The organism is Rubellimicrobium aerolatum (assembly GCF_017872975.1).
GTDB lineage: Bacteria > Pseudomonadota > Alphaproteobacteria > Rhodobacterales > Rhodobacteraceae > Rubellimicrobium > Rubellimicrobium aerolatum.
Genome location: NZ_JAGGJP010000009.1, coordinates 53,620 through 106,707 on the forward strand (window position 1 = coordinate 53,620; position 53,088 = coordinate 106,707).

56 protein-coding genes and 1 tRNA gene are annotated in these 53,088 nt (G+C 71.6%); 9 read left to right on the top strand and 48 right to left on the bottom strand.

Annotated elements, in window-relative coordinates; all coding sequences use genetic code 11:
• The first annotated feature begins 77 nt into the window (after nt 1-77).
• Nucleotides 78-872 (top strand): response regulator, encoded by a 795-nt coding sequence (locus tag J2Z33_RS11280; protein WP_209840908.1) that lies wholly within the window; start codon nt 78-80, stop codon nt 870-872.
• Nucleotides 873-882: 10 nt separating this feature from the next.
• Here the strand turns inward: J2Z33_RS11280 and J2Z33_RS11285 are convergent, their stop codons facing one another.
• Complete coding sequence (locus J2Z33_RS11285) at nt 883-1,233, bottom strand: response regulator (RefSeq protein WP_209840911.1); 351 nt, start codon at nt 1,231-1,233, stop codon at nt 883-885.
• Between the two features lie 112 nt (nt 1,234-1,345).
• Between J2Z33_RS11285 and J2Z33_RS11290 the strand changes: the two genes are divergently transcribed.
• Nucleotides 1,346-2,077, top strand: coding sequence for a Crp/Fnr family transcriptional regulator (locus tag J2Z33_RS11290; protein WP_209840914.1), 732 nt, complete (start codon nt 1,346-1,348; stop codon nt 2,075-2,077).
• Here J2Z33_RS11290 and J2Z33_RS11295 read toward each other — a convergent pair.
• From J2Z33_RS11295 to J2Z33_RS11355, 13 genes are all read right to left on the bottom strand, one after another.
• Nucleotides 2,070-3,017: a DNA topoisomerase IB gene (locus J2Z33_RS11295; protein ID WP_209841185.1), complete on the bottom strand. Its 948-nt coding sequence runs from the start codon at nt 3,015-3,017 to the stop codon at nt 2,070-2,072. The genes J2Z33_RS11290 and J2Z33_RS11295 overlap by 8 nt on opposite strands.
• 104 nt (nt 3,018-3,121) lie before the next feature.
• The gene (locus tag J2Z33_RS11300) at nt 3,122-3,331 is read right to left on the bottom strand and encodes a hypervirulence associated TUDOR domain-containing protein (RefSeq protein ID WP_209840916.1); all 210 of its coding nucleotides are present in this window, start codon (nt 3,329-3,331) and stop codon (nt 3,122-3,124) included.
• A gap of 57 nt (nt 3,332-3,388) precedes the next feature.
• Nucleotides 3,389-4,555, bottom strand: coding sequence for a PQQ-dependent sugar dehydrogenase (locus J2Z33_RS11305; protein WP_209840920.1), 1,167 nt, complete (start codon nt 4,553-4,555; stop codon nt 3,389-3,391).
• A 60-nt stretch (nt 4,556-4,615) separates the two neighbouring features.
• Nucleotides 4,616-5,665: a tRNA epoxyqueuosine(34) reductase QueG gene (gene queG / locus J2Z33_RS11310; protein WP_280922905.1), complete on the bottom strand. Its 1,050-nt coding sequence runs from the start codon at nt 5,663-5,665 to the stop codon at nt 4,616-4,618.
• Nucleotides 5,666-5,711: 46 nt separating this feature from the next.
• Nucleotides 5,712-6,377 (bottom strand): FtsZ-binding protein FzlA, encoded by a 666-nt coding sequence (gene fzlA / locus J2Z33_RS11315; RefSeq protein WP_209840926.1) that lies wholly within the window; start codon nt 6,375-6,377, stop codon nt 5,712-5,714.
• Between the two features lie 69 nt (nt 6,378-6,446).
• A complete protein-coding gene (mtgA, locus tag J2Z33_RS11320; RefSeq protein ID WP_209841187.1) occupies nt 6,447-7,100 on the bottom strand; it encodes a monofunctional biosynthetic peptidoglycan transglycosylase in 654 nt (217 codons plus the stop codon).
• 219 nt (nt 7,101-7,319) lie between these two features.
• Complete coding sequence (locus tag J2Z33_RS11325) at nt 7,320-7,949, bottom strand: DUF1269 domain-containing protein (protein ID WP_209840929.1); 630 nt, start codon at nt 7,947-7,949, stop codon at nt 7,320-7,322.
• An 891-nt stretch (nt 7,950-8,840) separates the two neighbouring features.
• Complete coding sequence (gltB, locus tag J2Z33_RS11330) at nt 8,841-13,385, bottom strand: glutamate synthase large subunit (RefSeq protein ID WP_209840931.1); 4,545 nt, start codon at nt 13,383-13,385, stop codon at nt 8,841-8,843.
• Entirely contained in the window at nt 13,382-13,810 is a 429-nt protein-coding gene (locus J2Z33_RS11335) for a GFA family protein (RefSeq protein WP_209840934.1), read from the bottom strand. Before J2Z33_RS11335 ends, gltB begins: the two co-directional genes overlap by 4 nt.
• Nucleotides 13,807-14,523 (bottom strand): hypothetical protein, encoded by a 717-nt coding sequence (locus tag J2Z33_RS11340; RefSeq protein ID WP_209840937.1) that lies wholly within the window; start codon nt 14,521-14,523, stop codon nt 13,807-13,809. The genes J2Z33_RS11335 and J2Z33_RS11340 overlap by 4 nt, the downstream gene beginning before the upstream one ends.
• Nucleotides 14,524-14,600: 77 nt before the next feature.
• Nucleotides 14,601-16,037, bottom strand: coding sequence for an NAD(P)-dependent oxidoreductase (locus tag J2Z33_RS11345; RefSeq protein WP_209840939.1), 1,437 nt, complete (start codon nt 16,035-16,037; stop codon nt 14,601-14,603).
• 156 nt (nt 16,038-16,193) lie between these two features.
• Complete coding sequence (locus J2Z33_RS11350) at nt 16,194-17,000, bottom strand: undecaprenyl-diphosphate phosphatase (RefSeq protein WP_209840943.1); 807 nt, start codon at nt 16,998-17,000, stop codon at nt 16,194-16,196.
• A 27-nt stretch (nt 17,001-17,027) separates the two neighbouring features.
• On the bottom strand, nt 17,028-18,002 hold the full coding sequence (locus J2Z33_RS11355) for a complex I NDUFA9 subunit family protein (RefSeq protein ID WP_209840946.1): 975 nt from the start codon (nt 18,000-18,002) through the stop codon (nt 17,028-17,030).
• 121 nt (nt 18,003-18,123) lie between these two features.
• Between J2Z33_RS11355 and J2Z33_RS11360 the strand changes: the two genes are divergently transcribed.
• Nucleotides 18,124-18,210, top strand: a tRNA-Leu gene (locus J2Z33_RS11360).
• A 165-nt stretch (nt 18,211-18,375) separates the two neighbouring features.
• Here J2Z33_RS11360 and J2Z33_RS11365 read toward each other — a convergent pair.
• Complete coding sequence (locus J2Z33_RS11365) at nt 18,376-18,600, bottom strand: hypothetical protein (protein ID WP_209840949.1); 225 nt, start codon at nt 18,598-18,600, stop codon at nt 18,376-18,378.
• A gap of 303 nt (nt 18,601-18,903) precedes the next feature.
• Here J2Z33_RS11365 and gpJ point away from each other — a divergent pair, with 303 nt between their 5' ends.
• The 4 genes from gpJ to J2Z33_RS11385 all read left to right on the top strand — a co-directional run bounded on the left by gpJ (nt 18,904) and on the right by J2Z33_RS11385 (nt 20,698).
• The gene (gene gpJ / locus J2Z33_RS11370) at nt 18,904-19,578 is read left to right on the top strand and encodes a TipJ family phage tail tip protein (RefSeq protein ID WP_209840952.1); all 675 of its coding nucleotides are present in this window, start codon (nt 18,904-18,906) and stop codon (nt 19,576-19,578) included.
• A 333-nt stretch (nt 19,579-19,911) separates the two neighbouring features.
• A complete protein-coding gene (locus J2Z33_RS11375; protein ID WP_209840955.1) occupies nt 19,912-20,100 on the top strand; it encodes a type II toxin-antitoxin system HicA family toxin in 189 nt (62 codons plus the stop codon).
• Between the two features lie 32 nt (nt 20,101-20,132).
• Nucleotides 20,133-20,540, top strand: coding sequence for a type II toxin-antitoxin system HicB family antitoxin (locus tag J2Z33_RS11380; protein WP_209840957.1), 408 nt, complete (start codon nt 20,133-20,135; stop codon nt 20,538-20,540).
• The gene (locus J2Z33_RS11385) at nt 20,537-20,698 is read left to right on the top strand and encodes a hypothetical protein (protein WP_209840959.1); all 162 of its coding nucleotides are present in this window, start codon (nt 20,537-20,539) and stop codon (nt 20,696-20,698) included. The genes J2Z33_RS11380 and J2Z33_RS11385 overlap by 4 nt, the downstream gene beginning before the upstream one ends.
• A gap of 238 nt (nt 20,699-20,936) precedes the next feature.
• Here the strand turns inward: J2Z33_RS11385 and J2Z33_RS11390 are convergent, their stop codons facing one another.
• From J2Z33_RS11390 to J2Z33_RS11525, 28 genes are all read right to left on the bottom strand, one after another.
• Nucleotides 20,937-21,554: a DUF3800 domain-containing protein gene (locus J2Z33_RS11390; RefSeq protein ID WP_209840962.1), complete on the bottom strand. Its 618-nt coding sequence runs from the start codon at nt 21,552-21,554 to the stop codon at nt 20,937-20,939.
• Between the two features lie 523 nt (nt 21,555-22,077).
• On the bottom strand, nt 22,078-23,913 hold the full coding sequence (locus tag J2Z33_RS11395) for an SGNH/GDSL hydrolase family protein (protein ID WP_209840965.1): 1,836 nt from the start codon (nt 23,911-23,913) through the stop codon (nt 22,078-22,080).
• A gap of 165 nt (nt 23,914-24,078) precedes the next feature.
• On the bottom strand, nt 24,079-24,336 hold the full coding sequence (locus J2Z33_RS11400; protein ID WP_209840967.1) for a spike base protein, RCAP_Rcc01079 family: 258 nt from the start codon (nt 24,334-24,336) through the stop codon (nt 24,079-24,081).
• Nucleotides 24,337-24,497: 161 nt separating this feature from the next.
• Nucleotides 24,498-24,719 (bottom strand): hypothetical protein, encoded by a 222-nt coding sequence (locus J2Z33_RS11405; protein WP_209840970.1) that lies wholly within the window; start codon nt 24,717-24,719, stop codon nt 24,498-24,500.
• A 107-nt stretch (nt 24,720-24,826) separates the two neighbouring features.
• Entirely contained in the window at nt 24,827-25,558 is a 732-nt protein-coding gene (locus J2Z33_RS11410) for an N-acetylmuramidase family protein (RefSeq protein ID WP_209840972.1), read from the bottom strand.
• Nucleotides 25,559-25,586: 28 nt separating this feature from the next.
• The gene (locus J2Z33_RS11415) at nt 25,587-25,856 is read right to left on the bottom strand and encodes a hypothetical protein (protein WP_209840974.1); all 270 of its coding nucleotides are present in this window, start codon (nt 25,854-25,856) and stop codon (nt 25,587-25,589) included.
• Between the two features lie 148 nt (nt 25,857-26,004).
• Entirely contained in the window at nt 26,005-26,655 is a 651-nt protein-coding gene (locus tag J2Z33_RS11420) for a hypothetical protein (protein WP_209840976.1), read from the bottom strand.
• The gene (locus J2Z33_RS11425) at nt 26,652-29,900 is read right to left on the bottom strand and encodes a phage tail protein (RefSeq protein ID WP_209840978.1); all 3,249 of its coding nucleotides are present in this window, start codon (nt 29,898-29,900) and stop codon (nt 26,652-26,654) included. Before J2Z33_RS11425 ends, J2Z33_RS11420 begins: the two co-directional genes overlap by 4 nt.
• The gene (locus J2Z33_RS11430; protein WP_245218791.1) at nt 29,900-30,355 is read right to left on the bottom strand and encodes a DUF6950 family protein; all 456 of its coding nucleotides are present in this window, start codon (nt 30,353-30,355) and stop codon (nt 29,900-29,902) included. The genes J2Z33_RS11425 and J2Z33_RS11430 overlap by 1 nt, the downstream gene beginning before the upstream one ends.
• Nucleotides 30,355-30,945 (bottom strand): hypothetical protein, encoded by a 591-nt coding sequence (locus tag J2Z33_RS11435; RefSeq protein ID WP_209840980.1) that lies wholly within the window; start codon nt 30,943-30,945, stop codon nt 30,355-30,357. Before J2Z33_RS11435 ends, J2Z33_RS11430 begins: the two co-directional genes overlap by 1 nt.
• Nucleotides 30,942-31,508 carry a hypothetical protein gene (locus J2Z33_RS11440; RefSeq protein WP_209840983.1) on the bottom strand — a complete coding sequence of 189 codons (567 nt, stop codon included), beginning with the start codon at nt 31,506-31,508 and terminating at the stop codon, nt 30,942-30,944. The genes J2Z33_RS11435 and J2Z33_RS11440 overlap by 4 nt, the downstream gene beginning before the upstream one ends.
• 59 nt (nt 31,509-31,567) lie before the next feature.
• The gene (locus J2Z33_RS11445) at nt 31,568-34,282 is read right to left on the bottom strand and encodes a hypothetical protein (RefSeq protein ID WP_209840986.1); all 2,715 of its coding nucleotides are present in this window, start codon (nt 34,280-34,282) and stop codon (nt 31,568-31,570) included.
• Nucleotides 34,275-34,502 carry a DUF7697 family protein gene (locus J2Z33_RS11450; protein WP_209841210.1) on the bottom strand — a complete coding sequence of 76 codons (228 nt, stop codon included), beginning with the start codon at nt 34,500-34,502 and terminating at the stop codon, nt 34,275-34,277. The genes J2Z33_RS11445 and J2Z33_RS11450 overlap by 8 nt, the downstream gene beginning before the upstream one ends.
• On the bottom strand, nt 34,499-34,945 hold the full coding sequence (locus J2Z33_RS11455) for a hypothetical protein (protein WP_209840989.1): 447 nt from the start codon (nt 34,943-34,945) through the stop codon (nt 34,499-34,501). Before J2Z33_RS11455 ends, J2Z33_RS11450 begins: the two co-directional genes overlap by 4 nt.
• Nucleotides 34,945-35,883 (bottom strand): phage tail tube protein, encoded by a 939-nt coding sequence (locus J2Z33_RS11460; protein ID WP_209840992.1) that lies wholly within the window; start codon nt 35,881-35,883, stop codon nt 34,945-34,947. Before J2Z33_RS11460 ends, J2Z33_RS11455 begins: the two co-directional genes overlap by 1 nt.
• Nucleotides 35,884-35,908: 25 nt before the next feature.
• Nucleotides 35,909-36,337, bottom strand: a complete 429-nt coding sequence (locus J2Z33_RS11465; RefSeq protein WP_209840993.1) for an acyl-CoA transferase — start codon at nt 36,335-36,337, stop codon at nt 35,909-35,911.
• The gene (locus J2Z33_RS11470) at nt 36,337-36,975 is read right to left on the bottom strand and encodes a DUF6441 family protein (protein ID WP_209840996.1); all 639 of its coding nucleotides are present in this window, start codon (nt 36,973-36,975) and stop codon (nt 36,337-36,339) included. The genes J2Z33_RS11465 and J2Z33_RS11470 overlap by 1 nt, the downstream gene beginning before the upstream one ends.
• Nucleotides 36,972-37,286: a head-tail joining protein gene (locus J2Z33_RS11475; protein ID WP_209841000.1), complete on the bottom strand. Its 315-nt coding sequence runs from the start codon at nt 37,284-37,286 to the stop codon at nt 36,972-36,974. The genes J2Z33_RS11470 and J2Z33_RS11475 overlap by 4 nt, the downstream gene beginning before the upstream one ends.
• Nucleotides 37,287-37,288: 2 nt before the next feature.
• Entirely contained in the window at nt 37,289-37,618 is a 330-nt protein-coding gene (locus J2Z33_RS11480; RefSeq protein WP_209841003.1) for a DUF2190 family protein, read from the bottom strand.
• Nucleotides 37,619-37,689: 71 nt separating this feature from the next.
• Nucleotides 37,690-39,693 (bottom strand): prohead protease/major capsid protein fusion protein, encoded by a 2,004-nt coding sequence (locus J2Z33_RS11485; RefSeq protein ID WP_209841006.1) that lies wholly within the window; start codon nt 39,691-39,693, stop codon nt 37,690-37,692.
• 15 nt (nt 39,694-39,708) lie between these two features.
• Nucleotides 39,709-41,262 (bottom strand): phage portal protein, encoded by a 1,554-nt coding sequence (locus J2Z33_RS11490; protein WP_209841009.1) that lies wholly within the window; start codon nt 41,260-41,262, stop codon nt 39,709-39,711.
• On the bottom strand, nt 41,262-41,465 hold the full coding sequence (locus tag J2Z33_RS11495; protein ID WP_209841012.1) for a phage head-tail joining protein: 204 nt from the start codon (nt 41,463-41,465) through the stop codon (nt 41,262-41,264). The genes J2Z33_RS11490 and J2Z33_RS11495 overlap by 1 nt, the downstream gene beginning before the upstream one ends.
• Complete coding sequence (locus tag J2Z33_RS11500; RefSeq protein ID WP_209841015.1) at nt 41,465-43,498, bottom strand: phage terminase large subunit family protein; 2,034 nt, start codon at nt 43,496-43,498, stop codon at nt 41,465-41,467. The genes J2Z33_RS11495 and J2Z33_RS11500 overlap by 1 nt, the downstream gene beginning before the upstream one ends.
• Entirely contained in the window at nt 43,498-44,139 is a 642-nt protein-coding gene (locus tag J2Z33_RS11505; protein ID WP_209841019.1) for a hypothetical protein, read from the bottom strand. Before J2Z33_RS11505 ends, J2Z33_RS11500 begins: the two co-directional genes overlap by 1 nt.
• A 341-nt stretch (nt 44,140-44,480) precedes the next feature.
• Complete coding sequence (locus J2Z33_RS11510; protein WP_209841021.1) at nt 44,481-45,368, bottom strand: hypothetical protein; 888 nt, start codon at nt 45,366-45,368, stop codon at nt 44,481-44,483.
• Nucleotides 45,369-45,641: 273 nt separating this feature from the next.
• Nucleotides 45,642-47,555, bottom strand: coding sequence for a DNA primase family protein (locus J2Z33_RS11515; protein WP_209841023.1), 1,914 nt, complete (start codon nt 47,553-47,555; stop codon nt 45,642-45,644).
• The gene (locus tag J2Z33_RS11520; RefSeq protein ID WP_342454172.1) at nt 47,552-48,385 is read right to left on the bottom strand and encodes a BRO family protein; all 834 of its coding nucleotides are present in this window, start codon (nt 48,383-48,385) and stop codon (nt 47,552-47,554) included. The genes J2Z33_RS11515 and J2Z33_RS11520 overlap by 4 nt, the downstream gene beginning before the upstream one ends.
• Nucleotides 48,378-48,716: a hypothetical protein gene (locus J2Z33_RS11525; protein ID WP_209841026.1), complete on the bottom strand. Its 339-nt coding sequence runs from the start codon at nt 48,714-48,716 to the stop codon at nt 48,378-48,380. The genes J2Z33_RS11520 and J2Z33_RS11525 overlap by 8 nt, the downstream gene beginning before the upstream one ends.
• A 313-nt stretch (nt 48,717-49,029) precedes the next feature.
• Here J2Z33_RS11525 and J2Z33_RS11530 point away from each other — a divergent pair, with 313 nt between their 5' ends.
• Nucleotides 49,030-49,275 carry a BrnT family toxin gene (locus J2Z33_RS11530; RefSeq protein WP_209841029.1) on the top strand — a complete coding sequence of 82 codons (246 nt, stop codon included), beginning with the start codon at nt 49,030-49,032 and terminating at the stop codon, nt 49,273-49,275.
• Nucleotides 49,272-49,589 carry a BrnA antitoxin family protein gene (locus tag J2Z33_RS11535; protein ID WP_245218792.1) on the top strand — a complete coding sequence of 106 codons (318 nt, stop codon included), beginning with the start codon at nt 49,272-49,274 and terminating at the stop codon, nt 49,587-49,589. The genes J2Z33_RS11530 and J2Z33_RS11535 overlap by 4 nt, the downstream gene beginning before the upstream one ends.
• Nucleotides 49,590-49,606: 17 nt before the next feature.
• Here the strand turns inward: J2Z33_RS11535 and J2Z33_RS11540 are convergent, their stop codons facing one another.
• The 5 genes from J2Z33_RS11540 to J2Z33_RS11560 are packed head-to-tail and all read right to left on the bottom strand — an operon-like array spanning nt 49,607 to nt 52,718.
• The gene (locus J2Z33_RS11540; protein ID WP_209841032.1) at nt 49,607-50,062 is read right to left on the bottom strand and encodes a DUF3310 domain-containing protein; all 456 of its coding nucleotides are present in this window, start codon (nt 50,060-50,062) and stop codon (nt 49,607-49,609) included.
• Nucleotides 50,059-51,213 carry a DUF7146 domain-containing protein gene (locus J2Z33_RS11545; protein WP_209841035.1) on the bottom strand — a complete coding sequence of 385 codons (1,155 nt, stop codon included), beginning with the start codon at nt 51,211-51,213 and terminating at the stop codon, nt 50,059-50,061. The genes J2Z33_RS11540 and J2Z33_RS11545 overlap by 4 nt, the downstream gene beginning before the upstream one ends.
• On the bottom strand, nt 51,213-51,533 hold the full coding sequence (locus tag J2Z33_RS11550) for a hypothetical protein (protein ID WP_209841038.1): 321 nt from the start codon (nt 51,531-51,533) through the stop codon (nt 51,213-51,215). The genes J2Z33_RS11545 and J2Z33_RS11550 overlap by 1 nt, the downstream gene beginning before the upstream one ends.
• On the bottom strand, nt 51,526-51,798 hold the full coding sequence (locus J2Z33_RS11555; protein ID WP_209841041.1) for a hypothetical protein: 273 nt from the start codon (nt 51,796-51,798) through the stop codon (nt 51,526-51,528). The genes J2Z33_RS11550 and J2Z33_RS11555 overlap by 8 nt, the downstream gene beginning before the upstream one ends.
• Nucleotides 51,798-52,718, bottom strand: coding sequence for a hypothetical protein (locus J2Z33_RS11560; protein WP_209841044.1), 921 nt, complete (start codon nt 52,716-52,718; stop codon nt 51,798-51,800). The genes J2Z33_RS11555 and J2Z33_RS11560 overlap by 1 nt, the downstream gene beginning before the upstream one ends.
• Nucleotides 52,719-53,088: the final 370 nt, after the last annotated feature.

Below are 53,088 nucleotides of genomic sequence, written 5' to 3' on the forward strand. Positions count from 1 at the left end.
CCCTGCCCTATATCCGTTCGGAACCGAACGCGCGAGGGCGGCGTTCGGTTCCAGGGAGATGGCCAGAGGGATCTTGGATGACATCGCACTTCGCTTCCGCCGTGGGAGCCAGCCTTCCGCATCTCCGTCGCTACGCCCGTGCGCTGACTGGCAGCCAGGGTGCCGGCGACGCCCTGGCCGCGCAGACGCTGGAGGCGTTGATCTCCGATCCGTCGGAGGCCATGCATGGCAGCCCGAAGATCGCGCTGTTCCGGGCCTTCCATCAGGTCTGGACCGGAGCGGGCACCCCGCTCGATGCGGCGCAGACCCGGCTGGAGGCCCGCGCCCAAGGCCATATGGCCCGCCTGACCCCCCTGACGCGGGAGGCGCTGCTCCTTCATGCCATCGAGGGGTTCCGGCCGCAGGAGATCGCGGCGGTCATGGCCGTCACCCCGGAGACGGCGGCGGACCTGGTGGAGACCGCCATTCGCGAGATGGAGGAATCGGTCGCCGGCCGGGTGATGATCATCGAGGACGAGGCGATCATCGCCATGGACATCTCGGCCATCGTCCGGGAGATGGGCCACCGCGTCACCGGCGTCGCCCGCACCCGGAACGAGGCCGTGCGGCTGGCGCGGGACACTCGGCCCGACCTCGTGCTCGCCGACATCCAGCTTGCCGACAACTCCTCGGGCATCGACGCGGTGAACGATATTCTGGCCGAGTTCCAGGATCTTCCCGTGATCTTCGTCACCGCCTTCCCCGAGCGGCTGCTCACCGGGACGCGGCCCGAGCCTGCGTTCCTCATCACCAAGCCCTATTCGGAGGAGCAGGTCCGGTCGGCCGTCAGCCAGGCGATGTTCTTTGCCTCGACCGAGACGCTGGCGGCCTGACCCCGGCGCCTCAGCCGATGGCAGCCAGCACCTCGGCCACCTGCTCGGCCGTGAAGGGACGGGTCAGGACGGGGAAGCCGAGGTCCGGCCCTCTCTCGGCGTCATCGCCCAGGAGGACGGCGCGGCCGCCCCGCTCCCTGACCAGCCGCGCCAACTCCGAGTTCGCGTAGGCGCGTGGCTCCCGGTCCACGAAGGCCACCGCGATCCGTTCCGGCGTGCCCAGCCGCTCCAGCGCTTCGGCCTCGCCGGTCCCGACGACCACCGAGGCGGCGGGCTCGAAGTCCCGGATCGCCATGGCGAGGTCCATGGCCACCACGGCCTGGGGGTGGACGATCAGGTAGGTCCGGCCATTCGTCGTCATGCGCTGCTCACCCTCTCCTTTTCCGGGTCGCGCGCTTGTGGAACCCCGGATCGGACGGCGCATTAAAGCACGACACGTCCTGCTTCGTTTTTCTGAATTGGTTCATGACGAAATGCTCACGATTCCGTGCAGGGCCTGTCCGTTGCGGACTCGGCCCCTCTTCGTGCAGATGACTCCCGACGAGGTGGCGTTCATGGAGTCGCTCAAGATCGACGAGGCTGTCGTCGAGCCCGGCGCGACGATCCAGATGGAGGGCAGCGCCAGCCCGCGCCTGTTCACCGTCTTGCAGGGCCAGGGCCTGCGCTACAAGACGCTGCCCAACGGACGGCGCCAGATCATCTGCTTCGTGTTCCCCGGCGACTTCCTGGGCCTTCAGGCCGCCCTCCTGGGCGAGATGCAGCATTCGGTCGAGGCGCGGACTCGGATGATGCTCTGCGTCTTCGACCAACGCCGGGTGGTCGAGGTCTTCGAGGAGCACCCGAGTCGCGCCCGCAGCTTGAGCGCCATCGCCGCCGTGGAGGGCGGCATCCTGGGCGAGACCCTGGCCTCGCTGGGCCAGCGCGACGCGGCGCAGCGGATCGCCTGGGCGCTGACGCGGGTCTGGAACCGGCTCGGGGCCATCGGGCTGGAGCGGGACGGGGCGGTGCCCCTGACCTTCCGCCAGCAGGACATGGCGGATTTCCTGGGCCTCTCGCTCGTGCACACGAACAAGACCCTCGCGCGGTTCCGCCAAGGCGGGCTCTGCGATTGGTCGGACGGGACTCTGCGGCTCCACGACCCCGAGGCGCTCGCCCGGCTCGCGCATGTGGAGCCGGCCCGTCCCGCGAAGCGGCACCTCATGTAGCGGCCGGTCCTTCCAAGAAGGCGAGGAGCCGGGCCTCGGCGGCGGAGAGACCCTTGACCGGCTCGGCCGGGGGCAGGTCGGGCGCCTGCTCCGCCATCCCGAGCACGGCGGGGTGGATGTAGGCCTGCTTGGCCACGGTCGGCGTGTTGTGGAGCCGCTGCGACGCCGCCTCGGCCAGCGCCTTGACCTTGGGCGCGTCCCCCTGCTCCAATCTCTCGAAGGCGGCGAGCGTGCCGGCCCAGGTGCGAAAGGTCTTGGCGGTGAAGGCGAGGCTGTCGTCGCCGTCCGCCTCGTCGAGATAGGCGTTGAGCTGGGTCGATGTCAGGCTGTGGACGTGCCCCATCTCGTCCACCCAGGTCAGCAGCTCGGCCCCCGGCAGGTCCGAGGCCTTCTCCAGCACCCGCAGGAGCCGCGAGTCCTTGAGCGAGCGGCGCACACGCTGGCCGCTCTTGGCCTTGAAGTCGAGCGCGATCTGCCCGTCCCGCAGCTTGACGTGCTTGTTCCTCAGCGTGAGGGCACCGTAGCTGCCGTTCTCCCGCGCGTACTCCTCGTTGCCCACGCGCAGGGACAGCCGGTCGATCAGCGTCACTGCCGCCGCAAGGGCGAAGCGGGGGTCGCCCGGCGGCGCGCGCAGGTCGCGGGCGACTCGCTCGCGGATGGCGGGCAAGGCTCGGCCGAAGTCCACCAGCCGGTCGAACTTGGTGCCCGAGCGGTGAGTGGACCAGTCCGGGTGGTAGCGATACTGCTTGCGCTCGCGCTGGTCGTAGCCGGTGGCTTGCAGGTGGCCGTGGGGCAGCGGGCACATCCAGACCCGCTCGTAGGCCGGGGGAACGCCCAGCTTCTCCAGCCGCTCCCGCTCGGCCCCCCGTTCGATGGTGGTGCCGTCGGGGCCGAGGTAGGTGAAGCCCTTGCCGCGCTTCAGCCGCCGGATGCCGGGCATGGCGTCGGTGACGTAGACCAGCCCCTCGGGCACCTCAACCGGCGCGGACTGGGCCGGGCCGTCGAGGAGCCCCTGCTCGATCGCCTCGATGACGCCCGTGTCCTTCACGCCTTTTCCACCTCCGAGGCGAGCTTGAGCACGCCGTCCCCGTCCTCCTGCTCGATGTAGAGCGCCGGGTCCTCTGGCGTGCCGTTGCGGGTGATCTCCGAGCCCTTGAGCTTGCGCATCACCTTGCGGTCGAACGTCTCCTTGACGGTCCCGGTGGCGCTGCCCGCGCCCCAGTGCCATCTCACCCTGTCGCCGACCTTGGCCATGCTCGCCTCCTGCGATCCCGGGGCAGGAACGCCCGGCCCCTGCCCCAAGGTTCCAACTCAGCCGGACGTGACGCGGTAGATTCCCCCCTGCGGGTCGTCGGTGATGACCACGAGAGATCCGTCGCCCAGCTCCTCCACGTCGCGGACGCGGCCCAGTTCCTGAAGCATCCGCTCCTCGCCGGCCACCCGGTCGTCCTGGATGTCCAGCCGCACGAGGCCGCTGCCCCGCAGCGCCGCGATCAGCAAGTCGCCCCGCCACTCGGGAAACAGGTCGCCCGCGTAGAAGTCGATGCCGCCCGGCGCGATGACCGGATCCCAGTAATAGACCGGCTCGACGAAACCCTCGGCGCGCGGCTCGCCCGAGCCCACGGCCGAGCCGTCGTAGTTGAGGCCGTAGCTCACCACCGGCCAGCCGTAATTGGCGCCGCGCTCGATCAGGTTCAGCTCGTCCCCGCCCAGCGGCCCCATCTCGGACACCCAGAGCCGCCCCTGGTCGTCCAGCGCCGCGCCTTGCACGTTGCGGTGGCCGAGCGTCCAGGTCTCGGGGCGGCCCCCTTCCACGAAGGGGTTGTCGGACAGCGCCTCGCCGTTGACGGTCAGACGGACGACCTTGCCCCAGGTGGTGCCGACGTCCTGCGCCCGCTCGCGTTCGGGGGCCTGCGAATGCTCGCCCGTGGTGACGTAGACAAGGCCGTCGCCCGCCGGGACGACGCGCGAGCCGTAGTGCATCGGGCTCTCCGAGGCGGGGGTCTGCACGAAGATGTCGCGCACCTCGGTCAGTTGCGTCCCGTCCTCGGACAGGGTGCCCCGCGCGGCGGCGGTGGCGACGAGGCCCTGCCCCATCGGCTTGGCATAGGTCCAGAACACCGTGCGGTCCTGCTGGAACTCCGGCGACACCGCCACGTCGAGCAGCCCGCCCTGCTCGCGCGGGTCCACCTCGGGCAGGCCGCCGATCGGCTCGGACAGCGTGCCATCCGCCATCACGAGGCGGAGCCGCCCCGGCTTCTCGGTGACGAGGAAGGTGCCGTCGGGCAGCGCGGCGATGCCCCAGGGATTTTCGAGCGGCCCGGCGAAGGGGGTGGCCCGGACGGCGGTTGCGGGAAGCTCGGGCGCGCGGGTCTGATTCTCGAAGGCGGGCTGGAAGGGCGCGTTCGGCGATCCCTGCTCCACGGCGGCGAGGGCGGGCAGCGGCAGCAGGGCGAGAGCGGAAAGGGCGGCGCGCATCGGGGTCTCCTGTCGTGGGGCCTGTTGCCGCCCAACGCCGTCAGGCTCGCCCCGCTTCCGTCACGCCGCTTCACGGAGCCGCGAGACGGCCCAGCGCGCCGCGTCGGCCACGGCCGCGTCCTGTGCGCCCAAGTGCGCCTGCGCGGCTGGCAGCAGCCCGGGGTCGCCCGAGTTGCCGATGGCGTAAAGCACGTTCCGCAGGAACCGCGCCCATCCGACACGCTTGACCGGGCTCCCCGCGAAGCGGGCGCGGAACCCCGCGTCATCCAGAGCGGCCAGGTCGGCGAGGCGTGGTGGCCCGTCCCCGCGCAGGTAGCGCGTCTCGGAGGCGGCGACGGCGAACTTGTTCCAGGGGCAGACGGCGAGGCAGTCGTCGCAACCGTAGATCCGGTTCCCGAGCGCAGCCCGGAACTCCTCGGGCACCGGCCCGCGATGCTCGATGGTCAGGTAGGAGATGCAGCGCCGCGCATCGAGCTGGTAAGGCGCGGGGAAGGCTCCGGTCGGACAGGCGTCGAGGCAGCGGCGGCACGAGCCGCAATGCAACACTTCGGGCGCGTCGGCGGGAAGCTCCATTGTCGTGAAGATCGCGCCGAGGAAGACCCAGTTGCCGAAGTCGCGCCCCAGCAGGTTCGTGTGCTTGCCCTGCCAGCCAAGCCCCGCCGCCTGGGCGAGCGGCTTCTCCATCACCGGCGCGGTGTCCACGAAGACCTTGCCTTCGTGGCCGGGCGCCTGTTCCAGCAGCCAGCGCAGCACGCGCTTGAGGCGCGGCTTCACCGTGTCGTGGTAGTCCTTGCCCTGAGCATAGACGCTGACCGCGCCCCGGTCGGGATGGGCCAGCACCTCCAGCGGATCGTGCAGGGGCGCGTAGCTGTCGGCGAGCATGACGACGCTGCGCGCCTCGGGCCAGAGCGCGGCGGGGTCGCCCCGCCAATGCGCCCGGTCGGCCATCCAGTCCAGTTGCCCGTGCCGCCCAGCGTGGAGGAAGGCCCGCAGCCGCTCCATCGCCTCGGGGATCGCGTCGGGCCGGCAGACGCCCATCGCGGCGAAGCCCGCTGCGCGCGCCTCCTCCGCCAGACGGTCCTTCAGCGCCGGCCCATCAACTTGGCGCAAATACGCCGGGGGAGGCGAAGCCGGGGGCGGAGCCCCCCTGCCCCGGTCAGAAGTCGAGGTCCGCATAATGCGAGGCCGGGCGGAACCCCGGCACGTTGTCGGCGAGGAGCGAGCGGAAGGCCGGGCGCGACTTGATCTTGGCGTACCAGTCCTTGACGGATTCGTACTTGTCCCAGGGCACGTCCGACACGTAGTCGAGGCACGAGAGCTGCGCCGCCGCCGCGAAGTCGGCGAGCGTCATGTCGTTCCCAGCGAGCCAGCGGCGCGTCTCCAGCAGGTGCGTCATGTAGCCCAGGTGATACTTGATGTCCCGGGAGCCGGACTTGACGGCGGCCGAGTCCGGCACGCCGCCGCCGCGCAGCTTCTTGAACACCCGCTCGCCCATCAGCTTGGCCGTCACCTCGCGGTGGAACTTGCCGTCGAACCAGGCGCAGAGCCGGCGCACCTCGTAGCGGCCCTCGGCGTCACGCGGCAGGAGCGGCGGGGTAGGCGCCGTCTCCTCCAGGTATTCGCAGATCGCCTGGCTGTCGGCGAGGTGGCGGCCGTTCATCCGCAGGACCGGCACCTGCCCCGCCGGGTTGCGGCGCAGGAACTCGATCCCCTGCTCCCAATAGCGTTCCTCGACCAGCTCCACCTCGATGCGCTTCTCGCCGAGCGCGAGGCGCACCTTCCGGGAGAAGGGGGAGAGCGGGTAGTGGTAGAGGCGGTTCATGGGGAGGTGGTCCGGCGGTTCGGGCGGGCCCCCGACCCATGCCCGAACCGCCCCTCGCGTTCAAGGGCGTCAGGGCGCCGCGCCCGTCTCGAAGCAGGCCGCGCGGCCGTCGGCGGCGATGGTCGCCGCGCCGTCAAGGATGCTCCGCGCCCGCGCCCGCAGCGCCTCGGTCGGGTCCGCCGGGTCGCGGTGCTTGGGGTCGGGCAGGATCGCCGCGAGCCGCGCCGCCTGCACGTCCGACAGGCCGGCGGCCGGGACGCCGAACCAGTGGTGCGCGGCGGCCTCCACGCCGAAGACGCCCTCGCCGAACTCAGCCACGTTGAGGTAGACCTCCAGGATGCGGCGCTTGGACCAGAAGGCCTCGACCACCGGCGTCAGCGCGGCCTCGATGGCCTTGCGCGCCCAGCTCCGGCCTTGCCAGAGATAGACGTTCTTGACGACCTGCTGGCTGATCGTGGAGGCGCCGCGCGCGCCGCCCTCGGCCGCCGCCAGCCGGATCGCCTGGAGGTCGAGGCCCCAGTGCGCGCAGAAGTTGGCGTCCTCGGCCGCCACGGCGGCGCGGGCCATGACCGGGGCGATGTCCTCCAGCGGAACCCAGGCGTGGTCCACGCCGCCGAGCCGCCGCCCCTCGCCCAGGATGGTGGGGGTGGTCGGCGGGTTCACCGCGCCGAAGAGCGCGACGAGGAGGAGGACCGCGGCCAGCGGCAGGAGCAGCAGGGACATGGGCCGGACCTTGCGCGGGGGCGGCGGGGCCGGGGCGCGCGGCTTGCGCGGGCGGGGCCTCGCCACGGCCTTGGACGGGGGCGCGTCATTGGGCACGACGACGAAGGTGGCGTCCTCCACCTCGCCGTCCTCGCCCGTCCGCGCCCTGCCCGACCCTCTTGCCATGGGCCATGACTGGCGGGGCCGGGCGGGGCGGTCAAGGGCGGCGGGGGCTTGCCGTCACGGCTGCGTGTGCGCGCCCGAGGGGTCGGTGGTCACGCTGGCCGGCGAGGTCGCCCCGCCCGGCGCGCCGCCCAGGGCCGGGGCGGGGGCACCCGAGGCGTCGGCGTCCACGGGCGGCGCGGGCGGAACCGGCGAGGCCGCCGCGCCAGGGGACAGGCGGTCGCGCAGGCGCTCCTCCAGGTCCTGCGGCAGGGAGGTCTGGATGATCCGCCCGCCGAGCGTCCCCAGGCGGTCGAGCGCGCGGTCGGCGGTGAACTTCCGCAGGAGCACCGCGAGCGCCGCGCCGCCGTTGTCGAGCGTGCCGCCCACCTCGCGCAGGAAGTCGTCGGGGATGCCGAGGTCGGTGAGCGAGCCCGACAGCGCCCCGGCCGCCGCCCCCGCCGCCGCGCCGAGCAGCGGGTTGAGGAACAGGAGCCCGATCATCGTGCCCCAGAGCGTGCCGCCCATCGCCCCGGCGGCGGTCAGGTTCATCGCCTGGTGGAGCTGGACCTGCCCGGTCCCGGAGCGGGTGACGACGACCACGTCCTCCATCTCGACCAGGTAGTCCTTCTGGAGCGCGACGAACTCGGCCCGGGCGCGGAGGGCGGCGGCCTCGTCGGGGAAGGCGATGATGATGAGATCGGACATGGCGCGTCTCCGTGGCTGGTTCCGGCAGGGACAACCGGGGAGGCGGGGGGAGGGTTCCGGTCGGGCGGCGTCGCGCCGGGCGGGGAGGTCCGTCAGGGGCTCTGCCCCTCGCCCCTTCGGGGCTTCACCCCGGGATACTTGGAGCCAAAGAAGGGGGGGTCTCGGACAGACTAAATCCCCGCGAGGCCTCCGGGTTCACTCCCAGGCTCGCGGGGACCAGGGGCGCGCGCGAGCGGGAGCACCGGCCGCCATTGGGCGGGCTGGGTCTCAGTGGCATCGAGGGAGAACGCCCGTGGGGCGCCTCGGTCTCCCTGGCCGGGTATCTGGCCGCTCCTGGCCCATCGCGTGTGTCCGTGCCCCTCCTTGCGGACGGGCGTCCCTTCGTCCTTGTCTCTCCTTTCCGCCCCCTGCCGTCGGGGCCGGCGTGTCCGCCCCTGGGGAGCGCCGGGCCGTGCGGACGAGGGCCGCTTGCGTGGGGTCGTGCGAGGGAGAGAATCGCACGCAGGCGTTAACGCCGCCTGACAGCAACGAACGCTCAGCCTCCGGTTCGCGCAACACCCCCGGCGAGGGAGGGGCGGCGGCGGCGCGCAAGACGCGCACCCTACGGGAGCCGAAGGAGCGGGGCGGGGGCGGACGGCCACGGGAGGGTGGAACCCCCTTACCATGCCTCGGGGTCCGCCCGGCGCGACGGGCGCATGGTGGGGTGGAACCCCACCCTGCGGGGTGGCGGGACGCGCGCCGGGGCCGCCTCTCGGGCCCTGGCCCTTCTTTGGCTCCAAATATCCCGGGGGGAGTCGCGCAGCGACGGGGGGCAGAGCCCCCCGGCGACGGTGACGAATCAGGCCGCACCCCGGCGATGGGGCGCGGCCTGGGACGGCCGGGGGGCCGGGGTCACTCGGCGGGGATGGCCTTTTCCTCGATCCAGAGCGGATGGGCGAGGTGGGGCAGCATCTCCTTGGGGCAGACCTGCACGAACTGGCCGAGCGCGGCCGCCCAGTCGGACAGGAGCTCGATGCCCCGGCGCGAGCCGGTCTCGGCCACGTGGCGCTCCACGAGGTTGCGGAGCTGGTCCTCCCACTGGGGGACGGAGACCGGGCAGGTCACGAGCGATTCGGGGTTGATGAGGCCCGAGGCCCGGCCCTGGGGGTCCCAGATGTAGGCCATGCCGCCGGTCATGCCCGCGCCGAAGTTCGCGCCGATCCGGCCCAGGATCACCGCGACGCCGCCGGTCATGTATTCGCAGCCGTTCGACCCGCAGCCCTCGACCACCACGCTCGCGCCCGAGTTGCGGACGGCGAAGCGCTCCCCGGCCCGCCCGGAGGCGAACAGGAAGCCGCCCGTCGCGCCGTAAAGGACGGTGTTGCCGATGATGGTGTTCTCGGCGGCGACCAGCGGCGAGGCCATGGCGGGGCGCACGACGATCGTGCCGCCCGACAGGCCCTTGCCCACGTAGTCGTTGGCCTCGCCCTGCACCTCGATCTTGAGGCCGGGCGCGGCGAAGGCGCCGAGGGACTGGCCCGCCGTGCCGGTCAGCTTGATCTGGAGGTGGTCGGGCTGGAGCGTGTTCCGCATCCCGAACCGCTGGACGATGTGGCTGCTGATGCGGGTGCCGATGGTGCGGTCGGTGTTCCGCACGGCATAGGCGAGCTGCATCTTCTCCCCGTCGGCGAGGAACCGCGCGGCGTCCGTCACGATCTGGGCGTCCAGCGTGTCGGGCACGGCGTTGCGGGGCTTGGCGCGGTCGTAGACCGTCGTCCGCGCCCCATCCACGGTGATGAGGAGCGGGTTGAGGTCGAGGTCGTCGAGGTGCTTGGAGCCGCGCGACACCTGGCTCAGGAGGTCGGCCCGGCCGATGATCTCGTCCAGGGACCGCGCGCCGATGGAGGCCAGGATCTCGCGCACCTCCTGGGCGTAGAAGGTGATGAGGTTCACCACCTTGTCCGCCGTGCCGGTGAACTTGGCGCGCAGCGCCTCGTTCTGGGTGCAGACACCCACCGGGCAGGTGTTCGACTGGCATTGCCGGACCATGATGCAGCCCATGGCGATCAGGGCGGCGGTGCCGATGCCGTATTCCTCGGCCCCCATCATCGCGGCCATGACGATGTCACGGCCCGTCCGCAGGCCGCCGTCCGTCCGCAGCGTGACGCGCGAGCGGAGGTTGTTCATCGACAGGACCTGATGCGCCTCGGTGAGGCCCATCTCCCACGGGAGGCCCGCATACTTGATGGAGGTCGCGGGGCTGGCGCCGGTGCCGCCGTTGTGGCCGCTGATGAGGATCACGTCGGCCTTGGCCTTGGCGACGCCCGCCGCGATGGTGCCGACGCCCGAGGACGACACCAGCTTCACGCAGACCTTGGCGCGCGGGTTGATCTGCTTGAGGTCGTAGATGAGCTGGGCGAGGTCCTCGATCGAGTAGATGTCGTGATGCGGCGGCGGCGAGATGAGCGTCACGCCGGGCGTCGAATGGCGCAGGCGGGCGATGAGGGCCGTGACCTTCATGCCGGGAAGCTGGCCGCCCTCGCCGGGCTTGGCGCCCTGGGCGACCTTGATCTCCAGCTCCTCGCAGGCGTTGAGGTACTCGGCGGTGACGCCGAAGCGGCCCGACGCCACCTGCTTGATCTTGGCGGACGGGTTGTCGCCGTTGGATTCGGGGTGGAAATGCGCCGGGTCCTCGCCGCCCTCGCCCGAGTCGGACTTGGCGCCGATGCGGTTCATGGCGACGTTGAGGGTCTTGTGCGCCTCGGGCGACAGCGCGCCGAGCGACATCCCCGGCGTCACGAAGCGCTTGCGGATGGCGGTGATGGATTCGACCTGCTCGATGGGGATGGGGCTCCCCAGCGGCTTGATCGCCAGCAGGTCCCGCAGGTGGATCGGCGGGTTGGCCTGCATGACCTTGGCGTATTGCTGCCAGAGTTCATAGCTGGCGCGGTCGCAGGCCGATTGCAGCATGTGCATCGTGGTGGCTTCCCAGGCGTGCTTCTCGCCGGACCGCCGCGCCTTGTAGAAGCCGCCGATGGGGAGGATGCCAGAGAACGTTCCCTGGGGGCCGTGCCAGCCCTTGGCGTGGACCTCCTCCAGCTTCTTCTGGATGCCGATGACGCCGATGCCGGAGATGCGCGAGTGCATCCCGGGGAAGTATTCGGCGCACATGGCGCGGGACAGGCCCACCGCCTCGAAGTTGAGGCCGCCCCGGTAGGAGGAGATCACCGAGATGCCCATCTTGGACATGATCTTGAGGAGGCCCGCGTCGATGGCCGCGCGGTAGCGGCGCATCGCGTCGGTCAGCGTGCCGTCGAGGAGGCCGCGCTCGATCCGGTCGGCGATGGAGTCCTGCGCGAGGTAGGCGTTCACCGTGGTCGCGCCCGAGGAGATCAGCACCGCGAAGTAGTGCGGGTCGATGCATTCGGCCGAGCGGACGTTGACGGAGGTGAAGGTCCGCAGGCCCTTGCGGGTGAGCCAGCTATGCACGGCGCTGGTGGCGAGGATCATGGGCATCGGCACCTTGGCCGGGCCCTGATGCTCGTCGGTCAGGACGATATGGGCGGCGCCGGAGCGCACCGCGTCCTCGGCTTCGGCGCGGATGCGTTCGAGGCCGGCGCGCAGCGCGTCGGGGCCGGTCTGGAAGGTGCAGTCGATCATCGCCACCGGGCCGCCGAACTGGCGCACCATCACGTCGAACTCGGCGTTGGCGATGAAGGGGGATTCGAGGACCAGGATCTCGGTCTGGGCCGAGGATTCGTCCAGCACGTTCTTGAGGTTGCCGAAGCGGGTCTTGAGCGACATGACCCGGCCCTCGCGCAGGCTGTCGATGGGCGGGTTCGTGACCTGGGAGAAGTTCTGGCGGAAGTAGTGCGAGAGCGGCCGATACTGTGCGGACAGCACGGCGGCGGGGGTGTCGTCGCCCATCGAGGCGATCAGCTCCTTGCCGTCCTCGGCCATGGGGGCGAGGACCTGCTCCAGCTCCTCGACCGAGTAGCCGGCGGCGATCTGGCGGCGGCGCAGCTCCTCGCCGGTGAACAGCGGCTGCTCGGGCACGTCGCGGAGCATGGCGTTAAGGTCCACGACCTTCTCGACCCACTGGCCGAAGGGCTGGGAGGCGGCGAGCTTGTCCTTGATCTCGGCGTCGTGGAAGAGGCGGCCCTCCTCCATGTCCACGGCGATCATCTGGCCGGGGCCGAGGGCGCCCTTCTCCACCACGTTGCGCTCCTCGACGGGGACCATGCCCGCCTCGGAGCCGGCGACGAGGAGGCCGTCGCTGGTCACGACGTAGCGCAGCGGACGCAACCCGTTGCGGTCGAGGCCGCCGCAGACCCAGCGCCCGTCGGTCATGGCAAGGGCGGCGGGGCCGTCCCAGGGCTCCATGATGGCGTTGCAGTAGGCATACATGTCGGCCCAGGGCTTGGGGAGGTCCTGGGTCATCTTGGACCAGGCCTCGGGGACCATGATGGTCTTGGCCATGGGGGCGGAGCGGCCGGCGCGCACCAGCACCTCGAACACGGCATCGAGCGCCCCCGAATCGGAGGTGCCCGAGGGGATGATCGGCTTGATGTCCTCGGCCATGTCGCCGAAGGCGTCGGAGCTCATGCGGATCTCGTGGCTCCGCATCCAGTTCACGTTGCCCTTGAGCGTGTTGATCTCGCCGTTGTGCGCCAGCATCCGGAAGGGCTGGGCGAGCGCCCATTGCGGGAAGGTGTTCGTGGAATAGCGCTGGTGGAAGATGGCGAAGGCGCTCTCGAACCGTTCGTCCAGGAGGTCGGGGTAGAAGGTGGCGACCTGCTCGGCCAGCATCATGCCCTTGTAGATGATGGAGCGACAGGAGAGGGACGCGAGGTAGAGCCCGGCGATCTGCGCGGCGACGGCGGCCTTCTCGATCCGGCGGCGGATGACGTAAAGCTCGCGCTCGAACTCCTCCTGGGACAGGTCCTTCTCGCAGCGGATGAGGATCTGCTCGATCTCGGGGCGGGTGGCGTTGGCCTTCTCGCCCAGCACCGAGATGTCCACGGGGACGTGCCGCCAGCCGTAGATGTAGTGGCCCATCCGCAGGACTTCGGACTCCACGATGGTCCGGCACCGCTCCTGCGCGCCGAAGTCGGTGCGGGGCAGGAAGACCTGGCCCACGGCCACCAGCTTGTCCATCGCGGGCTCGTGCCCGGTGCGGCGGATCTGGTCGTAGAAGAAGCGGACGGGGATCTGGACATGGATGCCCGCGCCGTCGCCGGTCTTGCCGTCGGCGTCCACCGCGCCCCGGTGCCACACGGCCTGAAGGGCCTGGATGCCCTTCTCCACCACCCCGCGCGAGGGCTGGCCGTTGATGGCGACCACGAGGCCCACGCCGCAGGAGGCGTGCTCGTCGTCGGCCTTGTAGAGGCTGTTCTCGGCCATCCAGGCGCGCTTGGCCTCCTCGGCCTTGACCCAGGATTCGTCATAGATGGTCATGGCGCGTCTCCTTCCACGGAGGGATTGTCTTGCTCGTATTGCTCCCGCGTCTTGCGGGGATGGTCGCCGGACAGGCGGGCACAGGCCATGGCGCGGTCGATGTAGATCTCGCTCCGCAGCGGCCAGTCCTTCGCCTCGTCGAAGAGGCCGGGCATCAGCTCGTAGTCGGTGGGCTCCTCGCCCTCCTCGACGTCGCAGAACCAGATATGCGAGCCGCAGGTGGCGCAGAAGGCGCGTTCCGCGAAGGGGGAGGAGCGGAACCGCGTCACCGGCCCCTCGACGGTCACGTCATGGGCGGTGAAGCAAAGGAACAGGCCACCCGACCAGCGCTGGCACATCCGGCAATGGCAGGCGCCGACGCAGGATTCGTGGGGGCCGCTCACGGTGACGGTGACGGCGCGGCAGAGGCAGTGGCCCTGGATCATCCGCGCGCCTCCGGAAGGAGGCCCAGCGAGGACATGGTCGCGCCGCAGCCGTATTTGGGGTTGACCGACAGGAAGCCGCGCTCGCCGGGCTGGACGAACTCCTTGGGGGTGTCGTCCTGCTCGCTCACCTCGTCGGCGACGACGCTGCTGCTGCGGCCGGACAGGAACATCCGCCAGTCGCGGCTGACGAACTCGTTGCCCGCGCCGCGCCAGAGCTCCTGGCCGTCGGCGCCGTAGGCGGTGATCCGGTATTCCGTGCGGTCCAGCGTCACGCCGTCGATCGTCACCGTCTCGCCCAGGAGGCGGTCGCTGCCGACGTAGCGGGTCTCGCCGATCTCCTGAGATTCGGTGGTGAAGTCGAAGCTGTCCTCGCCGTTGGCGAGGAGGTCGTCGAAGCTCGCCGGGTCGGCGGGGTCGGGGGACAGCCGCTCGCTGTGGCCGGTCATCGTGTGGAAGGATTCGACCCACTGGGTCTGGGCGTCGATGGCGCCGAAGTAGGTGATCCCCTCCTCGTCCATGTCCACGCGGCGCTGCCAGCCCTCGGGGTCCCGCTCGCAGGTGAAGTGGTGCGAGACGGTGCAGGAGGACATCTGCACGGTGAGGTAGGCGGTGCAGCCCTCGGGCGGCTGGAAGGTGCGGCTGTCGCGGGGCGCGTCCTGCGCAAAGGCCGGGGCGGCGAGGAGGAGGAGCGGCAGGAGGGCGAGGCGGCGCATGGGGGGTCCTTCGTGGGATGGGACCGGGCGAGGGTCGCCCGGCCGGTCCTTCGTAAGCGGGGCCTTCGTGGGGGCCGTCACTCGGCAGCGACGGAGGTGGCGGCGCTCTGGCTCAGGTAGCGCAGGATGGCGGCCGCGGCCTCTCGCCCATCGCGGATCGCCCAGACGACAAGCGAGGCTCCGCGCACGATGTCGCCCGCCGCGAACACGCCGTCGAGCGAGGTGCGGCCGGTGCCGAACTCGGCCCGGACGGTGCCCCAGCGGGTGACTTCGAGGCCCGGCGTGTTCCAGAGGGCGGGAAGCGCCTCGGGCTCGAAGCCCAGCGCCTTCACCACGAGGTCCGCGCCTTCGAGGACGACCTCGCCCATGGGCTCAGGGCTCCGGCGGCCGGAGGCGTCGGGGGCGCCGAGGCGCATCCGCTGGACCTGCACGCCCTCCACCGCGTCGCCGACGAAGCCTTCGGGCGCGGAGAGCCAGACGAACTCGACGCCCTCTTCTTCGGCGTTGGCGACCTCGCGCTGGGAGCCGGGCATGTTGGCGCGGTCGCGGCGGTAGAGGCATTTGACGCTCGCCGCGCCCTGGCGGATGGCGGTGCGAACGCAGTCCATCGCCGTGTCGCCACCGCCGATGACGACGACGCGCTTGCCTTCGGCGTTCAGCTCGCCCGAGTCGAACTCGCGCACCTCGTCGCCGAACTGCTTGCGGTTGGAGGCGGTGAGGTAGTCGATGGCGCGGACGATGCCGCGCGCGGACGCGCCCTCGCCCTCGATCTCGCGGGATTTATAGACGCCGGTGGCGATGAGGATGGCGTCGTGGCGGCCCCGGATGGCGTCGAAGGACAGGTCCTCGCCGACGTTGCAGTTCAGCACGAAGTCCACGCCGCCGTCGCGGAGGTGGTCGATGCGGCGCATCACGACGTCCTTCTCCAGCTTGAAGCCGGGGATGCCGTAGGTCAGGAGCCCGCCGGCGCGGTCGTGGCGGTCATAGACGGTGACCTGAAGGCCCAGGCGGCGCAGCGTGTCGGCGCAGGCCAGGCCCGCCGGGCCCGCGCCGATGATGCCGACGCTCTCGGGGCGTTCGACGGTCGGGCGGATCGGCTGCACCCAGCCCTCCTCCCAGGCGTTGTCGGTGATGTAGCGTTCGACCGAGCCGATGGTGACGGTGCCGTGGCCCGACTGCTCGATGACGCAGTTGCCCTCGCAGAGGCGGTCCTGCGGGCAGATGCGGCCCGTGAACTCGGGGAAGTTGTTGGCGGCCTGCGCGATCTCGTAGGCCTCGCGCAGCCGCCCCTCGGCGGTCAGGCGGAGCCAGTCGGGGATGTTGTGGTGCACGGGGCAATGCGACTGGCAGTAGGGCACGCCGCATTGCGAGCAGCGCGACGCCTGCTCGGCCGCCTTGGGCTGGGCGAAGTCGCCGTAGATTTCCAGGAAGTCGTGGCGACGGTCGTCGGCCTCGCGCTTCTGCGGCATGTCGCGGCCGACCGTCACGAACTTGAGCATCTTTTCGACGGCCACGACGTTGCCTCCTCACCTTGGGTGCGGCGGGGATAAAACAGGCCGGACCTCAAGGCAAGTCAGCAAGGCTGACCTATTGTCGATATTTCCGGTCGCGCCGGAGGGATCGGGGCGGGAACTTGCCTCCGATTGGGTCAGCTTGGTTTACCTATCGGATCAGAACCCCAAAGAAAGCAGGGCCAGCGCCGCGCTGCCGACGACGATGCGCCACCAGCCGAAGATGGCGTAGCCTCGGCGGCTGACGAAGCCCAGGAGCCAACGGACGACAAGAAGGCCGCTCAGGAAGGCCATGGCGAAGCCGATGGCGATGAGGCCCATGTCGTCGAAGTTCAGGATGTCGCGGCTCTGGAACAGGTCGTAGGCGACCGCGCCGCCCATGGTGGGGAGCGACAGGAAGAACGAGAACTCGGCCGCCGCGCGCTTGTCCACGCCGAGGAGGAGCGCGCCGACGATGGTGGAGCCCGAGCGCGACACGCCCGGCACCAGCGCGAGGCACTGGAACAGGCCGATGCCGAGGGCGGTGGGCAGCGGCAGGCGGTCGGCCTCGTGGTGGCGGGGGCGCAGCGGCATCCGGTCCACGAAGAGGAGGACGATGCCCCCCAGGATCAGCATGACGGCGATCAGGACGGGCGTCTCGAACAGGACGGTCTTGATGGTGTCGTGCAGCACCACCCCCGCCGCCGCCGCCGGCAGGAAGGCCAGGAGCACCGCCAGGATGAAGCGCCGCGCCACGGGGTCGCGGGGGGCCGAGCCGAAGACCCAGGCCAGCTTGCCGAAGTAGGCGACCGCGATGGCCAGGACCGCGCCGAGCTGGATCACCACCTCGAAGGTCTTGCCCGCGCTCTCGAAGCCCAGGAAGTGCCCGGCGAGGAGGAGGTGCCCGGTGGAGGAGACGGGAATGAACTCCGTCGCCCCTTCGAGCAGCCCGAGGAAGGCGGCCGTGATGGCCTCCGGCAGGGTCATGGGTCGGGTGTCCGTGGCTGGGGCGCGTCAGGAGCGGAGGTTGCGCGCGGATTCCTTGAGGGCGGCGTACTGGCCCGAGGGCCGGAAGCGCCAGAGGTAGTCGGGCAGCACGGCGTCGAGCGCGGTGGGGGTGATGCCGAGGGATTCGAACCCGCGCGCGCCGGGCGACACGACGTTGTCCGTCCGCAGCGAGGCGACCTGATCGCGCGTGACCGGCGCGGGGACGAGCCCACCCGACAGCGTCCGCCCGGCATCGAAGGCGCCGCCCATGAGGTTGCCCAGCCAGAACGGCAGGCCCAGCACCAGCTTCCGCCGCCGGGTGACGTGGAGCATCTTCTCCATCAGCTCGCGGAAGGTGAGCACCTCGGGACCGCCCAGCTCGTAGGTGCCGGGGGCGGCCCGGCCGCTCGCGCCCATCGCGGCGGCGGCGGCCACGTCGTCCACCCAGACGGGCTGGAAATGGGTGCTCGCCCCGAGGATCGGCAGGACCGGGCCGGGCATCCCAGCGAAGCGGTTGAAGAACGCATCCTCCGGCCCGAAGAGGATGGAGGGCCGCAGGATCACCGCGTGCGGCATGGCGGCCAGCACGGCGGCCTCGCCTTCCGCCTTGGAGCGGGCGTAGTCGCTGCCCCCCTCGGGGTTCGCGCCCAGCGCCGAGACGTGGACGAGGCGGCGCACCCCCTCCTCCAGGCAGGTCCGGGCGATGCGGCCCGCCGCCTCGACATGGATGGCCTGGAAGGAGTTGCGGCCCTTGCGGTCGAAGGTGCCGACGCAGGTGACGGCGGCGTCGGCCCCGCGCAGGGCGGCCCGCACCGAATCGTCGTCGCGGATGTTGCAGGCCCAGGGCATGACCTGCCCCGTGTGGCCATACATGCGGACGAAGCCCGCCTGCTCCACCCGGCGGACGGCGACGCGGACGCGCCAGCCGTCCTTGGCCAGGCGCCGGGCGATGTAGCGCCCCAGGAATCCCGAGCCCCCGAAGATCGTCACCAGCTTCGCCATGGGCCGCTTCCCCTGTTCCGTGTCACGGCAGCACTTACCCTCGCAGGAACCTGTGGGCAAGCGCCCCCACCCCCCGTTGACACCCCCCGAGTCACCCCGTAAGAGCCTCGCCACACCCCGTGCCCAGGTGGTGGAATTGGTAGACGCGCTGGTTTCAGGTACCAGTGTCCGAAAGGACGTGGAGGTTCGAGTCCTCTCCTGGGCACCACCATCACCCCCCTTTGTGGGGTGGGTGTGGATATCTCCTGAGGTCTTCGCCAGCCAAGCCCTTTCGGCAGGCTGGATTTGCCCCGTAAGGTGCCTACAGCGTGTCCCGAGGACATGTTGGCGTGGAACTCCTGTCGGTTGCGCGGGATGATGCGAGTCGCCAGCTTCACGGGCGCGCCTCGACAGCGTCGCGGATCGAGATCACCCGGCTTTCGCCGAGCTCGCCTGCCTTGGAGAGGGTCGGGCTGGCGACCGAGGCGATGTGCGCGTTCACCCGCTTGAGGTCGCGCAAGATGTCGAGGGGGAGCGAGCTCGATGCCAGGGTCTCGGGCCGCCCGGCTTGGAGGCGCTCAAGCTGGCGGCGCTGGAACTGCTCTTCGAAGCGCCGCACACCTCGATCCTGGCTTCGGCGAGGCGGCGCGCCAGGCCCACGTCGCGGCTTGGGAACACCGACGGCGCGAGCTCCAGGCTGGCTGCGGTCTTTCGATGGAATTCGCGATCTCGCGCTCGCCAACTTCGGGAAAGCGGACCTGCCGGGCGGACTCCTTCTCGGCGCCGCTCGGCCTCGCCGAGAGAGCGGGCGTTGAGGCGGGCGAGATGGAGCTTCACGCCGCCCAGCAGCGCATCCACCTGGTCGTCGAGATCGGAGATCGCGAGCCGCGCCTCCGGGCTGTCGGCCTGGAGTCCGGCGAGGTTGCTCTCCAGCATCGCCGCGACGGTGGGCGAGACGGCGTTCGGGGCGTTCGACGAGGTGGACGTGGAGGTCCGCGAGGGCCTGTCCACCGATCTTCCCGTGACCCTCTACCCCCGGCAGGTGATCGAGGAGCAGGTGGGCGTGGAGCTCGCCCGCCCCTTGCCGCGCGACGACGCGGGCGAGGTGGTCGAGGGCGAGGCCCTGGCCTCGCCCGTCACCCGCACCACCGCCGCCGACGCCCGGCGCGTGGCCCTGATCCTGGCCTGGCCCGGCGGCCTGATCCGCTTCGACGAGGACGGCGAGCCCCAGCCCGAGACGGTGGAGATCCGCATCGAGCAGCGCCCGGCGGGCGGCGGGGCTCCTTGGGCGGAGGTGCGCGTGCTCCGGGTGACCGCCGAGACGCGCGAGGCCTTCTACCGGAGCCATGCCTGGACGCTGCCCGAGCGCGGCCGCTGGGAGCTGCGCCTGACCATGCTGACGCCCGAGACCGAGAGCACGCAGGTGAGCCGCCGCACGAGCTGGGCGGCGCTGCAGTCGATCCGGCCCGAGTATCCGCTGGCCCCGGACGACGCGCCCCGGACGACGCGCCCCGGCCGCCCAGGGATCAACTGGCCAAGGTTTCAAGTGGCCAAGGTTCCTGTCCAGAAGGCAGTCCCGCGCCACAGCCAGTCATGAGGTCTCAGTGCAGCCTCAGGAGATGATTCCAAGAGGAGGATCAGGGCCGAACATACGCAAGCCCCTCTCTATCTTGAAATGTCTTGGTAGCGGAGGACCGATCCGCGCCATTGCCTGCAATGCCGATGGTCCGGGTCGCCGTCTAACGACCCTCAGTCGGGCGCCCGGCCCCGCGATCGATAGCGATTTTCTCGACCTCCCTGCTTGACGCAGCCGTGCCGCTGCGGCCCTGACCGAGCCGCTCACGGCCGGGTGGGCCCGGTGACGTAGTTTCTCGTGACCAAAATAAACACTTCTGTTGACCTAAACAGTTGTGTTGAGTAGCCTACATACATGAACAGCAGCGAACTGGAGAGGCTCCTCAAGAAACACGGTTGCACCTTCCACGCCCACAAGGGCGGCAGCGGCCACCAGACGGTCCGGAGGGGAGAGCGGACCTCTCAACTCCCCAAGCACGGCTCCCGCAAGGAACTGAGCACCGGCCTCGTCAAGAAGATACTCAAGGACCTCGGCATCGAATGATGCCGGGGCTCCCCCAACCCCTGGAGGCGTCCATGCGCTACCCCATCGACCTCACGCCCGACGAAGACACCCTGCTCGTCACCTGCCCTGATCTGCCCGAGGTCACGTCCTTCGGGCTGGATGAGGCTGATGCGCTGCGCATGGCTCACGGGGCTATCGAGGAGGCCTTGGCGGGTCGCCTCGTCCAGTTCGGTCCCATCCCCGCCCCTGGACCGATCGGCGGTCATTCGGTCCGCGTGTCGCTGCAAACGTCCCTCAAGGTGCAGCTCATGTGGGCCATGGCCGCAGAAGAGGTGAACCGCGCCGAGCTGGCCCGCCGGCTGGGTTGGCATCGCCCGCAGGTGGACCGGCTCTTCGACCCGAACCACGCCACCCGCCTGGATCAGTATGAGGCGGCGTTCGACGCGCTCGGCCGCCAGATTGAGGTGCAAGCGGCATGAGGCGAGGCGTTTCGTCCTGGCGCGCCGTGGCGCGCGAACTCACGCGCACTACAGGGTCTGAGCGGGCGATCCTGATCTTCGCCGCGCTGGTCTGGATCTGCTGCCTCGCGCAGATCCCGGCCCGAGTACACGATGTAAGACTGCTCTTGGGCTGGTGATGCCGACCCAGCCCCCAGGGCCCGCCGCTCGGCCTAGGGCTACACTGTCGCGTCATCGCTCCGTCAGACGTTAACATACTCGCTAGAGTTGCTCATCACTTGACAGACGAAGCTTGTTGACTTAATGGCCCCGCCCCTCTACTTATCCCCCTGCAAGTCGCCTTCGGTTCCCGAACTGTCACCGTATGGTGTGCGTGTCAGTCGAACGGCTGAATAGGGACCGAGGCGCACCGCTCCTCTAGCGGAACTTCCAGACATTCTCGATTTTGCGGTGTCGCTTGAGTTGCGACATCCAGCGATTGCTGTCAGCGCGGTCGGTCCTGTAAGACCTCGCAATCGCGCCCACGCACATATCAGCGAGTTGCAGAAGAGGATCCTTCAAAGAGTCCTTGAGATCGATCTCGCGAACCGAGTCCACGTCCAGGTGCTTGCGGAGGTAACTCCGGAAGGAACGCTTGAACTGCCGATCACCGGAGCCATCGATGACCACCTTGGCGCCGATCAGAGCTCCGCCGTCGCGTTCCATCATTTTCCGGATGAAGAACTTGTAAAACGTCTCGGTCGCTGTCTGAAGCGCGGTCGAGTAGATGAGGTCCTTCTGAACCACAATGGAGCGCGTGCGAAAGGCGAGCGGCGCGACCGCCTCGAAGAACGCATCGCGGCGAACGTTGTCCAGCTTGTTGAACTTGAACTCAGGCTGCACACGCAACCTGCTCCGGAGCGCCGAAACAGTGGCCTGAGCCTCGGCCGCATCTGCGCTCTGATCGAAGATGACCATGGACATGACGAAGATGGGGGAGCTCCCCTTCTCGATCTTGAACCCGGGATCACCCGACTCGTCGATGAAAACCAGCATCCGTCGGGGTTAGACCAACGATCTCGCCTACGCCACTTCATTAAACATTTGACATGGTGCGCATTCCTGCCTGTGCGACGAGACGTAGCTAGCCTGCCGCCACCACCGACTGCTGCACCACGAAGGTCTCCCGCCACGCCACCTGCGTCTCCCCGCTCCGGGTGACGCGCAGCTCGGCCGTAGCCGAGGGCGGGGCGTCTCCCCGCCCGTGGCGGCCTGGAGCGCGGCGAGGAGGTCGGGGGTGGTCTGGATGGTCATGGGGGCCTCGGGGGCGATGGCGGGGCTGACGATGCCGAGCCTGTTAACGAAGTCTTAAGGTCAGGGCGGCTAGCAGGGGCGCTAGAGCGTCATGCAAGGGACGTGCGCATGGTGGACTGGGAGGATGAGCACACGGAGGCCCCATCCTGGGCCGAGTTGCGAGCCCAGTGGGTCACAGTGGTCATCCTCGTCCTCGCCATCCTCCTGATCGCGGCGCTGGGGCAGACCTACGCCCCACCCCAGCCCGACCCGATAGCCCCACCGATCACGGCACATCGAACGTCTGGATCTGGCCGATCTTGATCGTCAGCGTGTCGCTGTCCTGCGCCGCCGTCCCGAACAGGAGCCCCAGGACGAAACCGACGCTGCTGCCCCCGGCTGCGCCCAGGACATGGGCGCTGGACTCCAGCCAAAGGTCGTGAGGCATGGTGCCGTCATGCTTGAGCACGGATGCCCAACTTGGCCCCGGCGCGATCAGGGTCGTGGGGTTGCTGGAGTCGGTCTGGGAGGCGAGCATGTAGGCGCGGCCCTGCGACATATCCCCGAACTGGTTGGTGTTGCCGACGCTGCCCCACAGGGCATAGGGGATTGCCGTGCTTCCGACGATGACGCGCGCCCGCCCGCTCACTTTGCGCCCCTCGGCCAACGGGAACCCGCTGACGAGGTTGAAGGCGAGCATGTTGCCGTTGGCCGGCACCAGGCTCGCCGCCGAGATGGTGAACACCTGGAACGTCTCGCCGTCGATCACCTCCTGCGCGGCGATGGTTGTGGAGGAAGCTCCGGACAGTTGCGCGTTCCAGCCATCGGCAACGACGCCGGTAAGCCGGGTCTTGGTGCCGCCCGTCCCCGACATCGCGCCGATCAGGCTGTCGGGTGTGCGCGCCGGATAGGGACGCGGCTTGCAGAACTTGCGGAGCGCGGGCAGGACCGCCTCCCGCCCCGCCACCATGGCCCCCTTGGTGGTGTAGTGCGTCTGGTCCGAGCGCGTGACCCAACCATAAGGGTCCGCGATAGAGGAGGCGGGGTCCGTCAGGCAGTCGTAGTTCCGCACGACCCCGACGGTCGCCTCGTTCTGGGCCGCCCAGGCCTCCAGCCAAGCGTTGTAGTCGCGGATCACGGCGCGGTTGTTGGAGGTGGAGGTCCATGCCGACCGATTCCACATCTTGCTGACCAGCACCGCCTTGGCCCCGGCGGCGAGGAGCTTGCCCACGTCCTCGATGGTCCAGGCGATGAGGTCGGACGCCAGCGAGGTGGTGGAGCCGATGTCGTTGCGCCCGACCTCATACCACGCGAGCCAATTCGGCTCGGCCGCCATCTCGGCGGCAAGGGCGGTGATCTGCGCGGCGTAGTCGGCGCGGATGGCCCCCGCGACGGCCTGGTTGTCGCCGCTCACGTAGTCGCCGGTGGCCTCCGACCGGACCCGGATCTCCGCGATGCGCTCGCTCATCAGTGCCCAGGTTAGGGGGCCTACGGCGCTGTCGCCCTGCCGATACGGCGTGGTGCCGCTGCCGACCGCCCCATAGGTGGTGTGAGCCATGGTGCTCGGCCCGATCAGGCCGATGCGCGGGAAGTCCAGCCGGGTGTCGGCTGTGGCCGTGGGCGTCCGCGTCTTGGCGGACGACAGGGGCGCGTCGCCCACGGCGTTGCCGACCCCCACCTGCACGGACGCGGCCTCGCCCGCCAGCACGGGGATCGGGTAGGTCCACGGCAAGGCCGGGAGCGGGCTCGGAAACGCGGCCGTCTGCACGGCCCCGGCCCCGATCCGCCAGCGGAGCGAGAGCAGCCCCGAGCCGCCGTCGTCGGGCCACGCGAGGATCGTGATCCCCAGCGTGTTGCCGCCGGGCGAGGGCACGTCCACGAGGTCCCAATCCCCGGCCGCAAGCTGCGCGGGCGCGGCGGCCGAGGAGGGCACCACGCGGGCGGCGGAGGCTGCGCCCTCCAGGCGCAACTCGATCTCGTCGCCGGTCGCGAGGAACCCCGCCGCGCGCCCTGCCACGAAGGCGCTGTCGCCCGTCGAGAGCGTGAGGCGCCCCGCCAGGGTCTCCCCCGTGCGGTTGCCCCCAGTGTCGCGGGCGATCTTGTAGACGTTGGTGCGGGACATGGGCGGGATTCCTGTGACGGTGCCGTCGGCGGCAAGGCTGACGGAGGATGGGATAGGCGGCAGGGCCGCCAAGACGCCGCTTGGCAGCAGGAGCCAGACTGCCGTAGAGGCCCCTCCCCGCCAGAGCGGCAGGGTGGTCAGGCCGAGGCCGAGCGACAGCATGGATCAGTCCCACCCGTAGACGGTGGCGGTGGTCCCGGTCGCCAGCACCTTGACGGCACGGAAGGGTAGGACCTGGCCCGCCTGGACCGCGTAGGTCAGCTGGACGCCATCGATGTCCTCGATCACGACATCGCCCGCCATCTGGCACCAGAGCGCCCGGGGCCGGGGGCTGATGGGCAGGCTGTCGGAGGGCATGATCGGCCGGTGCCGGTCGCCGGGGCTGCCCAATCCGCGCTGGTGGGCCTTGAAATTGTCCGCCATGGGATGGCTCCTTGTTCAGGGGGTGAGGCGTCGGCCGCCGCGTGTGAGGCCGACAGGATCACGGGGATCTCAGATGAGGCGCATGGCCCAGCACCAGGCCGCGACCAGCGCCGCGTCGGCGAGGAGATGCGCCACGAGAATGACGCAGGCTCGGCGGAGCATCAGGTCGCGCCGCCGAGCCGCTTGGCGATCCGGCGCCAGAGCAGCGCGAGCGCCAGCACGAGGGCGGCGATGATCACCTGGGCGGCGTCGTCCACGCGGATGGTGACGACGCCCGAGACGGGGTCCAGCGCCGCGAGCCCCGCCCGGGCGAGCCAGCCGGCGAGGAGCAGCAGGAGGTAGCGGACGGCCAGCGCGAGCGGGCCGACGAGGAGGTCGGTCATGGTGATGATCCTGATGTTGGACGGTAGTTAGACGAGGGGGGCCACGACGCGGAAACCAAACCGCCGCGGTTTCGGAAACCGTGACACCCATTTCCGGCGAGGGCGGCTCACTCCGCCCCGACCAGGTCGCGGATGCGCGCGACCACGGTCTCGGCGGGCGGCGGCGGGGCCTGCTCCAGGAGGGCGATCACCCGATCGAGCACCTGCTCGGGCGTGTCGAGATCGGGCGTCCAGGGCGTGTCGGGCTTGGTCTGCCACCAGGCGTAGGCCTTGGCGAGCCTGGTGTGGTAGGCGTTGGCCCGGTAGCCCGCGCCGTTGTAGACGCGGGCGAACCCGGCCCAATCGCGGGCCCGCAGCTCGTCGTCGATCCCCTTGGCCGCGATGAAGCCGACCATCGCCTCCACGTGGTGCTCCTCGTCCTCCATCATCGCCGCGACCATGTCCTCGACGCTGGCGAAGCCGGCGCTGATGGCGTTGTCGCCGAGGATCTGCCCGCGCCCCCAGGACGCCGAGCGGAGCGCGGCCGAGCTGCTGATCCGCTGCGCCGCGAGGAGGCGCGGGTAGCTGTCCTTGGGATAGGGCCTGGTCCCCCACTTGGGATAGGCCAGCCCCTGCCGCACGGCCTCGTCCCGGGCCGCCCCGGGGCCGAGCAGCCGCCAGAAGATGTGCGGCTCGAAGAGCATCCTCGGCCGGCCCTGCGCGTCGAAGCCGCTCCCGGGGGCCTCCACGTCGAGCACGGCGTGGATGAGGTCCTCCTCCAGGTCGAGCCGGTGGCCGATCCGGGGGATGTCGATGTCGTCCAGCCGGCGGGCCGCGCCGGCGAAGGCGGTGATGGTCATGGCGATGTCCTTGCGGGAAAGGGTCGGTCTAGGAGCCGGCGCGCGGGCGCACGGCGTCGCGGACCTCGCGGACCATGTCCGTGAGGCCCCGGAGCTCGGTGACGATGGCGATGTTGCCCTGCTCGACGCCCCGGATGCGATGGTCGTGCCGGTCGCGGTGGGTCTGGAGCTCGGTCACCTTCTCGGCCGTCCGCTCCTGGGCGGAGGCCAGATGGCTCAGACGCCACACGACACCGACCAGGGCGATGCCGAGGGGGATGAGGTTGCCCACGTTGAGGCTCATGTCGACGGCAGCCATGTCACTGTCCTGTGGCGAGAGGAGACCGCCCCGGTTGCTCCGGGGTCGGCGGGGGAGGATGTCGGCGTCGTCAGTCCCGCCAGGCGGCGTCCTGGCCCTCGTCGGGCTCGACGCTGTCGGCGAGGTGGCCGGGGTCGAGCCATGTGGCTCAGCCCGGCGGGTAGGTGGCGGTGAGGGCGTCGAGGGCGGCCGCGTAGGCGGCGAGCGCCGCCGCGATCGCCGCCTCGTCCTGGGCCGCGGCGAGGGCGTCGTCGGCCCGGTAGCGCGCGGCGTCGAGGGCGGCCGCCAGCCCCGTCCAGACGCCCGCGCGGTACGCGATCACCTGGGCGGCCTGCCAGTAGCTCCCGGCCCGGCCGGCGCGCAGCTCGCTCGCCAGGAGCGGGTAGACCTCCGCGTCCTCCGGGGCGGGCGCGTCGGCGGAGGCGGCGAGGTAGGCCAGGGCCTGCAGGCGCTTGTGCTCGTAGACCAGCGTCTGGCCGGGCAGGTCGGTGAGGTAGAGCCGCTGGACGTGGGCGGCCGCCTCCAGCACCTGGGCGCGCGCCTCGCGCCGGCCCGCCTCCAGCGCCCGCGCCGCGACGGCGGCGGCCGTGGGCTCGGGCTCGGGTGGGGGCAGGTCGGCGCGGGGGACCCAGACGCCGTTCACGCAGCGGCTGGCCCAGACCTCCTCGCGGCTCATCGCCTCAGGGACCCAGACCACGTCGGCGTCGGGGAGGTCGGCGGCCGAGGCCGAGGCCGGCAGGGTGCCCAGGCGCACGGGGGCGCCGGTGGGATCGAGGATGGCCCAGCGGATCAGGCTCATACGGTGGTCCTCGCGATGTTGAAGCGGGGGTTGCGGACCACGACGGCGCCGCCGTTGCCGCCGCCGCGCCGCAGCAGGCGCATCTGCAGGGAGTTGGTGGTGGAGGCGGCGACGACGGCCGTGGCCATGCCACCCCGGTAGACCACGTCGTTCTCGATGCGCTGGACGAGGGCGTTGATCCACTCGGTCTGGTCCACCTGCCGGTACTGGCCCAACACCTCCGTCCAGGCGCCGCTGGTGGCGCCCGCCCGCTGGCGCCATGTCCAGCCCAAGAGGAAGATCTGCCCGCGCTCGACATTGGTGCCGCCCGCGAGCTGGAACAGGTCCCCGCATTGCGACCACGAGGTCGCCGACCCTTCGGTGAACTCGTCGTTGCGCTCGTCGCTCCATTCGTCCGACACCGCGCCCCAGCCGGAGAAGCTGCCCCGCACGATGAGCTTGTTGAAGGTCGCGGCTCCGCTCTTGGCGATGCGCCAGCCCGCCGAGGCGGAGTAGTTGTCCGACTGGAGCGCGCCCTTGAAGATGGCGAGCCCCTCCGCCGCGAAGGTGTCGGTGTCGACGTGGTTGGCGCGGACGGCGCCGTCCACGATCATCTCCGCCTCGTTGGCGCGCCGCATCGCGAAGCGCTCCATCAGGATGGTGCGCTGGTAGGGCTGGGCGCCCAGGATCACCACCTGCAGCGCCGCCCATCGGGCGCTCGCGGGCGCCTGGACCTTCGCGACCTGCGTCACGAAGTCGCCGTTCGGGAGCCCCACGTTCTCCCAGCCGCCCGTGCCGATCGCCGGGCCGTTCAGCTGGGCATACCACACCACCCGGGCGTAGGCGCCCGAGGCCATGGCCCCGCCGACCGTGCGCCAGCGCACCTCGAGCCAATACCACTTGCCGCCCTGCACCGACCGCCGGTCGGCGGCGTTGGACTCCGCTTGGCTATGGGTCGCGTTGTTGCCCGTCGCGCGCACGAAGCGCAGGCAGGACGTCCCGGCGTCCGGGTTGCCGTCCGGCATCACGTCCATCCAGTCGCGGTTGAACCGCGAGTCGTTGGTCCCCAGCCCGCTGAAGTCCGACCACTCGGGGAACAGCGTCTCGGTGTCCGCCAGCAGCAGGTGCTTGGCCCGGATGGCGCGGGCGGCGAGCTGGTCGGCCCCGATGGCGGCCGCTCCGATCTGGATCGCCGTCAGCTTGCCCACGACCTGATCGGCCGCCACCTGCGCCGTCCAGGCCCCGCCGGTGTAGCGGTGGATCTGGCCCCCGAACACGGCGAGCCGGCCCTCGAAGAGGCCCTCCGTGGGCAGCGCCGTGACGATGCGGGGCACCGAGATGCCGGCCGCGAAGGCGGTCTCGTCCAGCGCGCCCGCCAGCGCCAGCGCCATGTCGATGTCGGCCGAGGTCAGCTTGACCTGGTCGAGCGTGACCGTCGCCCACCCCGTCCAGGCGGTGGCGTCGCCGCGCGCGCGCACCTCGTAGGTCCCGCCCGCCACCAGCCCGTCCGAGGCGATGGCCTCGCCGGCCGCGACGTTGGCGGTGGTGCCGCCGGGCGCGGGCGCGCCCGTGGCCTGGACGCGGATCTCCCAGGTGACCGCCCGCACCCCGGTCAGCGCCGTGGACCAGCCGATCCGGATCGCCGCCCGCCGGGCCGTCCCCGCCGCGTCCGTCAGGATGAGCGGCTCGGCCACGAAGCCCGGCAGGGGCTCCAGCTCGGGCACCACCCGCGTGGCCGAGGGCGCGACGGCGGGCAGCAGCTCGCCCGCGTCCCAGTCGTAGTCGGCCGGGTCCACCTCGCGCAGGGCCAGCGTCACGGCCAGCGTCGCGGGCTCCATCGCCACTTCCGCGACCTCGAAGAGCTTGGCCTCGTAGCCGTTGCGCTGGCTCGTCCAGGCGATCACGTCGAGGGGCAGCAGATGCGAGTACTCGGGCGGCAGGGTGATCGTGTGCCGCCGCATCCGCCGCGCATCGCGCAGGTAGAGCCGCTGGAGGCGCTGGACCTGGCCGCCGTCGTAGACGGCCGGCAGCGCGAGGTCGGCCACCAGCCGCTCGCCGTCCTCGGCCTCGGCGTCCGCGTCCACGCGCAGGGGCGCCTCGGTCGAGGCCCAGCCCTGGGCGGGCGCGGGGTGGGTGGCGCGCACGGCGTTGTAGACGTCCGCCACGCCCCGGTGCGGCTCGTAGTCCTGGGGCCGGCTGACCACGATGTCGTCGTCGGTGAGATAGGCCACCGGCAGCCCCGGCGGGCCCGAGCGCACGACCCAGGTGCCGCCGCAGTCGGCGATGGCCCCGGCGCAGGCCTTGAGGAGCTCGTCGATGATCGCGAAGGGCTCGTCGCCCCCGGTCTCGGCGGTGGCGAGGCGCGCCTCGATCCCGGCGCGGTAGCGCGCGGCCCCGTCCACCAGCTCGTCGCAATGGTCGGCCGCGGCCACCCAGGGACCTTGCGGCAGGTCCGCCACCTCCACGCCCAGGCCCCAGCTCGTGCCGTCGGCGAGGGGCAGCCCCCGCAGGATGGCGGCCACCAGGGTGACGGGGTTGTTGCTGTAGGCCCAGGTGGCGGGGTCGGCGAGCCGCTGCGGGCCCGCGCCGCCCTCCGAGCCGTCGAGCCGGCGGTCCCAGACCCGCGCGCCCTCCAGGTCGTAGAGCACCTGCGGTTCGCCGCGATGAAGGTCGGGGTCGTAGCGGTGCATCCAGACCCCGTAGGCCACGCCGCGCCCCACCATGGAGGCCTGCCAGGGCCGCTCGGCGTGGCTCCCGAAGCGGTCGAGGAGCAGGGGATCGGCCGCCGCCTGCCGCCCGTCGTGGACGCGCAGGCGGAGCGATTCGGGGTTGGTGCTCCAGGAGGGCAGCGCGGCCGAGCGGTGCCCGGTGTGGATGTCGCCCGAGAAGTCCGAGGCCCAGAAGCGCTGGCCGTCGACCCACACCGCGCGCACCCGCTCGATCGGGTGGTCGCTGATGTCGATCACCGACCAGCGGAAGGCGCGCTTGATGTCGCCCGCCCGGCCCAGGGCGTAGGGGGGCGCGACCAGCACCCCCGCCGTGGCGGTGCGCCCCAGGATCAGGGTCTGGGGGAGCGTGCCCCCTTCCATGGTCACGTCGGTCGCGATGCCGCCCGCCGAGCCGGCGCGCGACTGGGGGGTGAGCGCGCGTGCGAGCGAGGAGGCCGCGAGCCCCACCCCCACCTGCACGAGCCCGCCCACGACAACGGCGCTGGCGCCCGTCAGGCCCAGCGAGGCGACGACAAAGGCTCCGGCGGCCTGCGGCATCAGAGCCCCCCCACGCGGAAGGCGCGGGTCGCGCCGTCGAGGGGGAGGAGCCCCCAGCCCGCCTCGGCCAGCACGTAGGCCATGCGCCCTTGCGCGATCCCCAGCGCGTCCTCGGCCATCACCACCACGTCGCCCGGGCGCGCGAGGCCGGGGGCCACCTCGGGCAGGCGCGCCGCGAAGACGGCCACGTGGTCCGCGAGCCCCGCCGCCCGCGCCACCCGCAGGCCGCCGGCCCGCGTCCGGTAGCGGCCCCGGAAGGGCGCGCTCAGGTCCTCGCCGGTCATGGCCTCCACGCAGGCGGCCGTGAACAGCGCGCAGTCCCACGTCCCCCAGGCGAAGGGCCGGCCGCGCGCGGCGGCGAGGACGGCCACCAGCCGCGCCTGCCAGTCGGGGCGGCGCAGGAGCGGCGCGGCGGCCTCGGGGGAGCTCGCGGGCCGGGTCATGGTGTCGGGCATCAGTCGGTCCCCCAGGTGTCGGCCGCCACCGAGCCCACGTCGGCGTACTGGCGGAAGCGGTCGGTGGAGAGGCGAGCGCGCTGGCTTTGGTCGCTCTTGCGCCCCGCCACCGTCATGGTCCCGCGCCGCGCGGCCGACACGAGTGTGAGCGTGAGCGCGGCCTGGCCCTCCTGCTCGGGCGTGGCGATGCGCACCCCGTCGACCAGGCCCTTGAACATCCGCCGCAGCCCCAGGAGCCCGCCCGTGTCGGCGTCGAAGACGGCCGCGTGCAGCTGCACGGGGGCCAGCCGGGTGTTGTACCCCCGGACCAGCGTCACGCCCTCGGGTGAGAGCGAGAGGCCGAGGTCGAGCGAGGCGACCTCCGTGCCCACCCGGTAGGCGATCGGCGGAACCTGCAGCCCGCCTTGCGCGCCGTGGTAGAGACGCGCCTGGCCCTCCACGACGATCGTCTCGTGATCGTCCCCGGTCCAGAGCCCGACCGACACGGCCGCTCCGCCCCCGAAGGGCTTGACGGTGGCCCAGAGGAGCCAGTGGACGGCGTAGGGCAGCCGGGCGGCGAAGTGGGTGAGAACGGCGGCAGGCCAGGTCATCGCAGGGTCTGGATCCAGTCAAAGGTGGCGCCCTCGCCCAGGACGGAGCGCAGTTGGCCAGCCCGCACCGACTTCGGCACCAGGACCGCCTTGAGCACGGGCGCGGCAAGCTGCACCGCGGTCCCCGTCGTCGTCCCGGCCTTGAGGGGTGGCACGACCTCGCCCCAGCCGGTCAGGCCGGCGCTGTCGGCGACCATCGCCTCGGCGAGCTGGTGGAGGGCGTAGCGGGTGGGGGATGAGCCATACGTGAAGCTGAGATAGGCCCCACGGGGTACGGAGACCCCGGCAGCGAGCCCCGACAGGCGCAGCTCGCGCCCGTTGCGGATGGTATTGAGCGTAGCGGCCCCGGCTCCCACGCGCTCGTGATGACGGGGCGAGACCAGGAAGGACGCCCCGGGACGCTGCAGCACCCGAAGTCGTGCCATGATGTCCTCCAGCACGGCGTGTCGCCGCGTGGCGAGCGTCACCGAACCGCGCCAGAGCCGGCTGCCGTGCTCGGCCGTGAGCACCTCGCCCGAGCCGAGGGTCAGCAGCTCCACGGCGTCGGGAAGCTCGAACGTCATGGAGTCGATCGCTACGTCGCGGAAGAAATCCGCAAGGCCCACAGGGAAGCTCATGGCCATCAGGTCTTCCTCGGATCACGGGTGATGGCCTTGACCTTGGCCGTGAGCTGTCCCTCGAGGGTGCGCACCCGGGCGTCCGCCGCCGCGACGCTGGTCCGGGCCACGTAGGCCTGCAGGCGGCCCTGATCGTCCACATCGACGGCCACGCGCACATCGACGGCCTGCCGGGACGCCTGGGCGGCACCATCGGCCGAGCCGCCCGCCCCCAGGCGGTAGCGCGGCGTCGCCCAGCCGGACGTTCCCTTGGTGTGGTCGATGATCGTCTCGTCGGGATGGATGATCGCGAGCCGGCCGCCCTTGCCGTCCAGCCCCCCCGAGCGCGAGCCCGAGCCGGTGTAGCCGCCTCCGTCGAAGCTGTCCAAAACCGCCTGGGGAATGGTGAGGCCGTAGGTAGAGCCAGTGACGCCCGCGCTCTCCCCGGTCCCGCTCCCCAGGAGCCCGCCCAGCAGGCCCCCCAGGAGCCCCGAGCCGCCGTCCGACCCGCCCGAGCCGAAGAGCCCGGTCGTGAGCCCGTCGAGCCCGGCGTCGAGGACCTTGCCTGCGATGTCGTCCAAGACACCCGCGAAGACCTCGCCGGCCGAGGCCCCCTCGCGCAGGTCGTCGATGATCCCGCCCAGCAGGTCGCGGCCCGCGTCGCGCACTGCGTCCATGCGGTCCTCGACCCGCTCGAGCGAGGCCTCCTCGGCGGCGTTGGAGCGGATCAGCGCCTCGACCTCCGCGCGCTGCTCGGCCGTGGCCCCGGCCATCTCGTCCCGCGCCCGGATCAGCTCCCGCTGCACAGGGTCGGTCTCGCGCAGGAGGGCCTCCTCCTCGCGCAAGCGGTCGAGGAACTTCTGGACGCTCTCCGTCTCGCGTTCGGCCGCGCGCGCGCCGTCGCTCCGGCCCGAGCCACCGCCCGAGCCGCCGCCCGAGCCGCCCTTGCTCCGGGCCGGGACGACGCGCGGTGTGCGTACGGGCGCGTCGAGGTTGCCGAAGCCCAGTTCGGGCGCGGCGGTCTCGACGCCGGCCAGGCCGGGGACAGACGGCTTCCCATCCTCATCGTAGAGGGTCGGGCCAACGCCTTGGGCGTAGCCCAGGCCGCCACCGCCCGGGGCCCCCTCGGGCGCGCCGAGCCCGAAGCCAATATGGCTCTGGCCCGTGGACCGGCTCGCCTCGGCGGCGGCGAGCTGGTCGGCGAAGCTCACCGCGGCCGAGAGGTTGGCGAGCAGAGCGGCCGAGCCATCGATCGCGCCCCCGAAGGTGATCTCGCCCGAGGCGATGGCGAGGCGCGTGGCCGCGTCCTGACCATCATCAACGGCAGCGGTCAGATCGTCCTGTGTGACCACCGCTGCCGCCGCACGCTGCACAACGTCGCCCACAGCATTGGCGGTCCCGGCAAGTGCGTCGGGAAGGCTGAGGCTCTCGGACTTGAACTGGCGGATCAGATCGAGCGCCGCCTGCGCGGCGTCCCGGACCTGCGCCGCATCCCCCGTCGATCGGGCGGTCTCGATGCCATCCAAGGCGGCCTGGAGGGCACTGGCCTGCTCCGCCGTGAGCCCGACCATGGCGGCCGCAGCCTCGGCCTCGGCCCGCACACGGGCCACCCCGGCCTCGGCTTGGGTGACGTTGACCGACTGGCCCTCCCGCGCTCGCAGGGTGGCGAGCTTCGCCTCCTCCTCGCGGAGACGGCCAAGCGCTGCCATGGCCGCGTCCATGCCCTGTGTGAAATCGTCAGCGTCGAGCGAGTCGAGCGCCGCCGACAGGTTGATCCGGGCGAGCCACTGAGCGTTAGCGCGGATCTCTTCGGCGTAGGAGCCGAACTCGTCTCTCAGGTCTGCCGTGGACCGCTGAGCGGTCAGGGCGAACTGGTCGAAGCGGTCGAGCGCCTCGGAGAACTGATCCAGTCCGCGACCTGCATCTTCGGCGCTTTCTCCAGATTCCAGCCACATCGCCGCGAGCGGCACGCCCACGGCGATAACCGCACCAGCTGCCGCGCCCCAGAGACCCATCCCGCCCAGGAGCTGGGGCAGCTGCTGGCCAAAGGCGGTGGCCGCCGGCGTTCCGGCAGCCACCTGCACGGCAAAGTCCTGCACCTGGAAGGACGCGTTCTGCATCTGCCCGCGCATGTCGCGGGCTCCGATCCCCATGGTGTCCATCGCCGCGTCCGCGCCGCGCGCCGCGACGGCCGCGGCCTCGAACCGGGTCTTGGCCTGTGCCAGGACCCGGTTGGCTTCCTCCTGGGTGGTGATCCCCAGGCGCACCGCGCGGTTGACCGCCTCGACCTCCTGCTCGTAGCGGACCTGCGCCGCGTAGGCCGGATCGATCGAGGCCTTGAGCCGCACGAAGGCGGCCGACTCGGCCGCCAGCGCCGCCTGCGCGCGCAGCTCGGCCGAGGTCACCTCTTCCATCTGGGCCCGGGCACGCGCCAGGACGGCGTTCGCCTCCTCCCGGGTGGCGATCCCGATCCTCACGGCGCGGGCGGTGTCCTCCTCCACCTTCTGGAACCGCAACGTCGCGGCGTAGGCCGGATCGACGCTGGCCCGCACCCGGTTGAACGCATCCTCCTCGCGCAGGAGCGTCCGCAGGAGGACCTCGCTGCCATCGGATCCCTGCGCGGCCCCAGCCGAGACCTTGGCGCCCGCTTCCGCTCCGGCCCGGCCGACGCCCTCGAGCTCGGCGCGGACCTGCGCCCCACCCTCGGCCGCCAGGCGGACCGTGACCTTGCGCTCAGCCATTCTGGGCCTCCAGGATTGCGGGGATCGCGCCCGCCTCGATCACGGGCAGGAACTCGGCCACAGCCGTGCGCGAGATGCCGAGCGCCTCCCCCATCTCGAGGGCCGCGCCGAAGTCGAAGCCCCCGGTCCCCCCGAAGGGCCCGCGCGCGTAGAGCTGCCGGCCCAGGCGCGTGGCGAGGCTCCAGACCTGCTGGCCTTCGGCGGTCAGGGGCGCGTTCACGCGGGCAGGGCAGCCGTCGCAGACGCCGTCGCAGCTGCCGCAGTAGTCTCCGCCCCCGCCGAAGTGCCAGCGGGCGAGGGCGTGGAGACGTTTCCCTCGGCGACCAGGGCGGCACCGGCGCGGACGTAGTCCCGCGCGAAGGCCACATAGAGGTCGGTGTGCTGCTCGAGGAGCGCGTCGATGGCCGGGCCGCTGACCGGCAGGTCCGCCCCGGTCTCGTCGGCCACGCCCTCCCAGGCCCGGATCGCGCGGCGCGCCACCGCCTTGGCGTGGGCGATGTTCCGGCCGATCAGCGTGGGCAGGTCGAGCTGGTCGGGCTCGATCACGGGCAGCTCGGCCCGGGCGGCCAGGTCGATGAAGCTGCCGAGCGGCTCCACTTCCACCCGGACCCCTCGGCCGAGGTCGATCCAGCGGGGTGCGGCGGACAGGTTGAGGCGGATCATCAGTAGCTCGCGATGGTGTTGGTGAGGACGGCGGTGCACATGCGGGCGGGGGTCGTGGCCTTCGCCGCCTGCCAGTCGAAGGTGACCTCGACGCCTTGCGGTCCCTGGATCGGGCGGCGCGGGCGGGGCAGGTAGACCGCATGCGCGGTCAGCGACCATTTGGCGTCAGCCGCGAGCTCATGCCCGAAGACCAGCTCGCAGGCCGAACCCGCCACGGCCTGGTCGAGGAGCGTCGTGTCGGCAAAGCGGGCGGTGATCTGGCCCGTCAGCTCGGCGTTGCCCGCCTCGATGCCGTCGATCTTGCCGTCCGCCCGGATGGTGCCGACCGGGTCGAGGTTGTTGCGATAGGTCACCTGCGCCGAGACGATGTTGCCGAGCGAGGCCCCGTTGCGCTTGATGGAACCGTGGAAGTGGCCGAAGCGCCGGAGCGCGAGCGCGGTGGTGGAGCCTGCGGCCGAGGCGGCGGCCATGGCCTCGCCCTGCCCGATCAGCTTGGCGGTCGCCGTGAGGAGCCCGCTCCGCGCCATGTTGAAGCTCAGCTCATCGAGCATGACGCCCGAGTACATGGCGAAGCTCGGCACGCTCGGCATCCCCACTTCCATGGCGAGGCTGGGCAGCACGGCCCCGCCGCTCTGGAAGGTGTGCACCTTGGGCGTGGTGCCGGTGGTGGTGGGGGCACCGAAGGCGGCCTTGAGCCAGACGCCCAGATTTTCCACGTCCATCGGCAGGACGAGGTCGCCGTCCACCGTGACGGCGTCCAGCACGGGGGCGAGCGGGTCGCGCCCCTGCCCCACCAGCTCGCTCGCGAGGAGCGGCTGCGCAGCCCCGAGCGTGGTGCTCGCGAACGGCATCAGCCGGTAGCCGCTGGCGGGCGCGGTCCCGTAGGTGGTCTCGAAGGCAACGGCCAACTGGGCCGTCGCGCCGGTCTGGCGGGCCATGCAGGTCTCCTCAGGTGGTGAGCGGTCAGCTCAGGGGGTCGGGGGTGGCGAAGTGGAGGCGGATCGGCACGACCGCCGCCTTGAGCGGGGCGCCGCCCTCGGTTACGGGCAGGTCCTCGATCTGAGGGGCTCCCGCCTCCAACCAGTCGCAGAGCCCGCCCAGGGTGCGGTCGGCCCCGAGCGCCTGGCCCAAGGCGAGCTTGAGGGCGTCGAACACGAAGTGCCGGTCGGCGCCGACGTCCGTGAAGATCTCGGCCTGCGCCTCGTGCTCGTAGTGATAGGTCAGCGGGCACAGGGTCACGTCTGGGGTGCCAGGGTCGCCCTCCCGCAGGATGATGAGGCCGTTCGGGGGCACCCGCACGGGCAGGACCTCGCCGCGCCGCACGGCCGCGCCGGTCCAGGCCGTCAGCCGCGCTTCGAGCACCTGCATGATCTCCTCGAGGCGCGACGGCATCAGCGATCCCCCAGTCCGGCGGCGATGATGGCGGCGAGCGAAGCGTGGACGCGCCCGATCTCGCCGGAAAGGTCGAGCCGCTTGGCCAGGCGCACCTGCGGCACGAGGACGAAGATCGGCACGGTCTGGGCCCCGGAGAGCATCCCGTCGCGGCGGCGCCGGCCCTTCTTGGCGGCAGCCAGACCCCGGCGGCTCAGGCGGGCGTCCTCCGCGACCAGGAGCGCGGTCCGGCCGCGGCGGTAGACGAAGCGCAAGCGCTGGCCCGTCTGGCGCTCCCAACGGGCGGGGGTCATCTTGCGCCCGCCTCCCGCCCGCCCGGCGGCCGGCAGCGGGATCGCCAGCCAGAACCCGTTGGGCGAGCGGATCAGCGCCCCCTCCTCGTAGGCGCCGACGATGTGCGGAGCCTTGGCCCAGACCAAGGCGGCCGCGTCGAGCGAGGCCGTGCCCTTGGGATAGGTCTCGCCCCGGATGCTGTTCGCGAGGCGCGCGCCCAGGGCCCCTCTGACCTGGCCACGCCAAGCCGCCTTGAGTTCGGTCTGCGCCTGCCCGATAGCCTGCGTCACTACCCGGGCCGATCGCTCGGCCTCCACCCGCAGGGCCACGCGGAGATCGCCCTCGATCCGGACCCCGAGTCTCATTGCGGCTCCGTCTCCACGGTCCAGACGAGGCCCAGCCGGTCGCGGCGCGGCTCGCCCAGTACCAGGTAGGCCTCGGACCCGATCACGATCCGGTCGCCCTCGGCCGGGCGCGCGAGATCGGCCACGCGCAGGTCGAAGCGCGCGGCGTCCGTCAGGATGCGCGCCTGGCCGAAGGCGACCTCGGCGTCCGGCGCGCGCCGGATGACCCGCACCGCTTGGCCCGCGCCCGCGCCTCCGGTGAACCACAGGGCGTCCAGCGCCATGTTGGGATCCGCGAAGACACGGTCGATGGCGCGGGCCACGGCGGTCATGGTCAGACGGTGCCGTTGAGCCGGACCGAGCCGACCGCGGCGCCGGCAGCAGCTGCGGCCAAGGCGCAGCCGATCAGCTTGTTGCTGCCGACAACGCTCGTGCAGAGCTTGGCCGAGTTGTCCCAGTAAATCTTCACGCCCTGGGCCCAAGCCTCGGCCGGGACCTTGTCGAGCTCGGCTCCGCCACGGGTCTTGATCTCACCCTGGGCGCCCGAGGCGATGTCGGTGGTCGCGACGCCGAACAGGTCGCCGACCAGCACGCCCTTGCCGGACGCGACCGCCGCCGTCGCGGTGATGGTGACGGCGTCGCCGTCGGAGATGTAGTTCTTCATGCTGATGAACCTTCAGGAAAGGGGTTGGGCGCGGCGGATCGGCCCGCCACGCCGCTCGGCGGGCCTGGGGATCAGGCCGCCGCGCCGGGGTTGCGGTAGAGGCCGCGGTGGTCGATCGCGGCGGCCGCGAAGTCGTGGCGCGCCTTGAACTCCATGCCGTCCACCTCGAAGCCCGCACGGGTCTCGGTGTGCACGCCCTCGTTGCCGTCCAGGTAGGCGTACTCGACGGTGTCGATGCGGGCGGGATCGGCGGCGAGGTACCAGGGGTCTTGGCCCGCGGCGGGGATCAGCCGCGCCTCCTCGACCACCTGCAGGCGGCCCGAGAAGGTGTTGACCTCCGCCGTGCTCGAAGGCGTGGTGGCGGTCACCTGCTTGCGCGCCTCGACCGACCGCTGGCCCGGGGGCACCAGGATGAACTTCGGCAGGATCGAGATCAGCCGGCCCTCCAAGCCCTTCTGCTTGCCGAAGTCGCGATAGGCGGCGGCCAGCGCCGTCTCGTTGATGGTCGCGCCGGTCCCAACGTTGCCGTGATCGGCATGGAACAGGGCCTTGCCGTCGGCCATCGCGGCGTTGGCGAGCAGGATGCCGTAGACGATGTCGCTCTCGAGGTCGGCCGCCGACGCGCCCCAGGCCTCGGGCATGCGGGTGAAGGCGTCGAGCTCGTCATTGATCAGCGCCTGGCGGGTGATCGGGAAGATGCGCCCGAAGGTGGCGAGGCCGTAGACCGCCTTGCCCTCGCCCATGGTGCCGTACTTGAACTCGCCGTTCTCGTTGACCTTCAGAAGGTCGGGAGCGCCGCCGAGCTGGGCGCGGGTCACGGGCCGGAAGTCGGCGATGGTCGCGCGGCGCGCCCAGGCCTGGAAGGTGCGGGGCGTCGATTCGTAGGCCGCGCGCAGGGTGCGGTTGGCGACGTTGCCGAGGATGGTCGGGAAGTCGCTGGCGGAGTGGTAGCCCGCCGAACGCATGGTGAAGGCCGAGGCCGCGACCTCCATCTTCGACATGCCCCGGGTCGAGACGCCGCGCCGTCCCAGGACCTCACGGGCGAGCTCGAGGAGCGACAGGCCCCGGAACTCGCGCGCGCCCTCGGGCAGCTGCTGCCCCGAGGGGTTGTGACGGTGCATCAGCGCGGAGGCCACGGCGTCGCGGAAGGCGGTCTCGGTCGCGCCCTGGCTGCGCGCCTGCGCAGGCACGGGCTCCACCACCCGACCCGCCGGGTCGCTGCCGGCCAGGTGGTCGAGGATCGCGGACCGGGCGGCGTCGAGCGTGGCGCCCTCGCCGATGAGCGTGTCGGCCAGCGTCTCGGGGGCGCCGTGCCGCCGGCAGAGTTGCGAGATCTCGGACACGCGGCGGCGCTCCTCGGCGCGGATCGCGTCGGCCGAGGTGGCCTGCGGGCTGCCGGGCGGGGTGGGGACGGTCCGCGTCTCGGTGCCGGGCGCAGCCTGGTCTTCGTTTTCCATGGTGGTTCTCTCACGCTGAGCCGCGGGCGCGGCGGGGGTGTCCTTCCGGGTGAGGACGCAAGGGGCGAGCGCGTCGCGGCTGGCCTCGCCGGACCGGACGTGCGCTCCCGGATCGGCGGGCATGGCGACCGCCGAGATCTCGAAGGGCTCCCAATCGACGGCCCGCCACAGCTCGCGCTGGCCTTCGCGATTGGTGATCTCATAGCGGTGGACCCGATAGCCCACCGAGACGAAGCGGACCGAGCCCTCCATGATGCGCTGGACGGCGTCGGCCGCATCGGCGGCCTCGGTCAGGCGGACCGTGGCATGGCCGAGGCTGCCCTCAATGCGGACGGAGCCTGGCACCACCGAGCCCAAGACGCTGCCCAAGCTCCAGGAGGAGTGCGAGTCGAGGAACGGCGCACCCGCGTTGAGCCGATCAAGCCGCACGGCGTTGCCGCTGACGATCAGCTCCTCGTCATACTCGACACGTTCGTCCCAGCCTTCCCAGCGCGCGCGCTGGACGGTGGCGCCGGTGGTCCAGACCACCTCGATCGTGCGGGCTTCGGCGTCGATGCTTGCCGGGCGCACCTCGGCAGCCCGCCCCAAGAGGGGCAGGAGGGCGTTTCGTTGGGGCATGGGGGTCTCCTGTCCCTAGCTGGTCTCAGGGGGCTGGGCATCCGTCCCATCGGGGACGGCGCCGGATGCGGTGCTCTGCGCGACCCCGACCTTGGACACGTGGCGGGGGTCGCTGTCGAAGACGAGGGTGCGGCCGTCGGCGGCTTGGGCGTCGGCGGCCCACTCCTCCAGGATCTCCTCAGGATCGTAGCCGCGCCGCGCGATCATCTGCGATCGGGTCGCGAAACCGGCCCGCACCTCGGCCAGGTCGGCCGCGACGTCCTGCAACGGGTTGACGCTCTCGAAGCGGGGCGTGGCCCATTCCGCCGGAATCGGCCGGTCGGGCAGAAGCCCGGCGAGCTGCGCGGCCTCGACGAACCACCGCCACATGGGCTCGCAGAACATCGGGATCACGGTCTTCCACTGCAGCTGATCGACCATGCGACGGAACTCGTTGAGCCCGATCCGGTTCGAGGCGAAGTTGGCCTGGCTCATGTCGCCGGTCATCAGCGCATAGGGCACCCGCCAGCCGGCGGCGACGATGTGCATCTGTACCCGGTTCCACTCGGCCACCCCACCCGTCGCGGCCGGCTGGTTGAACTTCACGTCCTCGCCGCCATTGGCATAGGCCAGCATGCCGGGGGAGAACTCCTCCACCACGTTGCCGGACCCGTCCACCAGCCTGCCGTTGAGCCCGCGCCCGGTCGTCCCGTTCGGCGTCGCGTCGTCTTCGCGGATCACCACGCCGACGAGGCAGGCCTCGGTTTTCTTCCGCAGGAGCTCGGCGTGGTGCCAGTCGCCCAGGTCCCGCAGGCTGCGGATCGCGGGCACGCCCCAGGGGGTGCCGCGCGACTGGATGCGCTGGCGCTCGAAGAGGTGCGCGACCTGGGTGGCCGGGATCCGCACCGATTGCAGGCTGCGCGCCAGAGGGGTCCGCTCGCCCGGATGCTCCGGGAACATCCAGTAGGCCGAACGCCGGCCCGTACGGTCGGTCTCGATCCCCTGCGAGATGCGAGCGCCCGTGGCCTCCTGGGCGGATTTGCTCCCGTCGAGGTGATCGGCCTCCCTGATCTCGATCTGGAGAGGCACCGTCAGGCCCCGGCCCGCCGGCATGGGGCGGCGGAGCGCGAAGGCGTCGCCACCCTCCAGCATCTCCCGCACCGCGAGCGCCTGGAGCCCGTAAACGTCGGTGTGGCCGTGCGCGTCGCACTGCTTCGACCAGACCTTCCAGAGGTCGTTGACCTTCTTGTCGAGAGCCTTGTCACCGGTGCGGGCGCGCGGCCGGATGCCCGGGCCCACGATGTTGTTGACCAGGACCTGCAGGGCCTGCGCGGCCAGAGGGTCGTTGCGCACCAGGTCGCGCATCCGGTCCCGCAGGGTGCCGCCGGCCGCGCCGATCTCCGCGTCGGCCGAGGTGCCGGCCGTCCGCCAGCCGTCGGTGCCCCGCCCCCGGGCCGCCGCGTCATAGCCTCGGCGGGTGACCGACAGCGCCACCCGCTCGGCGAAGCGCCGGCGCGCCCATCGGGGCGAGACCCGCGCGATGGCCTCGTCCAGGAGGCCCCAGCGGACCCCGTCGTCAGGCGCGCCCATCAGGACCTCCGGAAGCTGGCAAACCCCACGCGCGGGCGCGGGTTGCCCGAGGTGGCGGCGATTTCCGCCTCGATCACCCGGATGCGGGCCAGGAGCGCCGCCCCGTCGTCGTATCGGGTGCTGACCCCGTCATAGCGGACCTCGAGCACGCCGCTCGCATAGGCCGACTTGAGCGCGTCGATCTCGGATTGCGTCCAGGCCATCAGGACAACCAGCCTTTCCTTCGGGGCCCCAGATACCCGTCCGGGCGACCGGAGGGGGAACTGGGCGCCGCGTTGCCACCGGGGGTCGCAGGGGCCGCGGCAGCCACCGGCGCCGCCGCCTCCGCGTCAAAGAGGTCCGGCTGCGGCTCAAGGGGCGCACCGCCCCGCTCCGCCTCCAGCCGGTCCCACTGCTCGTCCGTCAACGAGGTCCAGCCGTGCCGCCGCGCGGCCGCCTCGGCGTAGTTCATCGTGTCCAGCGCCTCGTTTCTGCGCGTGGCCTCCACCAAATCCCAGGAGCTGGTCAGCACGCCCGTGCGGGACCGGCGCAGGACCCGCACCTCCGAGGTCACCTGCCGGAAGTACTCGTCGCCGAGGCCCCTGGCGAAATGCACGTAGCCACGCTCGATCGGGTCGAGCTTGGCAAGCCAGGTGTAGAAGTCCGCCTTGAGCTGGCTCACGTTCAGCATGAAGGCGCGCTTCTGCGCCCGCTTGGCTTGGCCGTCGTTGCGGCGCTCGAACTTCATGGGCAGGAGCACAGGCCCCGTGGCCGAAGTTGCACCCTTGACCAGGATGACCCGATTCCAGGGGTGGCGCTTGCCGTAGGCCCACACCTCCTCGGTGAAGGTGCCCACGTCGATCGCCATCATGTCGAGCGGCAGCCGCAGCCCCCGTTCAGTGCGCCAGGTCGCCTTGAGCAGCGCGTCGAGGGCCTCGCGCCCCTTCTCGTCCCCGATGAAGTGCGGGATCACCCGATAGTCCACGACCCAGCGACGGTAGCCTCGCCCGAAGGCCACCACCTGCACCTCGATCCGGTCGCCTTGGCAGTCAACGCCGGCGGCGAGGATCACGCCCTGGGAGGGCACCACGCCGACCGGCAGGCCCTCGCCCGAAGCCGCGTTCTCCACCCGGTCGCGCAGCTCGGTCCAGTCGGGCCCCTTGCTCGCCTGTTCGTAAGGCAGGCCCAGCACATCGTTGAAGAACGTCTGCTCGGTTTCCGCCTCGACAGCCTTGGCGAGCGCTGGCTCGGCCGCCGCGCCTACCTCGCCCAGGCTGGTCCAGCCCATGGCGCGCGCGTAATCGAGCGCGATCGACGCCCAGTCCCGCTGCGGCGCGTAGGCCCGCCACAGGTGGAAGCCCGGATGGTCGCCCCGTGGGTTGCTAGGCACCCAGTCGCCGACCGCCACGATCCGCACCTTGTCGGCGTGGCTGATGACGCACCCACACGAGTCGCACGTGAAGTGCGCCGCGTGGAGCCGCTCGGGCTCCAGGTTGCGCCGAAAGTTCTCCCAGGTCAGCGGCGCCCGGTGCCCGCAGTGCGGGCAGGGCACGTGGTAGAAGCGGCGATCCGAGCGGTCGAAGGCCCGGGTGATTCGGCAGGTGCCCTTGATGAGCGGAGTAGAGACCCGCAGGATCTTCGCGTCCTCGAAACCCGAGGCCCGCGACAGCGACAGCTCCTCCGGGTCGCCCTTGTCGGTCTGCTCGAACTTGGACAGGTCGTCCATGATCACCAGCCGCCGCGAGGTGCCGGTGAGGTCGGCGGGCGAGCCGGCCGAGGCGACCTTGAGCGAGCCGTTGCGCGCCAGGGTCTCCTGGTTGAACTTGGCGTCCTTGTTGTCGCCGCCCCGTCCGTCCCCGAAGATCCGGCGCAGCCCCTCGGCCTGCCGGCGCATCGGCAGCCACTTGTTGTCCACCCACTCGGTCGCGGCCGACATCGTCGGGTGCACGACCAGGCTGTCGAGCGGCGTGTGCTCGTGCCAGGCCCCCAGCGTCGGCTGGATGATCGACACCGTCTTGCCCCACTGGGCGCTGCCCCGGATCGTCACCTCCCGCGCGGGATGCTCCGGCGACAGGCACTCGTGGATCTCCCGAAGGAACGGGAAGCGGTCGATGCGGAACGGTCCCGGCATGGGCGACCGCTCGTCGAAGACGATGTTGTCCTCGCACCACCGCGTGATGTCCGGCGGCGACGGCGGGGCCAAAGCGTCGGCGAGCGCGCGGGCGATCACCGCCTCGGCCGAGGCCAGGAACCCCATCAGACGTCCGCCTCGCCCTCGGCCGGCGTGAGGTCGGCCGCATCGGCCGCCTGCACCAGAGCCTCCGAGCGGTGCGCGCGGTGGCCGCGCCAGGTCGCGACCAGGATCTGGCGCACGGACTTGTAGTCCACGCCCAGCTCGTCGGCCACGCGCCGCGACGCCTCGCGAAGCACCGTCTCGAACTCGGCGACCTCCTGGGCGATCAGCCGTTGGGTCTGCCGCGCCGCCTCGGCTGCCAGGACGAAGGTTCCCTCCGCCTCGAGGTTCTGCCGGCGCAGCCGCCGCGCCTCTTCCTCGGCCTTGAGCGTGCGCGCCAGCTCGTAGCGGTCGCCGTCGCCGGCGGGGAGCTCTGTGGCTCCTCCGCCGGTCGGGGGCGGCAGCGGGAGCATACGCGGGGGTGCCTGCTCCCCCATCTCCCGCTGCACGGCCAGAGCCTGCCTCGTGCCCGCGCCGTTCCCCATCATCTGCCCCGGGTCGAGTCGCCGGCCCAGGGCCTCGAAGCACTTGTCGCTGTCGAACCGCCGGGCCTGGCCCTCGCCCACGTAGCAGCCGGCGAGCTTGCCGTCGGCCACATACTGACTGACCCGCGCCCGCGACACGCTGAGTCGCTCCGCCAGCTCAGAAGCCCGGACCATCGCCATGTCGCCGCCCCGCTGAACTCTCCTGTTAAGCCCGGTTAAGGCTTTGCCGACTGTTAAGCCGCGCGAAACTCATGCGCTCAGCCGCCCCGTATACGGCAGGTGCCCCGGAAGGACCCAAGACCCCCCGGCCTAGGCCGGGATGGGCCGGATCGACCCAAAGTCGGGGCCAGCGAGGTGGGATCGACCGGGGCGGCCCAACCCGACCGCCCCGGTACGGGCCGCCTCCCCCCAGGAAGGACCGCCCGCAACGAGAAGCGCCCGGCCGGGTCTCCCCGCCGGGCGCATCTCTGCATCATGTCGCTACCGCTACGTCCGGTTGACCTAAGCCGTCAAGAGGGTTGTTAGAGCCCGTAGAGCCGGTCCAGCGCGGCACAGAGCGCGGCCCTCAACACGGCAAGGCTTTCGGTTCGCGCCGACCACCCCCGCCGCTGGAGCAGCGCGCTCAGGGTGAGACCCTCGCAGCAAACCGCATCCACCAGATCGGCCACCGTGATCGTGCGCCCCAGCTCCCGCGTCGCCCGATTCGTGGCGGCAAGCACCCGCCCCCCCTCCTTGCGGACGACGGTCGCGGCCTGCCGCCGAGGGGCCAGCGCCAGCTCCCGCCCGATCGCCGCCCGCATCCGGTCCAGCCGTTCGCCCCGCTGGATCACGCCGTCGATCCACGACCCCTGCCCCGACCCGCCCGACTGCCCCAGCGCCTCCACCGAGGTGCAGCGCACCCCCTCGCTCAGGCACCGCTCCCGCAGCCGTGCATACTCCCGCCCCGCCTCGACCTGGGCGACCGTGTAGGGCGGAGCCGCATCCTTGTCCCGCCGCCGGGCTTGCATGGTCATCACGTCAAAGGCATCGGCCAGCGCCACCGGGTGGAACCCGTCCCGCGTCACCGCCCGCGCACGCGGCCCGGCGTCCGTCCAGACCGTCTCGGCCTGCGGCGCCACCCGCATCGGCCCCCGCGCCGGCGCGGCGACGATCTCGGGGCTCGCCACCTCGGGCACGGCCGCGCGCGCCTTGACCGCCTCCACCGCCGCCCGGTCCCGCTCGGCCCGAGCGACGGCCCGACGACGCAGGCAGGCCAGCCGCTCGCCCACCTCCGCGGCCCCGCAGGCCATGGCCAGCGCGTCCCGACCCTCGCCCGGCACCGCCCCGCAGGCCGGGCACCGGCCCTTGGGAGGCGTGGGAGGCACGTGGGAGGCAAGCGCCACGGCCTCGATTTGGGTCTCGATCTTCATCCTGTTGTTCCTGCTCGGCTTTTCGTTTGTTTGGGAAGGTAGGGAGGCTAGGGAGGGTTTTCAGGAAAGTCCTACAGGAAGACCTCTCTTTCTCGGGGTCACCCCCTCTTTCACGCGCGCGCGTGCGCGTGTGGGACTTTCCCCAAATGCCTCCCCAGCCTCCCTAGCTTCCCACGCCACGCCGCATCCCCTTGTCCTCAAAGCCATTCCCCCCCGGACCCCTGGAAGGGGCGCGCCGACCGCCACCCTCCCGCCACCTTCCCTAGCCTCCCGTCAGAAGTCATTGAGGGGGTCCGGGGGAGCGGCGGAGGCGGACGCGGCCACGCCGACGGGGCGGCCGTCGCGGTCGCGCGGCGCGGCGCGGAAACGGGCGGCGAAGTCGCGGGCGAGGCGGATGCCCTCGTACTGGCTCAGCGAGGACTTGCCCTTGTCGAACCGCTTGCCGGTGTGCGGATGCTTCCAGACCCGGCTCTTGGTCGCGACCTGCTTGGTCAGGCTGGTGGGCTGCCGCGTGTTCCATCCGCGCTCGATGAAGTAGTAGTTGATGGCGTCCACCATCTCGCGCGACTGGATCACGTCGCCCGCGTCCCCCGTGACCTCGCAGGCCATCATCAGGAAGGCGTTGAGCGGGTCGCTGTCCTCGCGGTACTCGCCCGTGGCCTCCTGCACCGAGGCGGGCGGGGCCAGCCCCTGCTCCAGGACCATCAGCGCGCCCTGGACCAGCCAGGCCATGATGCCCGCCCCTTCCCGCGACAGGAGCTTCTCGACGAAGCGCTCGTCCTGCTCACTCTCGGGGATGGTGACGCTGAACGGCACCAGCAGGATGCGCCGCCAGATGCCCATGTCGGTGCCCGAGATCTCGGGCTTGTAGTTCGACCCCATGGTGATCTTGAAGAACGGGTCGATCTCGATCTGCGAGCCGTAGTTCGGCCGCACCGGGATCGGCTCGCCGCCGGTCATCGCCTTGACGATGCCCTCCTGCAGGGCGACCCCCTTCTCGGGCTCCGAGGTCCGCACCAGGCGCGCGTTGATCAGCGGGATCAGGTCCGGCGTCGCATCCGCCCCGCCCCGCTTGTTGTCCCCCGTGATCGTCTCGATCTTCATGGTGGCGGCGTAGTTCCCCAGGAGCCGCGCGATCGTGTCGACCAGCACCGATTTCCCGTTCGCCCCATCCCCGTAGAAGATCGCCATCTTCGACGACTTGAGCCCCAGCGCGTTGAGCCCGAGCCAGCGCTGGACGAACTGCCGCATCGCCAGGTCCGGCAGCACCCGCTCCAGGAAGGCCACCCACAGGTCGCAGGCCGCGTCCGGGTCGTAGGCGAATGGGGCCAGCTTGGTGATCCGCCGCGCCCGGTCGTGCGCCAGGACCTCGACCTCGGCCCGCTTGCGCCCGCCCTCCACCTCCACCCGGAACCGCAGCAGCCCCGACAGGGTGTTGAGCTCGAGCGGGTTGCTGTCGAGATCGCCGATCGGCACCGACAGCCGTGTGCGGCTCTGGTCGATCATGTTCTTGATCTTGTCGCCGTTGCCCGAGGCCAGCGCGAAGGCCTTGAGGTGCCCGGCCACCGCCTTGTGCTTGGCCAGCCGCTTGCGGGCCTTCTCCAGCTCGCCCGTGACCTGCTTCAGCTCGGCCTCGTAGCCCTCGGGCCGCTGGCCCTCCGGCAGGAGGATCAGCTCCTCCTCCCGCGCCCGCAGCTTGCCCTCCCGCGCGATCAGCACCGACACGACGCCCGCCACGTCGACGTGCCGCTCCTCCAGAGCGATCAGCTCGTGCATGGTCTGCGCCCGTTCCAGCACGCGCAGGGCCTTCTCGTCCTCGGCGTAATGGGTGCCCGCCCAGACGAACCAGCGGTCGAGCTGCGCCACGTACATCAGGTCGCGCCCGTGGTGGATGGCGAAGCGCCGCCCGTTGCCCACGTCGTTGAGCGGCTGCTTCGCGGCCAGCGCCACGGGATCCTCGGGACCTTGGTCGCCATCGCCGTCAGGGCCGCCTTGGGGGTCCGGGGGCCCATCCGGCCCGTCGAAGTCCGGCGGCGGCAGCTCGCCACCCGTGTCCTGGTCGTCGGACCCGGCATCGCCCGCCCCGTCCCCCGCGACCGGCACCCCGCCCATGTCGATGTCCTCAACCGTGATCGCAGCGCCGAACGTCTCTTGGAGCCGGGCTTGCAGGTCTTCAGCCGGGATCATTCCCCGTCCTCCTTGAGCCGCAGCCCCCGATAGCCCGAGGCGCTCGACTTCGCGGGCTCGACCTCGGGGCCGAGCAGGTCCGGCGTCTCGCGCACGATGGTGGCCATCCGCTTGGCGAACAGCGGGAAGGGCCAGCCCGGCTCGCCCGCCTCCGCGCGCCACGCCTCGAAGGCCAGCCACAGCGCCGAGGTGCGGACGAAGTGGTTGTCGCCGCCCGGCTCGCAGCAGGCGATCAGGAACCGCGCCATCACGTCGCCTGGCCCCCGGCCCCGGCTCCGCGCGGCCTCCGGCAGCGGCGGCAGCGGCGATTCGGCCCACAGCGCGCGGGCCGCCTCGCGCCCCGCCACCTTGCGCGTCAGCTCGATCAGCCGCAGCCAGCCCTCGACCGTCTCGGGCCGCGACGGCATGAGCGCCTCCGGCTCCCGGCCTTCGATCTCGTAACGACCCGTCCGGCGCAGCGCCGGCACTACCTGCGAGGTGATCCATTTGCGGAACCGCTTGGCCTCGGGCTTCCGGCTGGTCAGGACGAGGGCGTAGAGGCCCGACTCCGAAATGATGATCAGCTTGCGCGCGCCGCCCCTTTGACCCTCAGCACTGCTTAGGGTCATTCCGTTGGCATGGAGGGCGTCAGCACTGATGACCTTCTTCTCGTCGTCATCGAGGCCAGCGACTGCCATCGTCGGATTTGAGTGGCCCAGCACCCGGCACACGTCGGCGGCGACGAACCACGGCTCCCCGTCGATCATCACGATGCGAACGGGCTGGCTGACCTCCTCCCCGTCCTCGGTGGGATCGGCGGCGAAGTCGAAGATGATGAGATCGTCACCCACGGCGCACCTCCGCCTTCGGCTGGTGGGGACTGGACAGCCGCAGTCGCGCCCGCGCGCGCTCGGCCAAGCCGGGCAACTGCTCCGCCCAGGTGGTGCCGTCCGCGTCGTGGATCACGGCGATCTGCGCGTCGGCGTCGTCCAGGCTCACCACGTCGCGGGTGAGGATCGCCTCCCCGACCGCCTTGTAGGCGGCGTAGAAGGCGTCCACCGGCGCGTCGCTCAGCCAGCGCCGGTTGGTGAGGTCGAGGAAGGCGTCATACAGCGCCGCCAGCTCGCGCGAGGTGCAGGCGTCGAGGTCCAGGGTCAGCGTCAAAAGGGGGTGTTCGGCCATGGCCGGTCTCCTCAGGTTCGGATGAACCCGGCGACCAGCTCTCACCCTGGTGGCCGGGCAACGCAGGGTTGAGAGACCGCCCTGAGGAGCGGCGAGCCTTGCGGCTCCCCTACGCGCCCGACCATAAGGAACGCCGCCCCCGAGACGGGTAGCGGCGTGCGGATGCACCTCAGCTATAGACGGGCTCTCAACCCCGACCGGCCCTTTTCTGACCGGCAGGCTCAGGTTGCGCGCAGGCGGAACGGAAGTCAAGGCCGGTTTCCGCATCACGAAAACCCTTGCGCCCGGCATTTTTCGTGATACATTATCCCCCATGAAGATCGTGTGGGATGAACCGAAGCGGCAAGCGACCCTGAAGGATCGGGGCCTCGACTTCGCCGACCTGACACCGGAGTTCTTCGCGGCCGCGCTGGTTCGTCCAGCGAAGGAAGGCCGATTGATGGCTTTGGGCCGGCTCGATGGCCGCATCCTGGCCGTCGTCGTCCGGCTCCTGGGCCGCGAGGCGCTCTCGGTCATCTCCATGCGGCCGGCCAGCAAGAAAGAAAGGGCGCTGCTATGACCAGGAAGAATCTCATGACGGAGTTCGAGCCGGGGCACGGCTTTACCCAGGAGGACTGGGACGAGGTGAAGGAGGCCGAGGCCGAGTCCACCGACGAGGAGCTGGCGCAGTTCCGCCCGATGTCCGAGGCGATGCCCGACCTCTATGCCGCCCTTCAGGAGGAGATCGCCCGCCGGCCGGGCCGCCCCAAGTCGCCCGCGCCCAAGGTGCAGGTCTCCCTGCGCCTCGACCCCGACGTGCTCGACAAGTTCCGGGCCACCGGCAAGGGCTGGCAGGGCCGCGTCAACGCCGCGCTGAGGGCGGCGAAGCTCTGATCCACGGCGGGGCGCGCTCACGACCGCCCCTCCGCGTCCGCGATCATTCCGGCGAGCCGCGCGTGCGCCTCCTCCAGCAGCCGCACCGTCCCGCCATCGATGTCGGCCCACCACAGCAGCCGGATGACCTCCGCGACCGCCCCCTGGAACTCCGCCAGCACCCCGTCGAACCGCGCGTGATCGCGCTCGGTGCGCCCCTGCGGCCCCGGCCGGCCCCACAGCCGCCGCTCGTGCTCGCGCGCGACGTACCAGGCCGCCTTGCGCAGGTCCGGGGCGGCCGCGCCCTTGAGCCCCGCCCGCCACAGGTACTTGACCGCGTTGCCGAGGCAGAACCCCATCGCCTCGGTCATGGCGATGCACTCGACCGACCGCGAGGTGTAGTGGCCGGGCCGGGTCACCGGATCGGCCGCGCCGGCGCGGGCCGACCGGAACACGGGCCCGGCCTCGGCCGGGACGGGGGTGGCGTGGATCATGATGTCCCTCTCGCGCCGGCGGTCCCGGCGTCCATCAGCAGGTCGTTGAGATCGCGGCCCTCGCCCGGATGGACGATCGACGCGCGCGTGACGGTGGGCACCCGGGCCCGGGCGCGCCGCAGCCCCGCGAGGAGCTTGGCGCGCGTCAGGCGGGGATCGCTGTCCCCGTCCTGGATGAAGAGGAGCCACTCGACCCCGCGCGGCGGCAGGAACGCCTCGTGCTCGTCGAGGTCGGGGACGCCGGCATACTTCATGCCCTCGCCCCGCATGATGCGCGCCCCGCCCATGTGGCCGAGGTCGATCCCCGCCCAGTAGGCCGCCCCGGGGATGGCGTCGGCGGCCAGCGCCGGCAGCGTCGTCTCGATGCCCTCGCCCATCACCAGCGCCCGGAACGCCTCGCCCCGATGGTGGCTCAGCCGGATCGCGCCGCGCCGCTTGCTGCCCCAGACCTTCTTGGCCGGGCGCGGCCGTCCGGCGGCGTCCAGCCCGAGGTCCGCCTTGCCCTTGGGCCGGCTCAGGTCCAGCCAGGTCCGGTGCACGCCGATCAGCCCGCCGTTCGGCCCCTGGATCAGCGCCAGCATCGCCGGGCCGCGGTGGATCGTCTCGGGCTTGCCGCCCTCCTGGATCACGTAGGCCAGGTCGGGCGCGTAGCGCAGCACGGCCGGCGGCGCGTCGACGATGGACGCAGGCATCGCCCGCAGCGCGAGGTAGTCGGCGACCGGCGACCCCTTGGCCTCCCGTCCGCCCCGCCAGAGCGCCCGCGCCGAGGCGATGGCCTCCCCCCGCCGCCGCTCCGCCTCGGCCTCGCGCCGCGCCAGCTCGCGCGCGTGCGCCTCGTCCCGCCGCGCCCGCTCCTCGGGGTCGATCTCGACGGCCGCGCCGCCCTCCAGCCAGGTAAGAGCCCCCGCGAGGTCGCACCCCAGCACCAGCCGCACGAGGCTGATCGCGTCGCCCTTGGCCTCGCAGCGGCGGCAGTTGAAGACGTTCTTGCGGACGTTGATCCCGAAGCGGTCCACGCCCCCGCAGGCCGGACAGGGCCCCACCAGCTCGCCCGACACCCGCGACAGCCCTTGGACGCCCAGCATCTCGGCAACGCGGGCCACCTCGCGGCGCCGCGCGTCCTGAAGGCGGGGATCCTCCGCGACGGCCATCAGAAGCCCGCCCGGCTGTGGATGACCTGCACCAGCACGTCGCGCAGCCGCCAGTCGCGGGAATGCTGCGACTCGTCGCTCGGGATCGCGCCGATCACGCGCTCGGCGGCGATCCGCAGCCCCAGCACCCGGTCGTCCTCGACCAGCGCCAGCTCGTCGCACAGAGCGCGCATCCGGCCCCGGCACTGGGCGCGCAGCTCGGCCCCCCACCCCAACAGGTACAGCGTGGTGGCATCGATCAGCCGCAGCGCCGCGCGGCGCTCCAACTCCGTCAGGGGCTTGGCCAGGGACCGGATCGGAGGGGTCCCGCCGTCAGCCACGGCCCACCCCCCAGTCCAGCAGGAAGTCCCGCAGCGCCCGGCCCGCGTCCTCCGGGGCTTCCGCGACGCGGCCCCGGAACGCGCCCAGGGCGGGCTCGGCCAGGTCGCGATCGGCGCGCGGAAGCTGCCCGACGGCCGCCTCGAGCGGCGCGAGCTCGCGCGCCACGCGCGGCGGCAGGTCGCGCGCCAAGGCCCGCTGCGCCAAGGCCAGCGCCTGCAGGCCGAAGGCCACGCGCGGGCTGTAGGGGGCATGGGCGAAGCGCATCACGCCACCCCCGCGCGAGCGCGCAGCTCGGCCACCAGCCAGCCCTGCCCCTCGACCGTGCAGGCCAGCCGCATCCGGCACCGCCCGTCCACCACCTGCCGCACCTCGGCCTTGATCGGCGCGCTCAGCCGCTCCCAGCGGGCCAGGGCCACCTCGCGCCGCACCCCGGCCGCCGCGAGCTCGGCCAGCACCGCCTCCCGCCGCCCACCCAGCAGCCCCTCGACGAGCTGGAGATCGAGCGCCGGCGTCCAGGGCGCGCGGTGGTCCAACTGGTCGAGGTGCCGCGCCACGGCGTCGCGATCCGCACCCACGCGCGTCGGGGCCGCCGGCGCGGGCCGGTCGAAGCCCGCATGGGCATGATGCCGCTCGCGCAGCACCGGCTTGTCGGCCACCCGTGTCGCCCGCAGCTCCGCCATCACGGCGGCGACCACGGGGGCCACGGCGGCCGCGCGGGCAGGGGCCGGAGCGGCGGGACGCGCCACGACGACGGGCAGCGGCGCCGGCGCGGGCGCGAGGACGGGCATGGGCAGGACCTCCGGCTCGGGACTGGGATCGGGGTGCGAGGCAGCCTCCAGCTCCGGCCGGCGCACCACCAGGACGACGACGGGCGCCGGTTGCGGATCGGGCGCGGGCGCCGGTTGCGGATTGGGTGTGATTTTCGGATTTGGTTGCGGCAGGGCCTCCGGCTCCGGCGCGACCGCGACGGACGGCTCACCCCCGCCCGGCAGCACCAGCCCCGTGCGGATGACGATCTCTGCGCCCGGCACCAGGTCCACCCGCGCCCGGCCCAGCACGGCCAGCGCCTCCTCGACGCGCGCCAGCCGCCGCGACAGCCCGCGCCGCTCGGCCGCGGACAGGTCGGGCAGCCCCAGCGCGACGGCGAGGCGGGCGGGACGGGACGGCGAAAGGCTCTGCTCCATGATCAATGCTCCGGGCAAAGGAGGGGGACGGATGGCAGTCCGTCCCCCAGGGACGCGCGCCAGGCAGGGGCGAGGGCGCGCGGAACACGGGGACCCGTCCGCGGTCGGACGCGCGGACGGGCCAGCCCCTGCGCGGGAGGGAGACGCAGGGACATGGGGGCCCGGACTGTTTCCGCCCGCGCATCCAGTCCGCTCCGTTTCCCTAAAATTGTCGCCATACACGCTACGGTTGTATTGGCGGCTGTGGAAAGGCGGGGCGCGGCGCGCATGGGGGTCAGTCTCGGATGCTCGGGAGGGGGTGAAAGAGGGGCCGGGTCAGGCCGGGTCGTCAGGGGTAGCGGGCGAGGACGCCCGCGCGGCGTGACAGCGC

Excerpts from the sequence above, each read along its gene's own strand:
- J2Z33_RS11280 (WP_209840908.1), top strand. The coding sequence starts at position 78 with ATGACATCGCACTTCGCTTCCGCCGTGGGAGCCAGCCTTCCGCATCTC.
- J2Z33_RS11285 (WP_209840911.1), bottom strand. The coding sequence starts at position 1,233 with ATGACGACGAATGGCCGGACCTACCTGATCGTCCACCCCCAGGCCGTG.
- J2Z33_RS11290 (WP_209840914.1), top strand. The coding sequence starts at position 1,346 with ATGCTCACGATTCCGTGCAGGGCCTGTCCGTTGCGGACTCGGCCCCTC.
- J2Z33_RS11295 (WP_209841185.1), bottom strand. The coding sequence starts at position 3,017 with ATGCCCGGCATCCGGCGGCTGAAGCGCGGCAAGGGCTTCACCTACCTC.
- J2Z33_RS11300 (WP_209840916.1), bottom strand. The coding sequence starts at position 3,331 with ATGGCCAAGGTCGGCGACAGGGTGAGATGGCACTGGGGCGCGGGCAGC.
- J2Z33_RS11305 (WP_209840920.1), bottom strand. The coding sequence starts at position 4,555 with ATGCGCGCCGCCCTTTCCGCTCTCGCCCTGCTGCCGCTGCCCGCCCTC.
- fzlA (WP_209840926.1), bottom strand. The coding sequence starts at position 6,377 with ATGAACCGCCTCTACCACTACCCGCTCTCCCCCTTCTCCCGGAAGGTG.
- mtgA (WP_209841187.1), bottom strand. The coding sequence starts at position 7,100 with ATGTCCCTGCTGCTCCTGCCGCTGGCCGCGGTCCTCCTCCTCGTCGCG.
- J2Z33_RS11325 (WP_209840929.1), bottom strand. The coding sequence starts at position 7,949 with ATGTCCGATCTCATCATCATCGCCTTCCCCGACGAGGCCGCCGCCCTC.
- gltB (WP_209840931.1), bottom strand. The coding sequence starts at position 13,385 with ATGACCATCTATGACGAATCCTGGGTCAAGGCCGAGGAGGCCAAGCGC.
- J2Z33_RS11335 (WP_209840934.1), bottom strand. The coding sequence starts at position 13,810 with ATGATCCAGGGCCACTGCCTCTGCCGCGCCGTCACCGTCACCGTGAGC.
- J2Z33_RS11340 (WP_209840937.1), bottom strand. The coding sequence starts at position 14,523 with ATGCGCCGCCTCGCCCTCCTGCCGCTCCTCCTCCTCGCCGCCCCGGCC.
- J2Z33_RS11350 (WP_209840943.1), bottom strand. The coding sequence starts at position 17,000 with ATGACCCTGCCGGAGGCCATCACGGCCGCCTTCCTCGGGCTGCTCGAA.
- J2Z33_RS11355 (WP_209840946.1), bottom strand. The coding sequence starts at position 18,002 with ATGGCGAAGCTGGTGACGATCTTCGGGGGCTCGGGATTCCTGGGGCGC.
- J2Z33_RS11375 (WP_209840955.1), top strand. The coding sequence starts at position 19,912 with ATGAACAGCAGCGAACTGGAGAGGCTCCTCAAGAAACACGGTTGCACC.
- J2Z33_RS11380 (WP_209840957.1), top strand. The coding sequence starts at position 20,133 with ATGCGCTACCCCATCGACCTCACGCCCGACGAAGACACCCTGCTCGTC.
- J2Z33_RS11385 (WP_209840959.1), top strand. The coding sequence starts at position 20,537 with ATGAGGCGAGGCGTTTCGTCCTGGCGCGCCGTGGCGCGCGAACTCACG.
- J2Z33_RS11390 (WP_209840962.1), bottom strand. The coding sequence starts at position 21,554 with ATGCTGGTTTTCATCGACGAGTCGGGTGATCCCGGGTTCAAGATCGAG.
- J2Z33_RS11395 (WP_209840965.1), bottom strand. The coding sequence starts at position 23,913 with ATGTCCCGCACCAACGTCTACAAGATCGCCCGCGACACTGGGGGCAAC.
- J2Z33_RS11400 (WP_209840967.1), bottom strand. The coding sequence starts at position 24,336 with ATGGCGGACAATTTCAAGGCCCACCAGCGCGGATTGGGCAGCCCCGGC.
- J2Z33_RS11405 (WP_209840970.1), bottom strand. The coding sequence starts at position 24,719 with ATGACCGACCTCCTCGTCGGCCCGCTCGCGCTGGCCGTCCGCTACCTC.
- J2Z33_RS11410 (WP_209840972.1), bottom strand. The coding sequence starts at position 25,558 with ATGACCATCACCGCCTTCGCCGGCGCGGCCCGCCGGCTGGACGACATC.
- J2Z33_RS11415 (WP_209840974.1), bottom strand. The coding sequence starts at position 25,856 with ATGGCTGCCGTCGACATGAGCCTCAACGTGGGCAACCTCATCCCCCTC.
- J2Z33_RS11420 (WP_209840976.1), bottom strand. The coding sequence starts at position 26,655 with ATGAGCCTGATCCGCTGGGCCATCCTCGATCCCACCGGCGCCCCCGTG.
- J2Z33_RS11425 (WP_209840978.1), bottom strand. The coding sequence starts at position 29,900 with ATGCCGCAGGCCGCCGGAGCCTTTGTCGTCGCCTCGCTGGGCCTGACG.
- J2Z33_RS11430 (WP_245218791.1), bottom strand. The coding sequence starts at position 30,355 with ATGCCCGACACCATGACCCGGCCCGCGAGCTCCCCCGAGGCCGCCGCG.
- J2Z33_RS11435 (WP_209840980.1), bottom strand. The coding sequence starts at position 30,945 with ATGACCTGGCCTGCCGCCGTTCTCACCCACTTCGCCGCCCGGCTGCCC.
- J2Z33_RS11440 (WP_209840983.1), bottom strand. The coding sequence starts at position 31,508 with ATGACGTTCGAGCTTCCCGACGCCGTGGAGCTGCTGACCCTCGGCTCG.
- J2Z33_RS11445 (WP_209840986.1), bottom strand. The coding sequence starts at position 34,282 with ATGGCTGAGCGCAAGGTCACGGTCCGCCTGGCGGCCGAGGGTGGGGCG.
- J2Z33_RS11455 (WP_209840989.1), bottom strand. The coding sequence starts at position 34,945 with ATGATCCGCCTCAACCTGTCCGCCGCACCCCGCTGGATCGACCTCGGC.
- J2Z33_RS11460 (WP_209840992.1), bottom strand. The coding sequence starts at position 35,883 with ATGGCCCGCCAGACCGGCGCGACGGCCCAGTTGGCCGTTGCCTTCGAG.
- J2Z33_RS11465 (WP_209840993.1), bottom strand. The coding sequence starts at position 36,337 with ATGCCGTCGCGCCTCGAGGAGATCATGCAGGTGCTCGAAGCGCGGCTG.
- J2Z33_RS11470 (WP_209840996.1), bottom strand. The coding sequence starts at position 36,975 with ATGAGACTCGGGGTCCGGATCGAGGGCGATCTCCGCGTGGCCCTGCGG.
- J2Z33_RS11475 (WP_209841000.1), bottom strand. The coding sequence starts at position 37,286 with ATGACCGCCGTGGCCCGCGCCATCGACCGTGTCTTCGCGGATCCCAAC.
- J2Z33_RS11480 (WP_209841003.1), bottom strand. The coding sequence starts at position 37,618 with ATGAAGAACTACATCTCCGACGGCGACGCCGTCACCATCACCGCGACG.
- J2Z33_RS11485 (WP_209841006.1), bottom strand. The coding sequence starts at position 39,693 with ATGCCCCAACGAAACGCCCTCCTGCCCCTCTTGGGGCGGGCTGCCGAG.
- J2Z33_RS11490 (WP_209841009.1), bottom strand. The coding sequence starts at position 41,262 with ATGGGCGCGCCTGACGACGGGGTCCGCTGGGGCCTCCTGGACGAGGCC.
- J2Z33_RS11495 (WP_209841012.1), bottom strand. The coding sequence starts at position 41,465 with ATGGCCTGGACGCAATCCGAGATCGACGCGCTCAAGTCGGCCTATGCG.
- J2Z33_RS11500 (WP_209841015.1), bottom strand. The coding sequence starts at position 43,498 with ATGGGGTTCCTGGCCTCGGCCGAGGCGGTGATCGCCCGCGCGCTCGCC.
- J2Z33_RS11505 (WP_209841019.1), bottom strand. The coding sequence starts at position 44,139 with ATGGCGATGGTCCGGGCTTCTGAGCTGGCGGAGCGACTCAGCGTGTCG.
- J2Z33_RS11510 (WP_209841021.1), bottom strand. The coding sequence starts at position 45,368 with ATGAAGATCGAGACCCAAATCGAGGCCGTGGCGCTTGCCTCCCACGTG.
- J2Z33_RS11515 (WP_209841023.1), bottom strand. The coding sequence starts at position 47,555 with ATGATCCCGGCTGAAGACCTGCAAGCCCGGCTCCAAGAGACGTTCGGC.
- J2Z33_RS11525 (WP_209841026.1), bottom strand. The coding sequence starts at position 48,716 with ATGGCCGAACACCCCCTTTTGACGCTGACCCTGGACCTCGACGCCTGC.
- J2Z33_RS11530 (WP_209841029.1), top strand. The coding sequence starts at position 49,030 with ATGAAGATCGTGTGGGATGAACCGAAGCGGCAAGCGACCCTGAAGGAT.
- J2Z33_RS11535 (WP_245218792.1), top strand. The coding sequence starts at position 49,272 with ATGACCAGGAAGAATCTCATGACGGAGTTCGAGCCGGGGCACGGCTTT.
- J2Z33_RS11540 (WP_209841032.1), bottom strand. The coding sequence starts at position 50,062 with ATGATCCACGCCACCCCCGTCCCGGCCGAGGCCGGGCCCGTGTTCCGG.
- J2Z33_RS11545 (WP_209841035.1), bottom strand. The coding sequence starts at position 51,213 with ATGGCCGTCGCGGAGGATCCCCGCCTTCAGGACGCGCGGCGCCGCGAG.
- J2Z33_RS11555 (WP_209841041.1), bottom strand. The coding sequence starts at position 51,798 with ATGCGCTTCGCCCATGCCCCCTACAGCCCGCGCGTGGCCTTCGGCCTG.
- J2Z33_RS11560 (WP_209841044.1), bottom strand. The coding sequence starts at position 52,718 with ATGGAGCAGAGCCTTTCGCCGTCCCGTCCCGCCCGCCTCGCCGTCGCG.